The 57,671-nt window shown below is 65.4% G+C and carries 50 protein-coding genes and 2 pseudogenes (1 of these 52 cut by a window edge); 9 read left to right on the top strand and 43 right to left on the bottom strand.

The features are described 5' to 3' along the window. Window positions 1-5: 5 nt before the first annotated feature. The 36 genes and pseudogenes from QCE69_RS17730 to QCE69_RS17555 form a co-directional block, all read right to left on the bottom strand. Entirely contained in the window at window positions 6-1,898 is a 1,893-nt protein-coding gene (locus QCE69_RS17730) for an FAD-binding monooxygenase (protein ID WP_309920950.1), read from the bottom strand. A 161-nt stretch (window positions 1,899-2,059) separates the two neighbouring features. Continuing rightward, window positions 2,060-3,601, bottom strand: coding sequence for an amidase (locus QCE69_RS17725; RefSeq protein WP_309920947.1), 1,542 nt, complete (start codon window positions 3,599-3,601; stop codon window positions 2,060-2,062). Between the two features lie 39 nt (window positions 3,602-3,640). Then, a pseudogene (locus tag QCE69_RS17720) lies at window positions 3,641-4,404 on the bottom strand (SDR family NAD(P)-dependent oxidoreductase). Between the two features lie 45 nt (window positions 4,405-4,449). Then, window positions 4,450-5,100 carry an ANTAR domain-containing protein gene (locus tag QCE69_RS17715; protein WP_309920941.1) on the bottom strand — a complete coding sequence of 217 codons (651 nt, stop codon included), beginning with the start codon at window positions 5,098-5,100 and terminating at the stop codon, window positions 4,450-4,452. A 1-nt stretch (window position 5,101) separates the two neighbouring features. Further along, window positions 5,102-6,256 carry a transporter substrate-binding domain-containing protein gene (locus QCE69_RS17710; RefSeq protein ID WP_309932103.1) on the bottom strand — a complete coding sequence of 385 codons (1,155 nt, stop codon included), beginning with the start codon at window positions 6,254-6,256 and terminating at the stop codon, window positions 5,102-5,104. 84 nt (window positions 6,257-6,340) lie between these two features. After that, window positions 6,341-7,327: an acetamidase/formamidase family protein gene (locus QCE69_RS17705; RefSeq protein WP_309920936.1), complete on the bottom strand. Its 987-nt coding sequence runs from the start codon at window positions 7,325-7,327 to the stop codon at window positions 6,341-6,343. Between the two features lie 13 nt (window positions 7,328-7,340). Next, entirely contained in the window at window positions 7,341-8,048 is a 708-nt protein-coding gene (locus tag QCE69_RS17700; RefSeq protein ID WP_309932102.1) for an ABC transporter ATP-binding protein, read from the bottom strand. After that, a complete protein-coding gene (locus QCE69_RS17695) occupies window positions 8,045-8,755 on the bottom strand; it encodes an ABC transporter ATP-binding protein (protein WP_309932101.1) in 711 nt (236 codons plus the stop codon). The genes QCE69_RS17700 and QCE69_RS17695 overlap by 4 nt, the downstream gene beginning before the upstream one ends. Continuing rightward, window positions 8,752-9,831 carry an ABC transporter permease subunit gene (locus QCE69_RS17690; protein WP_409021209.1) on the bottom strand — a complete coding sequence of 360 codons (1,080 nt, stop codon included), beginning with the start codon at window positions 9,829-9,831 and terminating at the stop codon, window positions 8,752-8,754. Before QCE69_RS17690 ends, QCE69_RS17695 begins: the two co-directional genes overlap by 4 nt. 9 nt (window positions 9,832-9,840) lie before the next feature. After that, window positions 9,841-10,710, bottom strand: coding sequence for an ABC transporter permease subunit (locus tag QCE69_RS17685; protein WP_309920932.1), 870 nt, complete (start codon window positions 10,708-10,710; stop codon window positions 9,841-9,843). 60 nt (window positions 10,711-10,770) lie between these two features. Then, window positions 10,771-12,006, bottom strand: coding sequence for an urea ABC transporter substrate-binding protein (locus tag QCE69_RS17680; protein WP_309834307.1), 1,236 nt, complete (start codon window positions 12,004-12,006; stop codon window positions 10,771-10,773). Between the two features lie 217 nt (window positions 12,007-12,223). Then, window positions 12,224-13,156: an MBL fold metallo-hydrolase gene (locus QCE69_RS17675; protein ID WP_309932100.1), complete on the bottom strand. Its 933-nt coding sequence runs from the start codon at window positions 13,154-13,156 to the stop codon at window positions 12,224-12,226. 411 nt (window positions 13,157-13,567) lie between these two features. Next, window positions 13,568-14,524: an AraC family transcriptional regulator gene (locus QCE69_RS17670; RefSeq protein WP_309920925.1), complete on the bottom strand. Its 957-nt coding sequence runs from the start codon at window positions 14,522-14,524 to the stop codon at window positions 13,568-13,570. A 19-nt stretch (window positions 14,525-14,543) separates the two neighbouring features. After that, on the bottom strand, window positions 14,544-15,617 hold the full coding sequence (locus QCE69_RS17665; RefSeq protein WP_309932099.1) for a porin: 1,074 nt from the start codon (window positions 15,615-15,617) through the stop codon (window positions 14,544-14,546). A gap of 124 nt (window positions 15,618-15,741) precedes the next feature. Beyond that, complete coding sequence (locus QCE69_RS17660; protein ID WP_309922870.1) at window positions 15,742-16,083, bottom strand: c-type cytochrome; 342 nt, start codon at window positions 16,081-16,083, stop codon at window positions 15,742-15,744. A gap of 43 nt (window positions 16,084-16,126) precedes the next feature. Further along, on the bottom strand, window positions 16,127-18,328 hold the full coding sequence (locus QCE69_RS17655) for a molybdopterin cofactor-binding domain-containing protein (RefSeq protein WP_309932098.1): 2,202 nt from the start codon (window positions 18,326-18,328) through the stop codon (window positions 16,127-16,129). After that, window positions 18,309-18,752 (bottom strand): 2Fe-2S iron-sulfur cluster-binding protein, encoded by a 444-nt coding sequence (locus QCE69_RS17650; protein ID WP_309920916.1) that lies wholly within the window; start codon window positions 18,750-18,752, stop codon window positions 18,309-18,311. The genes QCE69_RS17655 and QCE69_RS17650 overlap by 20 nt, the downstream gene beginning before the upstream one ends. A gap of 374 nt (window positions 18,753-19,126) precedes the next feature. Next, complete coding sequence (locus QCE69_RS17645; protein ID WP_309920913.1) at window positions 19,127-20,530, bottom strand: MFS transporter; 1,404 nt, start codon at window positions 20,528-20,530, stop codon at window positions 19,127-19,129. A gap of 108 nt (window positions 20,531-20,638) precedes the next feature. After that, window positions 20,639-21,166 (bottom strand): hypothetical protein, encoded by a 528-nt coding sequence (locus QCE69_RS17640; RefSeq protein ID WP_409017870.1) that lies wholly within the window; start codon window positions 21,164-21,166, stop codon window positions 20,639-20,641. Beyond that, complete coding sequence (locus tag QCE69_RS17635; RefSeq protein WP_309932097.1) at window positions 21,163-22,125, bottom strand: VOC family protein; 963 nt, start codon at window positions 22,123-22,125, stop codon at window positions 21,163-21,165. The genes QCE69_RS17640 and QCE69_RS17635 overlap by 4 nt, the downstream gene beginning before the upstream one ends. Window positions 22,126-22,144: 19 nt before the next feature. Further along, on the bottom strand, window positions 22,145-23,650 hold the full coding sequence (locus QCE69_RS17630) for an aldehyde dehydrogenase (RefSeq protein ID WP_309920908.1): 1,506 nt from the start codon (window positions 23,648-23,650) through the stop codon (window positions 22,145-22,147). A gap of 72 nt (window positions 23,651-23,722) precedes the next feature. Next, complete coding sequence (locus QCE69_RS17625) at window positions 23,723-24,556, bottom strand: aspartate dehydrogenase (protein WP_309932096.1); 834 nt, start codon at window positions 24,554-24,556, stop codon at window positions 23,723-23,725. Beyond that, window positions 24,549-26,216 carry a thiamine pyrophosphate-binding protein gene (locus QCE69_RS17620; protein WP_309920902.1) on the bottom strand — a complete coding sequence of 556 codons (1,668 nt, stop codon included), beginning with the start codon at window positions 26,214-26,216 and terminating at the stop codon, window positions 24,549-24,551. The genes QCE69_RS17625 and QCE69_RS17620 overlap by 8 nt, the downstream gene beginning before the upstream one ends. Continuing rightward, window positions 26,209-27,021 (bottom strand): SDR family oxidoreductase, encoded by an 813-nt coding sequence (locus QCE69_RS17615; RefSeq protein ID WP_309922868.1) that lies wholly within the window; start codon window positions 27,019-27,021, stop codon window positions 26,209-26,211. The genes QCE69_RS17620 and QCE69_RS17615 overlap by 8 nt, the downstream gene beginning before the upstream one ends. A 138-nt stretch (window positions 27,022-27,159) precedes the next feature. Continuing rightward, window positions 27,160-27,219: pseudogene (locus QCE69_RS17610) on the bottom strand (hypothetical protein); the annotation flags it as partial. A gap of 104 nt (window positions 27,220-27,323) precedes the next feature. Further along, window positions 27,324-28,214, bottom strand: a complete 891-nt coding sequence (locus QCE69_RS17605) for an alpha/beta fold hydrolase (protein ID WP_309920899.1) — start codon at window positions 28,212-28,214, stop codon at window positions 27,324-27,326. A gap of 34 nt (window positions 28,215-28,248) precedes the next feature. Next, a complete protein-coding gene (locus tag QCE69_RS17600) occupies window positions 28,249-28,788 on the bottom strand; it encodes a cupin domain-containing protein (protein ID WP_309932095.1) in 540 nt (179 codons plus the stop codon). Between the two features lie 958 nt (window positions 28,789-29,746). Further along, window positions 29,747-30,607, bottom strand: coding sequence for an IclR family transcriptional regulator (locus QCE69_RS17595; RefSeq protein ID WP_404987403.1), 861 nt, complete (start codon window positions 30,605-30,607; stop codon window positions 29,747-29,749). Between the two features lie 563 nt (window positions 30,608-31,170). After that, the gene (locus QCE69_RS17590; RefSeq protein WP_309932093.1) at window positions 31,171-31,953 is read right to left on the bottom strand and encodes an IclR family transcriptional regulator; all 783 of its coding nucleotides are present in this window, start codon (window positions 31,951-31,953) and stop codon (window positions 31,171-31,173) included. 41 nt (window positions 31,954-31,994) lie between these two features. Next, window positions 31,995-33,113: an FAD-dependent monooxygenase gene (locus QCE69_RS17585; protein WP_309932092.1), complete on the bottom strand. Its 1,119-nt coding sequence runs from the start codon at window positions 33,111-33,113 to the stop codon at window positions 31,995-31,997. 611 nt (window positions 33,114-33,724) lie between these two features. Then, on the bottom strand, window positions 33,725-34,639 hold the full coding sequence (locus QCE69_RS17580) for a LysR family transcriptional regulator (RefSeq protein WP_309932091.1): 915 nt from the start codon (window positions 34,637-34,639) through the stop codon (window positions 33,725-33,727). Continuing rightward, on the bottom strand, window positions 34,636-36,108 hold the full coding sequence (locus tag QCE69_RS17575) for an NAD-dependent succinate-semialdehyde dehydrogenase (protein WP_309932090.1): 1,473 nt from the start codon (window positions 36,106-36,108) through the stop codon (window positions 34,636-34,638). The genes QCE69_RS17580 and QCE69_RS17575 overlap by 4 nt, the downstream gene beginning before the upstream one ends. A gap of 34 nt (window positions 36,109-36,142) precedes the next feature. Continuing rightward, the gene (locus QCE69_RS17570) at window positions 36,143-37,348 is read right to left on the bottom strand and encodes a CoA transferase (protein WP_309932089.1); all 1,206 of its coding nucleotides are present in this window, start codon (window positions 37,346-37,348) and stop codon (window positions 36,143-36,145) included. Window positions 37,349-37,378: 30 nt separating this feature from the next. Further along, window positions 37,379-38,680 (bottom strand): MFS transporter, encoded by a 1,302-nt coding sequence (locus QCE69_RS17565; protein WP_309932088.1) that lies wholly within the window; start codon window positions 38,678-38,680, stop codon window positions 37,379-37,381. A 49-nt stretch (window positions 38,681-38,729) separates the two neighbouring features. Then, window positions 38,730-39,668 (bottom strand): amidohydrolase family protein, encoded by a 939-nt coding sequence (locus tag QCE69_RS17560; RefSeq protein ID WP_309932811.1) that lies wholly within the window; start codon window positions 39,666-39,668, stop codon window positions 38,730-38,732. Beyond that, window positions 39,668-40,552: an NAD(P)-dependent oxidoreductase gene (locus QCE69_RS17555; RefSeq protein ID WP_309920877.1), complete on the bottom strand. Its 885-nt coding sequence runs from the start codon at window positions 40,550-40,552 to the stop codon at window positions 39,668-39,670. The genes QCE69_RS17560 and QCE69_RS17555 overlap by 1 nt, the downstream gene beginning before the upstream one ends. Window positions 40,553-40,711: 159 nt before the next feature. Here QCE69_RS17555 and QCE69_RS17550 point away from each other — a divergent pair, with 159 nt between their 5' ends. Then, entirely contained in the window at window positions 40,712-41,503 is a 792-nt protein-coding gene (locus QCE69_RS17550; protein WP_309932087.1) for an FCD domain-containing protein, read from the top strand. Window position 41,504: 1 nt separating this feature from the next. On the opposite strand, the gene QCE69_RS17545 is transcribed toward QCE69_RS17550, so the two are convergent. From QCE69_RS17545 to QCE69_RS17525, 5 genes are all read right to left on the bottom strand, one after another. Next, a complete protein-coding gene (locus tag QCE69_RS17545) occupies window positions 41,505-42,395 on the bottom strand; it encodes an amidohydrolase family protein (RefSeq protein WP_309932086.1) in 891 nt (296 codons plus the stop codon). Beyond that, the gene (locus QCE69_RS17540) at window positions 42,392-44,278 is read right to left on the bottom strand and encodes a TRAP transporter large permease subunit (protein ID WP_309920868.1); all 1,887 of its coding nucleotides are present in this window, start codon (window positions 44,276-44,278) and stop codon (window positions 42,392-42,394) included. The genes QCE69_RS17545 and QCE69_RS17540 overlap by 4 nt, the downstream gene beginning before the upstream one ends. Next, on the bottom strand, window positions 44,278-45,297 hold the full coding sequence (locus QCE69_RS17535; protein ID WP_309932085.1) for a TRAP transporter substrate-binding protein: 1,020 nt from the start codon (window positions 45,295-45,297) through the stop codon (window positions 44,278-44,280). Before QCE69_RS17535 ends, QCE69_RS17540 begins: the two co-directional genes overlap by 1 nt. A 254-nt stretch (window positions 45,298-45,551) precedes the next feature. Beyond that, complete coding sequence (locus tag QCE69_RS17530; protein ID WP_309932084.1) at window positions 45,552-46,346, bottom strand: enoyl-CoA hydratase/isomerase family protein; 795 nt, start codon at window positions 46,344-46,346, stop codon at window positions 45,552-45,554. A gap of 28 nt (window positions 46,347-46,374) precedes the next feature. Further along, window positions 46,375-47,439 carry a tartrate dehydrogenase gene (locus QCE69_RS17525; protein WP_309920859.1) on the bottom strand — a complete coding sequence of 355 codons (1,065 nt, stop codon included), beginning with the start codon at window positions 47,437-47,439 and terminating at the stop codon, window positions 46,375-46,377. 165 nt (window positions 47,440-47,604) lie between these two features. On the opposite strand from QCE69_RS17525, the gene QCE69_RS17520 reads away from it, so the two are divergent. The 3 genes from QCE69_RS17520 (at window position 47,605) to QCE69_RS17510 (ending at window position 51,008) form a co-directional block, all read left to right on the top strand. Beyond that, window positions 47,605-48,534, top strand: coding sequence for a LysR family transcriptional regulator (locus tag QCE69_RS17520; RefSeq protein WP_309920855.1), 930 nt, complete (start codon window positions 47,605-47,607; stop codon window positions 48,532-48,534). A gap of 96 nt (window positions 48,535-48,630) precedes the next feature. Beyond that, the gene (locus QCE69_RS17515; RefSeq protein ID WP_309932083.1) at window positions 48,631-49,611 is read left to right on the top strand and encodes a 4-hydroxythreonine-4-phosphate dehydrogenase PdxA; all 981 of its coding nucleotides are present in this window, start codon (window positions 48,631-48,633) and stop codon (window positions 49,609-49,611) included. Between the two features lie 71 nt (window positions 49,612-49,682). Next, on the top strand, window positions 49,683-51,008 hold the full coding sequence (locus QCE69_RS17510; protein WP_309920847.1) for an MFS transporter: 1,326 nt from the start codon (window positions 49,683-49,685) through the stop codon (window positions 51,006-51,008). 12 nt (window positions 51,009-51,020) lie between these two features. Here QCE69_RS17510 and QCE69_RS17505 read toward each other — a convergent pair whose 3' ends face one another. After that, window positions 51,021-51,929 (bottom strand): LysR substrate-binding domain-containing protein, encoded by a 909-nt coding sequence (locus QCE69_RS17505; RefSeq protein ID WP_309920845.1) that lies wholly within the window; start codon window positions 51,927-51,929, stop codon window positions 51,021-51,023. Between the two features lie 102 nt (window positions 51,930-52,031). On the opposite strand from QCE69_RS17505, the gene QCE69_RS17500 reads away from it, so the two are divergent. The 5 genes from QCE69_RS17500 (at window position 52,032) to QCE69_RS17480 (ending at window position 56,115) form a co-directional block, all read left to right on the top strand. Then, window positions 52,032-53,177: an FAD-dependent oxidoreductase gene (locus QCE69_RS17500; RefSeq protein WP_309932082.1), complete on the top strand. Its 1,146-nt coding sequence runs from the start codon at window positions 52,032-52,034 to the stop codon at window positions 53,175-53,177. 25 nt (window positions 53,178-53,202) lie between these two features. Beyond that, a complete protein-coding gene (locus QCE69_RS17495; protein ID WP_309932810.1) occupies window positions 53,203-53,463 on the top strand; it encodes a (2Fe-2S)-binding protein in 261 nt (86 codons plus the stop codon). Then, window positions 53,460-54,920 (top strand): NAD(P)/FAD-dependent oxidoreductase, encoded by a 1,461-nt coding sequence (locus QCE69_RS17490; protein ID WP_309920839.1) that lies wholly within the window; start codon window positions 53,460-53,462, stop codon window positions 54,918-54,920. The genes QCE69_RS17495 and QCE69_RS17490 overlap by 4 nt, the downstream gene beginning before the upstream one ends. Window positions 54,921-54,969: 49 nt before the next feature. Next, window positions 54,970-55,764, top strand: coding sequence for an ABC transporter substrate-binding protein (locus QCE69_RS17485; RefSeq protein ID WP_309932081.1), 795 nt, complete (start codon window positions 54,970-54,972; stop codon window positions 55,762-55,764). Between the two features lie 186 nt (window positions 55,765-55,950). Beyond that, a complete protein-coding gene (locus tag QCE69_RS17480) occupies window positions 55,951-56,115 on the top strand; it encodes a hypothetical protein (RefSeq protein WP_309932080.1) in 165 nt (54 codons plus the stop codon). A 35-nt stretch (window positions 56,116-56,150) separates the two neighbouring features. On the opposite strand, the gene QCE69_RS17475 is transcribed toward QCE69_RS17480, so the two are convergent. Beyond that, a protein-coding gene (locus QCE69_RS17475) for a hypothetical protein (RefSeq protein WP_309932079.1) crosses the window boundary here: on the bottom strand, window positions 56,151-57,671 show its 3' portion. The gene runs 228 nt beyond the window's last position; the window shows 1,521 of its 1,749 coding nt (coding positions 229-1,749); the start codon falls outside the window, past its right edge; it ends in the stop codon at window positions 56,151-56,153.

The raw sequence follows: 57,671 nt of genomic DNA, 5'->3' as shown, positions 1-57,671 counted from the left end.
CAGGATCAAGCAGTGGAACGGGTTCGGAACAGCGGACGCAGGAATGCGTTCAGTTCATCGAACGCATCGAGCGGCAGCACATGCGCGACGTATTGATCCGGACGGACCACGATGAGCGCACCCCGTTCGCGATCGATGCCGCGCGCGTCGAAGATATCAGCCGACTCGTCGCGCGTAAATACCTTTTCATAATCCACCAGCCCATAGCGGCCCTTGCGCGGCAACAGCAGCGCATGCAAGTCCTGCAGGCGCACGTCGCGATGCGGCGTCTGCAACACCGCGCGCAGATCGATGACGCTGTCGATGTCGGCATCAGGTGGCGTGATGTCGCGCAGCCATGCAGCCAGATGCTCACAGAGCGCATCGAAGGCTCGACCGCTTGCATCCGCGAACGCATACAGACGCCAGCGGCCATCGGCGAGCGCTGCGTGACCGAGGTGCATCGGCCTGGCATCGGCGATGCGGATCACCGGCGCCGAATGAAAGCGCGTGCCGATCGTGAAGCCGCGCGCGAGCGCCTGATGCGTAGTCGCACCCGTCAGCGGACCCGGCCGGTAATGCGTGGCAACGCCCGCCGTATAGCGGCCCGCGCGCACGAAATACGCCTGCAACTCCGCCGGATCCACGCCGCCCGCTTCCGGATGCGCCGGGTCTTTCGGCGGCGCGGCCATCATTGCGGACCATTCCTTGTCGAAGTCGATCAACTCCTGCGCAACCGGTTGGCGTTCATCGGAATAGGTACGCAGCAGGCTGGCATCGCTGCGGCCCTGAAGCACTGCGCCCAGCTTCCAGCCGAGATTGAAACCATCCTGCATCGACACGTTCATGCCCTGCCCCGCCTTCGCGCTATGCGTATGACAGGCATCGCCCGCGATGAACACGCGCGGTTCGCGCGATGAGCCATCGGGCGTCAAGGCGTCGTCGAAACGTTCGGTCAGACGCTGGCCCACTTCATACACCGAGAACCACGCGACTTCCTTCACATCGAGCGTATAAGGATGCAGGATGCGCTGCGCCGTCCCGATGATGCGCTCCACCTTGATCTGTCGAATGCCGTCGCGGTTCTCGGGCGTCACTTCGCCGAGATCGACATAGAAGCGCACGAGATAACCGCCCTCGCGCGGGATGAGCAACAGATTGCCCTTGCTCGCCGACTGGATCGCGGCCTTGAGGCGAATGTCGGGGAAGTCGGTCACCGCCAGCGCATCCATCACGCCCCACGCGTGATTGGCGGCGTCGCCGTTGAGCGTCTGACCGATGGCCGCACGCACGCGGCTGCGGGCGCCGTCGCAACCCACGACATAACGCGCGCGGATCTTCGTCTCTTCACCGGCGCGCTCCCCTTCCGTGCGCTTCAGCGTGACAGTGAGCGGATGATCAGAAGCGTCGTCGCGCGTGACATCGACGACTTCGAGCGCGTAATCCGGTTCGAGGCGCTGCGCGGAACGATGCATCAGATCGAGCAGATAGGCCTGCAAGCGCGCCTGATTCACGATCACGTGCGGAAACTCGGACATGCCGGTTTCGGTATCCTGAACGCGTCCGGTCCGACGAATCGCGCCCCGGTCAGCGGCATCCGGCCGCCAGAACACCGTTTCGTTGACCCAGTACGCTTCGCGCAGCAGCCGTTCGCTGAGACCGAAGGCATGGAACATTTCCACCGTGCGGCACGCGACGCCGTCCGCCTGCCCCATCAGCAACGGTCCCGCACGACGTTCGACGATGCGCGTGGTGATCGACGCAAACTGCGCCAGCTGTGCCGCGAGCACGAGTCCAGCCGGACCGCTGCCGACGATGAGCACATCCACCGCGTCAGGCATGGCAACGTGCGGCGCGCCTTCGGCGGCGGGTTCGATGCCCGGATCGTCCGTGCGAAAACCGTTGAGATGAAATTGCATGATGTCTGCCTCCACAAGGTCTCGATTTCTCTGGATCGAAATATACTCCGTATGCCAACTATATCCAAGAAGTTATCGGAGCCCTGCGGTTTACCCGGAGAAGGCCGATCGGCTGGTTTTTTTTGAGCGGACCGGCGCCCGTGCGCCGGTCCAACGTGAAGTCAGGAAAGCCGCGGCGCCTTCCTGTGCTGCGTGCCGCATTCATACGCGTAGGCATAGCCGAGCAGCGCGCCCTCGTCCCATTGGCGTCCGACGAAGATCAGGCCGAACGGCGAGCCGGATTCGTAGTATCCGGCCGGCACCGCAATGCCCGGCAGACCCGCGATATTGATCTCGCCGACGGTCGTTTCCTGGATGACTTCCTTGCCGTGCAGCGACGGAAGCTCGTTGCGCATCTGCGGGAACACGAGCGCATCGAGACGATGCTGGCTCATCACGCTGTCGAAGATCGTCAGGTAACGCGCCTTCAGTGCGACGAATTCCGGCATCTCGGGCGGCAGCGACGGATCGGCCAACGCGGTGCGAAAGTCCGCAAGGCTATGCAGATAACGCAGCACGCCATTGGGGCCGAATGCATCGTCATCCCGCGTCGCTTCGGCGAACTCCGCGAACGTCTTGAGCGCCGCATCCCTGCCCAGGCGTTGCAGATACTTCTCCAGATCGTACGGAATGGATTCGAGTCCACGCGCATCGAAGTGTTCGAGCGGCGGCGTCGGCTTGCGCAAGTCAGCGAAACCCGAACCGGCGAACGGATCCTCGATCAGCACCGCGCCCAGTTCCACCAGTTCCCGCTGCACGCGTTCATAGAGCGCGGCGGCTTCGTCGGAGAGCGCTTGCGTGCGCCAGCCCGGCCCATACAAGCCGATGCGCTTGCCCTGCAACGCATCCGCCGCAAGCGCCGCTGCATAGCCTCCCGCAGGCTGACGGCCGACGCCGGCCAGCGTCTTCGGGTCTTCGCTGGAATAGCCCGCGAGCGCATCGAGGCACAGCGCCGCGTCGCGCACGGTGCGGGCAATCGGCCCGACGACATCGCGATTGCCCGACAAGGGCACGACGCCCGCATTCGGCACCAGCCCGATGGTCGGCTTGATGCCGACGAGATCCTGCGCCGACGCCGGGTTCTGGATCGACCCGCCGGTTTCCTCGGCGAGCCCGAGCACCGCCATGCCCGATGCCACCGCCGACGCCGTTCCCGCGCTGCTGCCGCCGGGTGCGCGGTCGGGCATCGGCACGTTGAGGGTCGGGCCTGCCCAGCTGTCGTTCGCATGCGTGCCCGTATGACTCAGGATGGGCACGTTGGTCTTGCCGAGCAGGATCGCGCCCGCGCGCCGCATGCGTGCGACGACCGGCGCATCGCGGGCCGGCATCAGGTCGACGCCGCCATGCTTGCCATACAGCTTCTTCCATCCCGCCGTGGTCGGAAAGCCGACCATGTCCATCGGATCCTTGATGACGACCGGCACCCCGGCGAGCGGTCCCAGCACTTCGCCGGCAGCGCGCCGCCGGTCGATCTCGCGTGCGTCGTCGAGTGCGGCGGGGTTCAGGAAGATCAGCGCGTTGTAGCGCCCGTTATCGCGCTCGATCCGCTCGAAGCAGGCCTGCGCCAGGTGTTCCGCCGTGAAGGCGCCGGCCTTGAAACCCGCCTGCACGGCTTCGACCGTGAGCGTATCCAGATCGATCTCCATCGCACTGCCTCGTTCCATTCGGTGCTCCTGTTGAGGTGGTGTTCGAACGCGCGACGCTCAAAGCTGCACGCCCCGCGTGAGCGCGCCATCGACGACGAAGTTCGCCCCGCTCACGAAGCTCGCCGCCGGACTCGCGATGAACGCCACCGCGTTGGCGATTTCCTGCGGCCGGGCCATGCGGCCGGTCGGATTCAAAGCGAGCGCGCGTTCGAACAGCGCGGCATCGTTATGCTCGATCCAGTCCCACACGCCGCCTTCGAAATACACATTGCCCGGCGATACCGTATTCGCGCGAATGCCCTTCGCGGCCAGCTGGTTCGCGAGCCCTTGCATGTAGTGAATCAGCGCGGCCTTGAACACGCCGTAGGGTCCGGCGGCGAAATCGATCTCGCGTCCCGACACGCTCGATATCGCGACGATCGAAGCCGCCTGGCTCGCTTCAGAAACGGCATCGCGGCATCGACGAGATTCACGGTGCCCAGCAGATCCGTCTCGAACTCCTTGCGCCAGGATTCAATGTCGTTGCCAATGGCAAGCGCGCTCACATTGGCCACGACGATATCCATCCCGCCCCAGTCCGCCCCGACGCGCGCGACCCATGCCTTGAGCGCGGCGCCATCGGCCACATCGACGGCCGCGCCCGATGCACGCGCACCGCTCAATTCGGCCAGCGCCTCCGCGGTGGTTTCAACGGCGGCCGCATCGCGCGCGCAGATGGCGACGTCCGCGCCTTCCGCCGCCAGTGTCCGCGCAATCGCCAGCCCGATGCCCTTGGTGCCGCCGGTCACGATCGCCTTCAAGCCCTTCAGTTGCAGGTCCATGTTCGCCGCTCCTGTGCATGTCGGTCAGACGCCGGGACGGCGCGCTCACGCTTTCTCGCGCCCGTCCCCTGAACTCATGCCGCGCGCAATCTGCAGCACTTCGCCCGCCTGGATGACGGAGTGGCAGATGTCGTCGATGGTCACGCGCTTCTCCATTGCCTGCGCGCGCAGCATGTCGTAGGCCTCGCGTTCGCTCACGCGATGCATGATCATCAAGATGTTCTTGGCTTCCTGCAGATGCCGGCTGTCGAGCAGTTTCTGTTCGAGCTTCGCGATGCGCTGCGCATGCTGACGCGCGCGCTTCGAGTGATACAGCGCCATCACCACCGTCGAGAGCAGACCCGAAGCGCGCACCGGCGTCGTGACGATGCCGTCCGCGCCGAGCTTGATGGCCTGGTCGATGAAGGTCGGATTCTCGTAGGAAACCACGCAGATGACGGGCGGCGTTTCCGGGCCGGACCACTCGCCGCAGGGCGCGCGTTCTTCCGGCAGCAACGCGCGGAATACGAGATCGACGCGCTCGGGCAAGGTGTCCAGCGGCGGCCAGCAGCGCTCCACCTGAAAGCCCATGCGCCGCAGGTGATTGGCGAGCGTCTGTCCATCGTTGTCGTCCGGATGGAAGACGAGCACCCGCGCATGGCGCTCGAGGATCGAACTGGTGAGGCTCCGCTGGCCTCGGTCCGGGCGCGCGCTCACGTCAGGAGTCCCGCGTGCTCAGCTTCGTGACCCAGTCCCCGAGCGTCTGACGCGTCATATAGGGATCGGGCCCGACGGCGAACTTCGATTCGCGCAGGATGGTGAACTGGCCGTCCGCCGAAGCGCGGCCAATGCGCGGATAGAGCGCCATGTGATGATTCACCGGATCGATGCGCACACGGCCTTGCGGCGCGTTGAACTCGGAACCGAGCAGCTGCGGCATGATGCTCGCGAGCTTGTCGGAGCCCGCGCGCGCGAACGCTTCCGCGAACATGTGCATCTGATAGTAGGCGGCTTCCCAGTTCATGTCGGTGGGCGTGTGCGCGCCGTAGCGCGACTGATGCAGCGCGACCGCACGATGGTTCTCCACCGTGTCGATGCTCTGGAAATACGGCGCGGCCGTGATGTGGCCGGCGGCGCTGCCGGGCTCCATCGCGCGGATTTCCGTCTCCGAAGTATTGAGGCTGCCGATGGGCATGCGGGCCGGATCGAAGTCGGCATGCGCGTAGGCGTCGTAGAGATACGGCACGGTCTCGCCGATCACCGTGCAGAAGATCCAGTCCGGCGCCTTGCGGCGGATATCGGCGATGACCTGCTCGAACTGCTCGCGCGTGGCGTCGAGCGGCAGATAGCGTTCGCCGAGGATCGCGCCTTCGGGATGCTGGAGCAGCAGCTCCTGCATCGTGCGATTGCATTCGTACGGATAGACATAGCTCGACCCGACGAAATACACCCGCGCGCCGAAGGTCTCGGTCATGAAGTCCGCCAGCTGCACGCCGTTCTGATTCGGCGACGCGCCGCTATAGATGATGTTGTCCGAGTACTCGAAGCCCTCGTACATCTGCGCATAGATCAGCAGACGGTTGTGCTTTTCGACGATCGGCAGCATCGCCTTGCGGCTCGTGGACGTATAGCCGCCGAAGATGGTGTTGACCCCGTCCTTAAGGATCAGCCGCTCCGCCAGTTCGCGGAACGCGGCCGGGTCGGAGCCGGGGTCGTAGTGCAGCGCAACGAGTTCGCGTCCGCCAATACCGCCGCGCGCATTGATCTCGTCGACGGCGAGACAGGCGCCTCGCCATTGGGACTGCTCGAGCAGTGCGGTCGAACCGCTGGTCGAGCACAGCAGGCCCACTCGAATGGGATCGGACAAAGCCATTTCTTGACACGCTCTCTTGTTTGCGCGAAGCCGCGGCCTCGCGCCTGGGTCGTCTGGTGTCGTTTCTTCCGACTGAATGATGCGTTACTTCAGATAGTGCTTCGCGACCATCGCGCCAACCGTGTATTTTGGATCGACAAAATTGCCCAGGCGCACGCGGCCCACCTGACTCAGCATCATGTACGCGTCCCACTTGTCGAAGCCATACTCCGCGGCCATCCACAACACGAGCTCGCGATAGGCAATGCGCGTGGCATCCTCCAGCGGCCGAGCGCTGCCGATGCTCATCAGCGCGTCTTCATTCTCGAGCCTCGGCCAGTCGATCCGCCAGCCCTTGATGAGGTCCACGCGCACGGTGGTCGTGCTCTGATACTCGACGGCGGTGCCGCACACCTCGCCATCGCCCTGGCAGGCATGCGCATCGCCGATGAACAGGCGTCCGCCCGGCGAGCGCACCGGCAGATACGTGATGCTGCCCGGCCCCATGTCCGGCACGTCCATGTTGCCGCCGTGATTATCAGGTGTGAGCGAGTTGATCGAATCGATTTCCGGCGAAAGACTCAGCGTGCCGATATGCGGCTTGTACGGCAAGGTGTTGCGCTTGCTCCAGTACACGTTCTCCTCGTCGATCCTGATCTTGCGCACCACTTCCGGCAAGGGCTCGTTGAGCAACGCGGTGTAGTCGGTGCCGGTCAGCCCGCCGAAGTTCGGGATCATGCAGCAGAAGCCGTGCGGGTCCGGGCCGCGCGGCGCCATCTTCTCGATGTACACCGCGACCACGTCGCCCTTCTCGGCGCCTTCGATCATGATCGGCCCGTTCTGCGGATTGAGGAACGGCACTTGAAGCACCTGCGACGGCTTGTCCGTCTCCTCCTTGATCTTGCCTTCGAAGGCATCGCGCGTTTCCACCACGATGCGGTCGCCCGGCTTCACGTGCAGCACCGGATCCGAGTACGGACCGATGGTGTAGTGATAGGTCTTCTGCATCTGCTCGGTGAGATGATGCTCCACCGGCTCACGGCCCGCGCCCTGGCCGCGCTTCATCATGATCGAGTCCTCAAGCCATTTCATGTTCCGCTCTCCGTCACAGTGCCAGATACTGGCGAATGAGTTGCTCGTCCCCGAGTTGCGCGGGACTCAATGTCTCGACAATGCGGCCCTTGTCCATCACGCAGCAGCGTGTCGCGATACGCTCGACCATGCCCATGTCCTGTTCCACCAGCACCACGCCAATGCCGGTCTCGCGCGCGATCTGCTGCAAGGTCTCGCCGATCAGATCCACGATGGACGGCTGGATGCCCTCGGACGGCTCGTCGAGCAACAGCACCTTCGGCGCGCTGATGAGCGCGCGGGCAATGGCGAGCTGCTGCTGTTCGCCGCCGCTCATCGTGCCCGCCTTCTGCGCGTAACGCTGCTTCAGGATCGGAAAATAGTCGACGACCCGCTCGCGCATCTGCGCGGCCTTCGCCCGGTTCGCCTGCGCGCCGACCTGAAGGTTTTCCGCGACCGTCAGCGCGCCGAAGATCTCGCGGCCCTGCGGCACATAGCCCATGCCCTGCTGCGCTCTCACGTAGGGCTTCTCGTGGCCGATAGCCGTGCCGTCGAGGACGATCTCTCCGGCATCGAGCGGCACCAGCCCGATGAGCGCACGCATCAGCGTCGTCTTGCCGACGCCGTTGCGGCCGATCAGCGCCAGCATCTCGCCCCGTCCGATGCTGAGCGACACGCCGTTGAGCACGCGTCCGCCGCCATACCCTGCTTCCACGCCCGACACTTCGAGCAACGCGCTCATTTCTTTTTCCCCAGATACACTTCGGCGACATCGTCGCGCGCGAGGATCTCGTCGAGCGGGCCGTCGGCCAGCACGCTGCCGCCGTGCAGCACCGTGACGCGCGACGCAATCTGCTTGACGAAGGTCATGTCGTGCTCGACCACCATCATCGTGAGCCCGGCCGCCGACAGCCGCTTGATGAGTTCGCCCGTTGCATGGGTTTCCTCGACCGACATGCCGGCCACGGGTTCGTCGAGGAACAGCAGCTTCGGCCGCAGCGAGACCGCCATGGCGATTTCGAGCCACTGCTTCTTGCCGTGCGACAGATTGCGCGCGAGCACGTGCTCCTCCTGCTCCAGCATGAAGCGCTCGAGCAGGTCGTCGAGGCTTTCGGGCCGGTCGTCGCGCGCGCGATGCAGCGACAGTTGCAGATGCTGGCGCACGCTGAGATCGGGGAACACGCCCGGTATCTGGAACTTGATGCTCATGCCCAGACGGATGCGCTGGTGCGGCAGCACATGGCTCATGTCCTCGCCGAGAAACATCACGCTCCCCTCCGACGGCCGATGCTCCCCCGTGATGAGCTTGAAGAAGGTGCTCTTGCCCGCGCCGTTCGGCCCGATCACGCAGCGAATCTCGCCTGCGTCGATGCTGAAGTCGATGCCGTTGATGACGTGCGCGCCGCCGAAGTGCTTCTTGAGTCCGCGCGTTTCCAGCAGCGTGGTCATGATTTGCCCTCCTCGCGCTTGAGACAGGGGCCGCCGTGGCGCGCGCCGCCACCGGCGCGGCCGGCGAGCCTGCCGAGTTGCCGCGTGACGAACGGCAGCAGGCCTTCGGGCGCGGCCAGCACGACAATCAGCAGGATTGCGCCGAGCAGGATCAGCGCGTACTGGCTGCCGTACACGGCGAGACTCTGCGAGAGCCAGACCAGCAGCGCGGTGCCGAGAATCGTCCCGCCAATGGTCTTGCGCCCCGATGTGGCCACCCAGATGACCGGCAAGGCGGCCGCGGTGAGGCCCATCGTCGATGGAGTGATGTAGGAGCCCCAGATCGTGTAGAGCGCGCCCGACAGACCGCCCAGCGTGCAACCGAGCACGAACACGAGCCACTGATGACGGCGGATGTCGACGCCCAGCATCTCCGCGCGCTGCGGGTTCTCGCGGATGGCGATCAGCGTGAGACCGAACGGTCCGTCGAACAGCTTGCGCATGACGGCGTAGACCACGATCAGCAGGATCAGCACGAGATAGTAGAAGCTGGCGTTCTCCAGCGTCAGCGGGCCGCCTGGCCAGGGAATCGTCAGCGGCGTCATGCCGCCCATGCCGTTGTAGCCGTTGAGCCGCGCTTCCCCGATCGCCCATTGCGGCCCGGCGGTCTGCGCCATGAAGGTTTCGAGCACCAGCGTCACGGACAGCGTGACGATGCCGATGAACACGCCCTTGATGCGGCCATAGAAGATCATGTAGCCGATCAGCGCAGCCGCCAGCACGCTGACCACGAGCCCCGCGCCGAGACCGAGCCACGACTGAAACCAGTAATCGCCATAGTTCAGCGTGAAGATGCCGTAGCTATAGCCCGACAGCCCGAAGAACGCCGTCTGCCCGAACGACAGAATGCCGCCGTAGCCCCACATCGCGGCCAGGCCCATCGCGCTGAAGGCCCACAGCAGGCAGTACGCGAGATTGCCGCTGGTGTTGGCATCGACGACGAGCGGCAGGCACAGCGCAACGAGCCACGGCAGCACGCGCAGGACCCGCGCGCAAGCGCCGGGCGCAGCGCTGGAAGCCATTCCGGTTTGCTTCATGCAGGCCTCCTAGCGCAGGCGGGTAAAGAGATTGCCGAGGCCTTGCGGCATCAGCCGGATCACGACGATCACCGTCAACAGCAGCCCGATCTGCCCGAACAATTGTCCATAGGAAGCCGTGAGCGCCGTCTGGATGATGGCAAGGACGCCAGCCGCCGGCGTCGTTCCGGCAATCACGTTCGCGCCGCCCACGACCACCGAGACGAAGGCCTGCACGATGAAATTGCTGCCCATGGTGGGCACCGCCGTCATGGTCGGGGCGTACAGCGCGCCCGTGAGGCCCGCGAGCCCGGCGCCGAGCGCAAAGGTCAGCGTGTAGAGCCGGTCCGTGCGCAGGCCGAGGCATTGCGCGATGCTCGCGTTCTGGATGGTCGCGCGGGCGCACACGCCGTAGTTGGTCTTGAAGAACAGCAGATAGAGCCCGAAGAGAATCGCGAGGGCAATGAGCGGCAGCACGGCGCGATAGGTCGAGAACGAATATTCGCCGAGCGAGAAGGAACCGAACGGCGTCGCGATGCCCTCCATGGACGGCCCCGCGACGAGCAGCATGGTCTGCTGCACGATGAGGCTGATGGCCCAGGTGGCGACCACCGAATCGAACAGGCGGTCATAGAGATGACGGATCACGAGCCGTTCGACGATCACGCCGGCGCACGCCGCCGCCAGCGCGCCGAGCAGCATCGCGAGCGGCAGCGGCAGGCCGCGCTTCGCGGCGATGATGGTGACATAGGCGCCGCACATGATGAACTCGCCGTGCGCGAGGTTGATCACGCCCATCATGCCGAAGATCACTGCGAGACCGAGCGCGGCGAGCACCAGGTAGGCGAAGTTGTCGCCGAACTGGTAGACGAGCGAGTAAAGCGTGGTGAGAGTGGCCATGCATGCTCCACGTTCAGGAAGACGCGCGCGCGGCGCCTGGCAGCGCGCGCCGGCTTCGGATCAGGACTTCTTGGGCAGGTTCGACGGCGTGTACTGGCGATGATCCGGCTTGTTCGGCAGATCGCAGCCGACCTTGCCGAGCCAGTACGGCTGCACGTCGTCCCATACCTTCGGAATCTCGACGCTATGGTCTTCCTTCACGTGCACCAGATAGATGGTATGGCTCGCGTGATGGCTCTTCGGGTCGATGCAGACCTTGCCCTGCGCGCCTGTCGTGCAGATGTCGCCGCTCTCGAGCGCATGGCGCACCGCATCCTGGTTCGTCGTCTTGGCCTTTTCGACGGCAGCCTTGTAGAGATAGATGGCGTCGTAGGCGTTGGCCGCTTCCTGGTTGATGTACGGCTCGTTCGGGAACTTGGCGTGGAAGCGTTTCTTGAAGTCATTGCTTGCCGGTGAATCGACTTCCTCGACATAGTTCGCCGTCACATACATGTCCTTCAGTGCCGGCGGTTTGAAACGCTTGTGCTCGTAGGCCTGGCCGACATTGACCGAACTGGCCATCGGCAGGTTCAGATGCGCCGATGCCTGCTGCTCGTAATACGACGCCTGGTTCGCGCCGACCAGCAGCGTGACCACGAAGTCCGGCTTGGCCTTCTGGATGTTCTGGATGGTCTGGCCGAACTGCGACACGGACAGCGGGATGAATTCCTCGCCGACCATCGTGCCGCCGTTCTCCTTCACGATGTTGCGCACCCATTCCGCCGAGATCTGCCCGAAGTTGTAGTCGGCGGCGATGGTGTACACCTTCTTGCCGTACTTCTGCATCATCCATGGAATGAGCGTGGAGAACTGCTGCTCGGGCACCGCGCCGGTCACGAAGGTGTTCGTGTCGCACACACCGCCTTCGTACTGGTTGTCGTACCAGTAGAGCTGATGTGCGCGGTCCATGATCGGACGGATGGCCTCGCGCGATGCGCTGGAGAACGCGCCGAAGATCACATCGGGCTTGTCGGTCTGCACGAGACGCCGGGCGAGTTCCTGGAACTTGGTGTTGTCCGACTGCGTGTCGTAGGCGATCAGCGTCACCGGACGTCCGAGTATGCCGCCCTTCGCGTTGATCTCCTCGACCGCAAGTTGGGTAGCGTGGATCTTCGGAATGGTGGCCAACGCGAAGTTTCCTGAAGCGTCCTCCAGCAAGCCGATCTTCACGGGATCGGCGGCGCTCGATGCGAGCGAGGTCAGTGCGAGTCCTGCGGTAAGGGCGAGACGCATCCAGCCCGACGGCTTCAGCAACATGCGGGTTCTCCAGAAGTGGGCGCTAGAACAGCGGAATATTTCGGACAAAAAAAAGCCCCTTGACGAACCAGTGGTTCGTCAAGGGGCTTCTGTGCCGGGTCCTCGGGCGGACATCATTGTCGGGCCGCGAGGGTGACTCAAGTCTAAAACGCTGAATTTTTGCTTGTCAACCTCGATCAAAAATCAGTGATGCACGTGAACGCGCGTGCAGCGTCGCTCAATAATCCCACAGCACCGGCACGAAGCGAAAGCCTTCACCGTTCTTCGCAACGTGTCCGATGGAAGGGAACGCGACATGCGCCGCGGCCAGCAAGGCGCCGGATTCGGCGGCTTCATCGAGCAACGCGATACGCACGTCCGCGGCTTTCTCGGGATCATGCTCGAAGCCGTTTTGCCAGGCGGGATGATCGAAGTTGACTTCGAAGATCGCGTCGCCGACGAAGGTCAGCTTCTCGCCGTTCGACGCGACATCCACCACGCAATGCCCCGGCGTGTGCCCACCCGTCACGCGTGCCGACACACCCGCTGCGACGTCCACGATCCGGTCGAAGAGCACGATGTTTTCGCTGTACAGCTTCACGAAAGTTGCAGCCGCTCGGCGCAGCGCGGGCGGTACCGATTCCGGCATGACCGTCCTGCTGAAGTCAGGATCTTTCCAGAACGCCACTTCCGCCGCCGCCACGTGAATGCGCACGTCAGGACGCAGCTTGGCCTTCACGCCGTCGTTGTTCAGCCCGCCGACATGATCCATGTGCATGTGCGTGATCACGATATCGGTGATCGCCTTCAGGTCGATGCCCGCCGATTCGAGACGCATCACCGACTGACCCGCGCGCGAAAAGTATTCGAAGCCGTCGCCCACGCCCGAATCGATCAGGATCAGATGCTCGCCGCTGCGCACGAGCGCGATGTTCAACGCCCAGTCGAACCTGTCGCGCTGCAGGAAGCGGCTATCGAACCATGCGTTGCGGTCCGCCTCGCTCACGTTGGTGGACATCGTCGAGGTCGGCAGCGGCAGCACGCCATCGCTGATCAGCACGACATCGACGTCACCGATACGCACCGCATAGCGGGACGGCACGAGTTCGCCTGCATTCTTCCTGCCGAGGCTCGCGGTAACGGGCTGCACGTTGCGGGTAATCTGGCTCATGTTCGAGACTCCTTTCATCACGGGGATATGCCGCACGAGGCGACGAATGTCACGGGCCTGATCCGGCTCGCGTTTCGATCAACTGTGCGACAGAGTGTAGTGAGGAGAAGCGCGCGCCAGTAGCGTCGCGAAGGCCTACAGGATGTTGTCCTGGCGGCAATAATCGATGGTGCGGGAACGCTGCGCCGGCAGCGCGTATAACTATCAGGCAGCGGCGCTTATACAGGAATTTTGGGGCGTCATTCAAACGCCTCGCGACTTGTTTTCAAGTGGGTGCGTACCGGGTGCGCAACTGGACACGGCGTTCGCACCGAGCCTTGCGACGTCGCGTCGCAGCCCTTGCCCCCAGACGTTTGCTCCCGCCACGAGGCGTGGAGTTCGAGCGTCAGTCCGGCTTGCGGCGCCGCCTAACTACGGTCCATGTCGCAGTGATCGCGCCTCGCTGCGCGCATATTGTTTCGGCGCCATGCCGGACCAGCGCCGGAACGCACGGATAAAGGCCTTTTCCGAGGCATAGCCCACTCTCTCCGCGATCTCGATCAGCCTCTGCCGGGTGTGCCTGAGCGCATCACTCGCGAGATACATGCGATACGACGTGAGATGACCGATCGGCGTTTCGCCGGCGAGTTCGACGAAACGCGCGCTGAAGCGCGAGCGCGACATGCCCGCCGCAGCCGCCAGCGACTCGACAGTCCAGTCACGCTCCGGATTCCGGTGCAGCAACGCGATGGCTTTGCCAATCTGCGGGTCCATGATGCCGCGCAACCAGCCGGTATGGCTGACCGCCGAACCCAAATGCGCGCGCAGCAATTGCACGAACAGCACGTCGGCGAGCCGCGCCGCCGCCACCGCCCAACCCGGCTGGCAGGACATCGATTCGCGGATGAAGGAAGAAAGTGTGCTCGCGAGCCAAGGGACCATGGCAGGATCGTTCGCGCGCACGTGAATGAGCGGCGGCAACACCGAGAAAAGCGGACAGCGCATGGCCTCGCGATATACCACAATACCCGTATATAGTTCGCTCACCGAGCCGCCGCCGCCCGCGCTGAAGCGCAGCGGCGTGTCGAAGCTGGGGCGTATGCCCTGGCTCGCCATCAGGTCGTCGAATGGCACGGGCCTGACCTCGGGCGACGACGCGAGCACGTGCTCGTGCCCATGCGGCAGCAGCAGGAAGTCACCAGGTTCGACGAGCACGGGCTCCATCCCTGCGACGATGACGTAGAACGGGCTGCCGAAGGCCGTTCTGAACATGGCGCCGTCGACAGCCGGCTTGCTGAGCGCAAACGGCGCGGTGAGCGAGAAGTACCCTGTGACCACGGCGTCGGCGCACAGGTCCGCGAGAATATCGCTCAGCAAGTCGGTTGCCATCGCCTTCTCCGATCCGGGGCTAGAAGCGCCGCTCGATGCCTACCATCGCGCCGAACTGGTTCGCGCCCGTCTGTACCGCGCCCCCAGCCGCGATCGCGTTCGCCGCAAGCGGGCTGTTGAACATATAACTCACCGACGAATAAGCGGTGGTGCGCTTCGAGAGGGCGTAATTCACGCGCCCGACCAGCATCGTCGAATTCGAATCGTCGCGCAAGATGTAGCGCAGCGCCTGGCCGTCGCACCAGAGCGCGGGCGTGAAGAACCAGGTCGTCCCGAGGAAGAAGATATCGGATTGTGCATGCCTCTCTGCCGAGGTATTGCGCCGGATCCACCCGCCGCCCGCCTTGCCGCGGCTGTACTTCACATATGCGTCGACGATGACTCGCGTGTCTTTGTAGTCCGGGCTCACGAGCGGTGCCGCAGCGCCCGGGCCGCCGTTCATCACGTCGTACGACGCAGCCACCCCGCCCCACGTGCCATCGTAGGCGAGCATCGCCGTGTACTGGCGGCAGGCCACCGCGTCGCCCGGAATCTGGCCCGCGCAGTTCGTCGCGGAAGGCCCGGCAGGTCCTGCCGCGTCGCGGCCGAAGCTATAAGTGCCGCCTGCCGTCACGCCATGAAACTCCCCGAGATAGCCGATAGCGCTGTCGCTGCGCGCGTTTGGCAGATAGCCATCGAAGCTCGCCATCGAATGAATCGAGGGACCGATAACATCTGCGTTGAGCAGCGCGTACATCGACATGTTCATCTGGCGGCCGAGTGTGAACGAGCCGTAGTCGCCGCTCAGGCCCACATTGGCTTGGCGCCCGAAGAGCCGGCCGCCGTAGTTCAGCGCACCGCTGTCCGTTGCGAAGCCGTTTTCCAGGACGAAAAACGTCTTGAAGCCACCGCCTAGATCCTCGACGCCGCGCAGCCCGAAGCGCGACGGCATCTCGCCGGTAAGCGACGGCATGCCGACGAACGAGCCGCCTTTTGGCACGTTGTCGTAGTACTCGATGCCGGTATCGACGATACCGTAAAGTGTCACACTACTTTGGCCGCAGGCCAGACTCGCCGTACCGGTCAGTGCGGCTACCGCCCATAGCTTCTTCAATACCCACTCCAACTAAGTCGTGACAATTATCGATGCAATGTCCCACCTGCTTCGACCAAGTAGAGGCATCCGCTGCCGGCGATCCGCGCCCCACAGGTCGGGTCGCCCCCCGGCCCGCCTTCGATCAATTCGTCCTGCTGCCTGCAAGAATCCACTGCACGACGGTTTGAGCGTCTGCGGTGCTGATCGGGTTCGGCGGCATGGGCACGGCGCCCCAACTGCCCGAGCTGCCGTTCTGCACGTGAGTCACGAGTGTCGCGAGTGCGCCGGCATTGCCCTTGTAGCGGGCGGCCACGTCGCGGTATGCGGGACCAACGAGTTTCCTGTCGACGGCGTGACAACCGAAGCAGGCATGCTGGGTTGCGATCTGCTGGGCGCGCGCAACGTCGATCGCGGCTTCGGCGCGCGCGCCGGTTGCGCTCAGCACCGCTACCAACGGCACGATCAAGCTACGGATACGGATCATGTAAAACACCTCGTCAAAGGTTGAACGGAAGGGTTCCCTTGCGTCAGCCAAGTGGCTGTTCGAGCGGCATTGTGCGCAGGTGCTTGCCTGTCGCCTGAAACAGCGCGTCGGCAACGGCCGGCGCGACCGGCGGCAAGGCTACTTCACCGCAGCCTTGCGGCGGCCGGTCGCTTGCCACGATCACCACCTCGATCGTCGGCATCTCAGCGAGATACAGGAGCGGGTAGTTGGAAAAGTTGTCCTGCTCCACAGCGCCGCCCTTGAACGTGATCTCGCTCTTGAACGTGTTCGTCAGCGCGAAGCCAATGCCGCCCTCGACCGTCTCGCGAATCAGCATGGGATTGACGGCGCGCCCGCAGTCGATGCCGCACACCACCCGCTCGAGTTTCGCGCGGCCCTCCACCATGCGCAGTTCCACGATCGTGGCGACATAGGTCGTGAACGCGCCGCCGCGCCCGGTGTAAAGGCAATAGGCAACGCCACGATGCACCCCCGCCGCCGGCTTGCCAGACCAGCCGGCCTTCGCGGCGGTCTGGTCGAGCACGCGCACGGCAAGCGGGTCGTGTTGCAGCATCGTCCGCCGGTACACGAGCGGGTCGATCCGCGCCGCGTGCGCGAGTTCGTTGACGAAGCTTTCGAGGAAGAACACGCTCGACGTACTGCCCACGCTGCGCATGAAGCTCACGGGAATCGGCTGGGTAACGTTGACCGAATCAACGAGCAGGTTCGGCACCGCGTAGCCGAGGTCGTACAGGCCATCGAGCATGGTTTCGTCCCAACCGCCCATCTTTTCGAAGTAGTCGCGCTTGATCGACCAATAGAGCGACTGCCCCACCACGCGCACGCGCATGGCTTGCGGATAACCGTCGGGACCAAGCGCCGCGCGCATACGCGCCGAGACGCCTGGGCGATAAAAGCCGTGGCGAATGTCGTCTTCGCGCGAGCGGATAACCTTAACGGGTTTGCCCACGGCCTTCGACGCCACGGCCGCGTGAATCACGAAGTCCGGCAGGTACTTGCGCCCGAAGCTGCCCCCAAGGAAAGTCGTGTTCACGATCACCTTTTCCGCACGCACGCTGAAGATGGCGGCGAGCGTCCAGCGCACCTTGTCCTGCCCCTGAATCGGCCCCCATACCTCGATGTCGTGCTCGCGCACGTGCACGGTGGCATTCACGGGCTCCAGCGTCGCGTGCACGACATAGGGCGTGTGATAGTCCGCTTCGACCACGCGCGCCTGCGGCGCATCGAGATACGCCGCCGCGTCGCCGATTCGCGTGGCGACCGGCGCCCCGGTGGCGTTTAGCGCGGCCTTGCGCTGCGCGAGTATCGTCGCACTGTCGAAGGGTGCCGTGCCGCCGTCGTCCCATTGCACGTCGACCGCGTCGCAGCCCTTCTTCGCCTGCCAGTACGACTGCGCGACCACGATCACGGCATCCTTCGCCTGCACCACCTCGACCACGCCCGGCATCGCGCGCACCGTATCGCGATTGCGCACGGCAACAGGCCTGCCGTTGAGCGTCGGCGCCATTTTCACGGCCCCGTTGAGCATGCCTGGGACGACCACGTCGACACCGAACCCTGCACGCCCGCTCACTTTCGCGGGCACGTCGAGTTTGTGCAGCGACGCGCCGATGAGCGTGTGCATCGATTCCGGCTTCAAACGCGGCTCCGCATCGAGCGGCAGCTTCGCTACGTCATCGAGCAATTCGCCGTAGGCGACCGCGCGGCCCGTTTGCAGCTGGATTACTCGGCCGCTCTTCGTCGTGCACTGCGTGGGCCGCACGCCGAGCCGATGCGCGCCGGCCTTCAGGAACGCCTCACGCACCTGCGCGCCGGCCACACGCAAGCGCGTGTAGAACATCGTCATCGACATCGAGGCGCCGACGAACTGCTGCGGCATTTCATTCGCTGCCGAAATACGGTAAGCGTCGCGCCCCGTCACGAACGCCACGCTCACCTGGCTCCAGTCGGCATCCATCTCGTCGACGAGCACTTGCGGCAGTCCCGTGTAGACGCCTTGCCCGACTTCCGCCTGGGACAGACCGATTATCGTTCGGCCATCGGCGTCGATACGCACCCAGTCGTTGATCTCGTGAAAGCGCGAGGTTTCGCCGGCAGCTTCGGCGTGGGTGCTCCATGCGAGCGGCAGCACGAGACTGCCTGCCACGGCAAAGCCTACCCTCAGGAAAGCGCGTCGGCCTTCGCTGCACGCGCCCTGATCGCACTCACGAATTCGCTGCGACATGAATGGCCTCGCGAATACGGTGATAGGTCGCACAGCGGCACAGGTTCGTCACGCCCTGGTCGATCTGCGCGTCGGTGGGGTGCGGATACTGGGTGAGCAGCGACGCAACGGCCATCACCATGCCCGACTGGCAATAGCCGCATTGCGGCACGTCCTGCTTGATCCATGCGGCCTGCACGGGATGCGTCACGCCGGGCGAAAGCCCTTCTATGGTGGTGATGCGGCGCCCCGCGACCACTGATACCGGGAGCACGCACGAGCGCGTCGCCTCGCCTTCCAGATGCACCGTGCACGCCCCGCACGCGCCGATGCCGCAACCGTACTTGGTGCCGGTCAGGCCGGCGGCCTCACGAATCACCCAGAGCAGCGGCGTTTCTGGATCGCCGTCAAACTCGAAGGGGCGTCCGTTCAGTGTGAATTGCATGTCATCTCTCCCGGAAACATTGTCGGCCGAAGGCTCACTGCCGCCGAACGCGATGAGTGAAATTCTTGGGCCGGACCAAATGTTCGGCAATGGCATGCACACCCGATTAGGTTGCCGATCGTCTCGCAATGCGTCTTGCAGCGAGTAACCAGCAGAAGGGATTTGCTTTCCCTGAAACACTGTCATGCATGGTTTCACTGAATGCGACAGTCATATGGCCGCCGCATCATCCATACATGGCATTTTCTCGCTTGACGAAACATTGGAGAGACTCATGCACCTGTGGAGATTTCGGTTTCCCAATGAAAAACCTCACCCCGAACGGGCGCTCGTCGCGACGAGCGCCATCGGCATGGCCGAGAGCATCGGGTTCATCACGCTTCCAACTGCTCCAGCACCTTCCCCTTGGTCTCGATGCCGAGACAATGCACCGCGATAGCCGCAAGGAACGGCACGGCCGCGAGAACATAAAATGCAACATCGAGATTGCCGCCAACCATGGTTTTCGAAACGATGGCCGGCGCGAAGATCGCCGCCACCTTCAGCCACGCACCGCCCACACCACAGCCGAGCGCGCGAATACTCGTGGGATACAGCTCCGGCGTATAGACGTACGCGGTGATGAACCCGCACGCCAGCAAACCCAGCGCCAGCGCACAGAACGCCGCGACCACGAACACCGACATGGCGTGGCACACGCCCGCCATCACCAGTGATAGCGCGCACAAGACGAACGAAACGTTGATGATCGGCTTGCGTCCCACCTTGTCGACGAGCAGCGCACAGATCAGCGACCCCAGCACGCCGAGTATCGACGCTGCCACCGCGAGATTGAGCGCAAGCTGCAACGGCGCGTGATAGACCGTGCGATAGATCGTGGGCAGCCAGGTCGAAAGTCCGTACTGGATGAAACCGCAGGTCATCCACAGCATCGCAACGGCGAGCGTGCGCCTGCGGTACGCCGGGCCAAACAGGTCCTTCACGCGACGCCTGGGGTGACGGCTGACGAGTGCTTCGAACGCCTCGGCCTGCGCAGGAGCCGCAAGTGCGCCCTTGACGGTGCGCTCGAAAGCGGTCACGGCCATGTCTGCATCATTCAGGCGACGTCGCTCGGCCAGCCAACGCGGCGACTCGGGCACGAGACGGCGCAGTACGAAGAACAGCACGAGCGGCAGTCCGCCGATGAAGTACATCGCCTGCCAGCCGAAGCGCGGCACGATCCACGCACCCAGCGCATTTGACGCGAGCAGCCCGATCGGGAACACAATTTCGAAAAGTAAAACGAACCGTCCACGGCCATGAGCACGACTGATCTCATTGATATACGTTGCCGCCACGGGCAACTCGCCGCCGAGCCCGAAGCCCTGGATCACGCGCAGCGCTGCAAATGCGGCAAACGTAGGCGCAAAGCCGCAGGCAATGCTCGTCACGCCGATGATGCCGGAACTCCACGCGATCGCACGCACGCGGCCATGCCGCTCGGCCACCCATGGAAACAGGAATGCGCCGAACAATTGCCCGACCGATCCCGAGGCGATCAAACACGCGATTTCCCATGGGCTCAGGTGCCACTTCTGGATGAGAATCGGCAGCGTCGCGGCAATCGCGATCACGTCGAAGCCATCAAAAAACGTTGCAAGGCCGACGAGGAGGCGCGCACGCACCTGCATTGCGTTGGCCGGCAAGCGTTCCAGCCGGGCAATGATCGAGCCGCGCGTATGCGGTTCGTCCACGGCGAGTCGGTTGCTCTGTCCCACAAATTCATCGATGCTTCCCATGCGTCTCATCCTTCCACATGTGTGTGCGCCATGCGAGCGCCTTGCTGGTGTAGGTCGAGATCGAGAGATCGACCGGGCGGCCTCGACTCATCCACTTGCGCCCAAGCTTCAGGTCGCGCGGCGCATCGATGGCGATATCGCCGGGCAGGGTGCCGTGCCTGACGAAGCAGAGCGCAGCGCGCTTCCAGCGAGGTTGACGCGTATGGCAAGCTGCGCGTCCGCCGGGAGGTCACCGGGAATCAGCGCGTTCACGTCGTACTGGCCGGAGCAGAACCACGGAATCCCGGCATGTGCCACCTCCGCGCCCCGCACGGCCTCTGGCACGCCGCCGCACGCGAACACGCGCGGGTTGACCGTCGCGATGACGAGCCGGTCGTCCTCCACCTCGCGCCCAGAACGGGGCTCTACTCCACGCGCCGTGCGGTCGATCGAGGTCGCGCAATCGGGCTGCCACGTCTGGATGTCGAGCGTATCGACATCGCCCGCCAGCACCGCTCTCGGAAGCGGCGGCCGCTCGTCGGGCAAATCCGCTGCGCCGGCGACCATCACGAGGCGCCCTGCAAAGCCCTCCTTGCGCAGCGTCTCGACGACTGTACGCGACGCTTCGAAGGCGCCCTCGTCGAGTGAGCCGCTCATTGCTTACGCTGCGTCATGAACGCTCCGTGCGGTGAATCGGCGCTCTTCTGGCGGCGCGTATTGCCGTCGAGACCACCGTCCACGGCCCATTCCGCGAACACAGTGGGGCCCGGCTCGAAATCGCGCGGCTGCCACGCGGGTGTGAGCACGTCTTCGTCGGCGTAATACTCGATGAGGCCGCCCGCCGGGTTCATGAAGTACCAGAAGTACGCCGACGACACCGGATGCCGGCCCGGGCCGAGCTGCGTGGTCCAACCGCAACGGCTGAGGTGCAGGCCGCCGCCGAACACTTCGTGAATGTCGCGCACGGTAAAGGCCACGTGGTTCAGCCCCTTCTTGCCGTCGGGCAGCGCGAGCAGGAACAGGTCATGATGGCCGCCGTGCGGCGCGCAGCGCATGAACGCGCCACGCTTCGGATAGCGGTCGGAGGTCTCGAAACCAAGCAGTTCGTGATAGAACGCTTCCTGTTCGGCGAGGCAGTTCGTGAAGAACACGACGTGGCCCACTTCGACGGGCTCCGCACGCTCGTACACGGGCGAAGGCGTATCGACGCGCAGCGCCTGCCCCCACACGTTCGACGGCGAACCTTCGACGTCGAGTTCACGGCGACGCGTGACTTCGACGCGAACCGCCATGCCCGCCGGGTCGAAGCAGCCCACCGCGTCATCGGTTGTGTAAAAGCCGGGCTGGCAGGCGAGGAGCTCGCGCAGCGCCGCGAGCTCCTCGCGCCGCGCCACGCCCCACGTGACCTCGCGCAGCGTCGGACCGGCTTCGAACGCCTTCGGCAGCGACGGGTCGTTCGCGTCGACGGCGAGCACCGTGCAGCCGTTCAGCGTTTCGAAACGCGCACGTGTTTCGTCATGCGCAACGTCCTTCAAGCCCCAATCGACGAAAAAGCGCCGGCAGGTTTCGAGGTCCGTCACGCCGTAAGTAATCTGTTCGATGCCGAGGATCGTCATGTTCGTGGCTCCTGTCGGTTCAGGCATTTGCCCAGGGCAGCGGTGCGTCGTTCAAGCCCCAGTAAAGGCTCTTTTGCTGCATGTATTCGCGAATGCCGAGTCGGCCCTTCTCGCGGCCCATGCCGCTCTCCTTCCGGCCCGAGAACGGTGTGGCGATCGAAAACAGCTTGTAGGTGTTGATCCACACGGTGCCCGCTTCGAGCGCACGCGCGGTGCGCCAGGCGCGCTTGTAGTCGCGCGTCCAGATGCCGGCGGCGAGACCGAACACGCTGTCGTTGGCCTGCTCGACGAGCGAGGCTTCGTCGTCGAACGCCAGCGCCACGAGCACCGGTCCGAAAATTTCTTCCTGGCAGATGCGCGCGCTGTTTTCGAGTCCTTCGATGATCGTCGGCTGGAAGAAGAAGCCCCTCTCGCGTCCGTCACCAACCGGGCGTTCGCCACCGCACAGCAAGCGGCCGCCCTCTTCGAGGCCGAGCGCCACGTAGCGCTCCACCGACTCACGGTGCTGCGCCGTGATGAGCGGCCCCATCTGCGTCTCGGGCCGCGAGGGGTCGCCTACGCGCAGCTTGCGCGCGCCCTCTGCGAGTCGCTTCATGAACGTGGCGTAGATGGGCCGCTGCACGAACAGGCGCGAGCCCGCAATGCACGCTTCGCCCGACGAACTGAAGATGCCGTATAGCACGCCGTTCACGGCGTGATCGAGATCCGCGTCTTCGAACACGATGGTCGGCGACTTGCCGCCCAGTTCGAGCGAGACCGGGATGAGTTTCTCCGCCGCAATGCGCGCAATGCCACGGCCAACTTCCGTGCCGCCCGTGAACGACACTTTCTTCACCAGCGGGTGGCGCACGAGTACGTCGCCGATCACCGAGCCCTTGCCCGGTAGCACGCTCAGCACGCCCTTGGGCACGCCGGCTTCCTCGCAGATGCGTGCGAGGGCGAGCGAAGCGAGCGGCGTCGGCTCGGCGGGCTTGAGCACCACCGAGTTGCCGCCCGCGAGCGCGGGGGCGAGCTTCTGCGCGTCGGAGGCAATGGGCGAATTCCAGGGCGTGATGGCCGCGATCACGCCGATCGGCTCGTACACGCTCATCGTCAGATAGTCGCCGCGCGAGGGCGTCAGTTCTTCGTCGAGCGTTTCGAGGCAGCCCGCGTAATAGCGGAACGTGCTCGCCGCGCTCGCCACCAGCGCGCGAGTCTCGCCAATCGGCTTGCCGTTGTCGCGCCGCTGCAGGTTCGCAAGCGCTTCGTGGCGCCGCGTAATGAGATCGGCAATGCGGTAGAGCACGAGCGCACGCTGATGCGGCTTGAGCCCGGCCCAGTCGGCGCGGCGCCAGGCGGCGTCGGCCGTGACCACGGCTTCGGCTGCGTCTTCGGCGCTCGCTGTCGACACCTCCAGGTTGAGCGACTGGTCGGCCGGATAGAGGCTCACATAAGGCGCGGCGCGCCCGCGCCGCCACTCGCCGCCGATCAGGATGTCGCCGTTGGGCACCAGGTCGTGCACGTGGCTCGTATCGAATGAAGTCATTTCACAGGTCCCGGAATCTGTCTTTTCGCACGTGCCATTGCAGCGGCACGGCCCCGCATTACTGCGCCTCGTTCAGATCACGCAGCGTACCGCGCGGTTGCGCAGTGCGCGAATCGCGCTGTACGCGGTCAACGCCGAGGTTTTCGGGTTGTCGGGCAGCGGACGGCCGCACATTTCGAGCGACATCTCGCCAAACGCGCCGCGCGCGACGATGCGATGCACGTTGCGCTGCACCGCCGGATCGGCGATAAGGCGCACACGCGTTTCGTCCAGGCCGAGGCCCGCGAGCGCGATCGTCGCCGCCACGTTGGCATTCTTCGGAAAGAGGCGCGCCGCCTCACGCGCACTGCCTTCGAAAACAATGTGTTCGCTCGTGAGCGTGCGCAGGTCGCATACGGCTTCGGCCGGTGTGTCGAGCCAGCCGAGCGGCGGCTTGCGGCTCGTGTACAGCACCTCGTCGAGCCCGCCCAACCGCGCCGCCGAAAGCGCGTCGATTCCGCCAATCGCGCCCGGCAGCAGCGTGAGCGTGGCGCGGCCTTCGTCGGCGGCAAGCGAGAGCCGCTCCAGCAGGTCAACGTCGGAGAGCGCGCCGATCGACGCCATCGCACAGTCGGTGCCCGACTTCAGTAGCGGTACCACGTGATCCTCGAGCGCGCCGTGACCCGCGCATTCGAGCGCGAACTGCGGTTTCGCAGAAAGCACATGCACGGACGACACGACTTCCACCGACGCATCGACAATGCCGCGAACCGCGGCCGCATACTGCGCAGGCACGATCACGTGCGAGACATGCACGAGCGGATCGGAGGCCACGGCCCGATAGACTGTCTGCCCGATCGCGCCAAAGCCGATCATCGCGACGTGGACAGGCGCGTGCCGCGATGCTTCCCAGCGGGCGTCATGCATGTTGCGACTCCTCCGCATCTTCCTTGCGCACCGGCGGGCCGGCGAATGCGGTCTCGAAGCTGCCCACGGTTTTCATGTCCACTTCGAGCAGCACCGGACCTTCGCATTCGAAGCCTTCGCGAATCAGGGCCTCGGCGTCATCGAGCGTAGAGACGCGCAAGTGCTTGAGCCCGAGGCTCGCGCAGAACTGCGCGAACTCCGGCTGATGCAGATCGACATACATGCGGCGGCCGCCGTACTGCGCGTCCTGAATGTTGCGGATCACGCCATAGCATTGGTCATTCATCAAAACGATCATGACGTTCGCTTTTTCCTGCACGGCCGTTGCCAGTTCGCCCACGTTGACCATCAGGCCGCCGTCGCCGACAAGGCACACCGTCTTCGGTGCCGAACCCGCCAGCGCCGCGCCAATCGCCATCTGCATGCCTTGGCCAATGCCGCCGCCAAGCGCATGCACGCCCGCGCGCGGCGTGAAGATCTTCAGCATGCGGTTGCCCCACGTGCTGTTCGAGATCGTCACGTCGCGAACCCAGTTGTAATCGCGGCCCACGACACGCTGCAGTGCGTCGACGAGACGGCGGTAAGGCCCGAGCCCCTTCGCCGTTTCGGCCACGGCCGTTTCGTGCGTGGCGGCGAGGTCGACGGCGAACTGCGGATCGACTTTCATGCGGCCTTCGAGCTTCGTTGCGAGCGCATCGAGTACCGCGACGGCGTCGCCGTGAACGAACAGCGCGTTGCAGTAGCCGCGGTTGTCGGCCAGCGCGTCGGCATCCACGCGATAAAGCGGTTGGGGCAAGGCGAGCATGTACTTGAGCGTTTCGTTGCCGCGCAGGCGCGAGCCCACCACGAGCATTGCGTCGCAAGTCCTGTAGAAGCGCTCGACCGGCTCGCTGACATTGAACGCACCGAGCGTGGCCGAATGATCTTCGGGCAGCACGCCACGGCCCTGCACGCTCGTCACCACGCCGAAGCCCAGCGCCACGAGACGCTCGACTGCCGCGCGCGCGTGACGCGCGCCGCCGCCGAGCCACAACAGCGGACGCCTCGCCTTGGCGAGCGCGTTCGCGAGTTCCTGCACGCGCGCGTCGTCGTGCGTGAGCGTAGTGAGGTGCGGCGCGGCGAGGTCGGCGGGCCACTCGACCCGTGCGGCCTGAATGTCGATGGGAATCTCTACGCTCACTGGGCCGCTTGGCGCGGTGCGCGCAACGCGCACGGCTTCGCGGATGGTCGGCAGCGCCGTGTCGACCGAACGCACGCGAAATGCGGCCTTCGAGATCGACTTGAGCATCGTGAGCTGGTCCGGAGCCTCGTGGATATAGGCGAGGTCCTGATCGAGATAATCGCTTTCGATCTGGCCGGTGATATGCAACAGCGCCGTGCCCGCGGTCAACGCTTCGACCATCGCGCCGGCCGCATTGCCCGCTGCCGTGCCGGTGCTCGTGAAGGCCATGCCGAGGGCGCCGGAAACGCGCGCGAGCCCGTCCGCCATGTTGACGGCGCCCGCTTCGCCGCGTGCGCCGACGTAGCGGATCTTGCCGCGCCGGCCGATCGCATCGAGGATCGGCATGTTATGGATCGAGATCACGCCGAACGCGGTCTTGACGCCACATTGTTCGAGAAAGGCGGCAATCAGCTCGCCGACGGTAGTGGTTTCAGACATGTCGCGCAACGCCTCCAGATACATCGATATGACTGCCCGTCGTGTAGGACGACAGCGCCGTCGCCAGATAAAAGAGCGCCTGGGCCGCTTCTTCGGGGCGACCGAAGCGGCCAAGCGGAATGTTCTTCTTGCGTGCGAGCTCGCGCGCCCAGTCGTCCCAGCTCTGGCCGGCGGCCTGCGCCTGTTCGTCCGCTTCATGGCGGCGGCGCCACTGGCCCGACTCGACGATGCCGATCAGGATCGAGTTCACACGAATCCGCTCCGGCGCGAGTTCGCTCGCGAGCGACTTGATGAGGCTCAGCACGCCGGCGCGCGCCGACGACGTCGCAATCATGTGCAACTCCGGCTGCAGCGCGAGCAGCGAATTCACGCAGACGATCGATGCGTTGCCGCTCGCCGCCGCGCGCAACATCGGCAGGAATGCGCGCGTGGGCCGGATGATGCTGAAGTACTTCAGTTCCAGTTCGTCGCGCCAGGCTTCGTCGCTGGTGTCGGCGAACGTCGAGATGCGGCCCTGGCCCGCGTTGTTCACAAGCATGTCGGTGCGGCCGAAGCGCGCCTGCACCGCGCTCGCGAAGGCGCTCACGTCGATCGCGTCGAGCACGTCGCAGCGCGCGACCAGCAATTGCGCCGCGGGAAAGCCATCGCGCAGGCCCCGCTCAGCGCGTTCGAGACGCGCGGCGTCGCGGCCGCAGATCGCGACCGAGGCGCCCGCCTGCAGAAAGAGTTCCGCCGTCGCGAGCCCGATGCCGGACGAACCGCCCGTCACCACCGCGACCTGACCGGTCAGGTCGAATCGAATCATCGGATCCCCAGGGCCTTCATGTATGGGTTGTGCTTCTGCACGGCCGAGCCGTGGCAATTGAACCGCTTCGCGAGGTCGCCAGCGGCATGACGCACCTTGTCGACAAGGAAAGCCGAGCAATTCCAGCGTCTGCAGCAGGCGAAACACAGTCGTGCGCGGAATGCCCACGCGGCGCGACCATCTGGGCACGTCGAGCATTCAGTGAGAATGCGCCGTCCCCGTGCCAGACCCGGCACGCGATAGTGCGCGTCGCTGCGGTCCTCGTCGGCGTCGGGTGCCGCGCTGGCGAAGTCGAGCGTCATTCAGTGACTCCGATTTGCGTCGCAGGCGCGGGCGAACGCGGCAATCAACGCGTTGTAGGCCCGCGGGGCTTCGATATAACCGGCGTGGCCGGCGTGCGGCACGATCTGCAACGGCGTGCGCGCAGCCTTCGCAATGCGTTCGCAGGCCGCGGGTGAAGTGATCGTGTCCTCGGCGCCCACCGCGACGCTCACTACGCCGCGGTAATGCGCGAGATCGGCCGCGAGATCGGCATGGGCGAGCAGATGGGTAGCCTGGGCGTAGCCGTGCGGAATCACACACGACATGTTCCAGCGCACCCATGCGCGCGCGGCCTCGTCGGCGGAGGCGGAAAGCATGTTTGGGCTGCGCCGTTGCGCGAGGCCCGCCGGGCCCAGCTCGGCGAGCATGGCAAGACGCGCGTCGCGCTTCTCATCGCGCAGCGCTTGCGTGGCCGCGCCGTATCCGCCTGCCGGCGAAACGAGCAGCAAGCCGCCGAGCCTTGCCGGATGCGCTACGGCGAACGCGCCCGCGACGATTGCACCAAGCGAGTGCCCGACCAGCACACAGCGCGACACGCCGAGCGCATCGAGCCACCCCGCGAGCACGCGCGCATAGTCTTCGGGGCGCGGCGAGGCCGGCGCCACCGGCGTGGAAACGCCGTAGCCTGGCGCGTCCCACGCGAGCACGCGGCGCGTGCCGCCCAGCGCTTCGAGTTGCTGGACCCAGGAGCCCGCCCCCGAACCGAGGCCATGCAGCAGCACGAGCGGCAACGCGTGTGTCGCGTGTGCCGCTGTCGCCTCGCGATACGCGACGATGACTCCGCCCGCGTCGGCAATGCGCGCCGGGAAGCGCGCGCTGCGTGCTTCGAGAGGCGCGGCGGCGCTATAGGCGGGTTGGTGGATATCGTTCATGGATTCGTTTGCGGCAGCAGGCAATCTGTCATCCTTACTTTTTCAAGTCACGCTTGATCTTCGCGAGCGGCGAGTCCGGCGGGTATGTCGGCGTAATGGGCTTCGGCGAGCCGAGCATCACGCACATCAGCGCGTCTTCCTCGCCAACGTTGATTTCCGTGCGATAAACGCCCGGCGGCACCGAGATCAGATCGCGCTCGCCGAGCACGGCTTCCCAGGTCTCGCCATCTTTTTCGCAAACTACCTTCAACTTGCCGCGCAGCACGAAGAAAATTTCTTCGACGTCGGTATGGATGTGGCTCGGGCCGATGTTGCCGGCCGGAATCACCATCGTCGAAAACGTGAAGCCGCCTGCGGGCACGGTGTTCGAATCGTTCGCCACGCCCGTGCCGCCCGTGCCTACATAGCGCATTTGCGCGCGGCGATACGTCGGGTCGTAGTCGGCCTGAAACTTCAGCGCGTCCCAGTCGTAGCGGCGCGTTTCGAGACGCGCCACGCGGCCGTTCATCCACCGGTCAAAACTGGCGTCTTCGGGACGCTCCCACGACTTGCGTTCGATATCAGCATCCACCATCGCTTTCTCCTTTCGCTCCGACCAGGTCAATTCATCACAAAGCCGCCGTTCACCCGCAGCAACTACACGCTTACGACGCGCGCGGCATCCGGAGGCAGGAACAGCACCGGGGCTCCCTCTGCCCCTATCGGACGCGATAGCGACGATCGCCCCGCAACCCGACTCGCACAGCAGCGCTTCAGCGGGTCCATGCCAACGCGGCGCCGTTGAACACGAACTCCGGCGATGTGTCGCCGGACAGGTCGCCGGCATGTCCGGCACGTGCGCCGTACTCCAACCAGCTGCCGCTATCGGCCTTGCATCTTGTTCCTTATGTGGAACATTGATTTACATATGGTCATTATATGAGTCGGATTCTCAGGGAAAAACAAAAATCCTTTTGTTCCAGGGAAAACACTTAGGTAGCTTCGAAAAAATCACCGTACCAATTCCCCGAAACGCTCGACGAGGTTGCCGAAACGCTTGATATTCAATACCTTGCGATCATGAGACTGCACTCATCCCGCCTTCCTGAAAGTGTCTCGATGACTTGCAAGTTTTCGAATACGTTCCACCCAAGTTATTCTTAACCACCTATGGAACATATGGGTCGGCCTTCTCGGTCCCAGGCGGGAGCGACCGAAATCAAAGTGAGGTCTACGCAGGGCTGGCGCAGTCAGTTCATGGTTGCCAACAGCGTGGTGGGCGGCGCAGCGGCTTCTACGCTCTCCGGCCACCGCCGGACACACCACATGACCGGCCACGTGCACGCGCTTTCGAAGTCCACGCCGATGTACGTGAACGCGCTCTACGAGCACGCCACTTCGAGGCGCAGGCAGCGCTCTTCACGGCGGCGGGCATACATCCGGATCAGGCGATCGTGCTGACCGGCATGCGCCGCTCGTTCTGGTTGCGCGCGAAGCATGCACGGCGAGGCACGTGAAGCGCGGGCCTCGCCTGCTGTGGCAGCCGGCGTGTTTCAGGCCGCCGGGACCGCCCGGCGGTGCGACGCGAGCAACGCCGTAGGATCGTTCGGCCCGGGCCGGTAATTCAGGCGCGTGGACAGATCGAGCGCCGCGCCGCACACGGCGCTGACCAATGGCGCACGTTCGGCCTCTCCGCCGATGTTCGAGCGCGGCACCGTCACGGTAATCGCCGCGACGATGCGCCCCGACTGGTCGCGCACGGGCGCGCTCACTACCGATATGCCCGTTTCGAAGGAAGCCTCGCTGAGCGCAAAACCGTGCTCGGCGCTTTCGCGCACGCGCGCGTAGAGATCGGCAAGGGTGGCCGGCGTGCGGTCGGTATAACGTTCGAACTGCTTCTCCGGATAGAGCGCGCGCAGTTCGGCAAGCGTGAGGTCGCCCATCAGCACCTGGCCGTGCACAGTGGCATGCCCGGGCAAACGCGTGCCGACATTGACCTTCACGGAACTGAACATGGGCTCGCGTGTTTGCGCCTTCGCGACGAACACGACGTCGCGCCCATCGCGTATCAGCAGGTGAGCGCTCAGGCCCGTCGTGTCACGCAGGCGCTCCAGCACGGGCGTGCCGAGATCGGTAAGTTCGAGCGAACTCAGATACTCGAAGCCGAGGCGCAGCACTGCGACACCCAGTTGAAACTGGCGGTCGCCGTTGACGCGCTCGAGAAACCCGAGCGTTTCGAGCGTCTGAAGCAGGCGGAACGTCGTGGTGCGCGGAATGCCGATACGGCGGGACAGTTCCGGTGCTCCGAGCACCGGTTCGCGCGCGGAAAATTCGGTCAGGATGCGCAGGCCGCGTTCGAGTCCTGGCACGAGATACGCGGACGCACCTGCCTCCTCCTCGCCCCGCTCCTCCATAGGTTCGTCCGATCCTGCACGATCGGACGCGACGATCTCATCCGCGGTGGCCCGCACTTCGCCTTCGCGCTGCCGCGCACCGCGGCGTGCGGCATCAGTGGTATTTCGTTTGGCCATTGTCGGCTGGTCTGTCTGACGGGTCGTTTGTTCTTTGAAAAAAATAGCACGTGGCACTCGCGATCCCATGCTCACGCCGCATTCGTCTGCAATGGGAGCAAAGCCACGCCCGGCTTTTCGCCGCGCGCCTGGGCGACGCCGGAAGTGTCCGGTTCACACTGAGCGAGCATATCAGGTGGCCCCGGTGCGCCCCGTTTGCGCATGCTCACTCATTCGCCACCTCAGTGACGCCCGATGCCGTCGGATACATCACGCAGCGCCCGCTGCAATAGCGCTGCATGCAAGCCGTAACGGAGCGAAACGGCTGGGCAGTTCCTTGCGTCGCATAAACCGCCGTCCAAAATCTTAGGGCTCGAAAAAGTAGCCTGCCGTCTCTTCTCAAACGATGCCCTCTCCCCGAACGGGACATTTCAGCGCCGAACGGAGAGACGGACGAAGCGACCCCGTTAAAGGCTGGAACGGGACAGTGCACTGGCGGCGGCCTTGACGCTCGCTTCGACCGTTGCGCGCAGGGAAACATCATTCAAAAATGCGATGTCCGGACCGGCTACGCTCAGCGCGGCGAGCACGCCGCCGCGGCGATCCGCGACGGCCGCCGCGCACGAATCGATTCCCGCTTCGAGGCCCGAAAAACTCCAGGCGCATCCTGTTTCGCGCACTTTGCCGAGCGCGGCATTGAGCGCTTCCCAGTCTGGCTGGTCGGCGACGCTTGCATCTGGACTGTGCGCGTATAGGTCGGCGAGCGCTGACCCGTCGAGCGTTGCCAGCATGGCAAGTCCCGGCGTTGCGCGATGCGCCGGAATACGGCTGCCGACACGAATGCGGCTGACGAGCGGCGTATCGGGCGTCTCGCACAACAGATAGATCAGTTCGGTGCCTTCGAGTACAGCCAGATACGCCGACAAGCCTGTTTTCGCGACCAGTTCGGGCAGGATCTGGCGCGCGCGCGAGGTGAGATCCGCCGAGCCGAGCGCGCTCGCTGCCAGCGTCAGGAACGGCATGCCGAGCCGGTGGCCGCCGCCGGACGGAACGGGTTCGATCAACCCGGCCGACGTCAGCGATTCGAGCAGCCGCATCACCGTGACGCGGTTCACGTTGATCTGCCGCGCGACCTCGCTCAGATTGGTGGTCGAGCCGCCGTCGGCGATATGGCGCAATAGGCTGAACGCGCGTTCGACGGGCGTTGCCGACGCGCCGGAAGCGCTCGCAGTGTCCGATGGCTTGGTCATCTTCAGATAGTTCCGGTCAGTTCAAGTCGTGCGCAGGAGGCTCATGGCAGCGCCACGGACCACGCGTCGTATCCGTAAACCCAGTCGGCATTGCCGCCCGTCTTCAGCCAGTTGTTGCCACGCGAGCCGATCTGGATCCTGGCGGTGCGCTCCTGACGCGCGCGTTCATAGCGCGAGAGCGCCGCGCCGAGCCCGCTGGCTTCGACGCCCTCGAGCGCACGAGACAGCACAACAGCGTCCTCGATCGCCATGCCCGCGCCTTGCGCCATGAACGGCATCATCGGATGGCATGCGTCGCCGAGCAGCGCCATGCGCGCACCCGTCCAACTGGCCAACGGATCGCGAATATACAGGGCCGACGCGAGCACGGTGTCACAAGCGTCCAGCAGTACACGTGCTTGCGGATGGAAGTTTGCATAGGCGCGCCGCAACGCGTCAGCATCGCCGGGCGTGGTCCACGATTCGTGCGTCCAGTCGGCTTGCGACGTCGTCGCGAATATGAACACATTGCGGCCGCGATCGAGCGGGAACGTGACGATCTGCAGATCGTCGGTGGGCCCCCACCATTTGACGAACGCGCCAGGATTGCTGCCGCTCAGGCGTTCGGCGGGCACCACCGCGCGATATGACACGATGCCGGTGAACTGAGGGTGTTCTTCGCCAAACAGGAACTTGCGCACGCTGGAATGGATGCCGTCGGCGCCGACCAGCAGGTCGAAAGCCTGCGTCGAGCCGTCCGCGAACGTCACGCCTGCCTGGCCGTCTGCATCGGCGAATGAGACGCTTCTTTTGGCGAGGTGCAGTGCGCCGGGCGCCATGGCCTGCTCGAGCGCGGCCATGACGTCCGCGCGGTGCATCGTCAGTTGGGGCGCACCGTACTTGCGTTCCGCTTCATCCGACATCGCGAGCCGAGAGGTTTCTTCGCCCGTGTCCCACATCCGGCTGATACGCGCGTTTGGACGCGCCGCCGTTTCCCGCAACTGTACGCCGACACCCAGACCGTCGAGCGCGCGTACCGCATTCGGTGTCAGGTTGATATCCGCGCCGACCCTTCCAAAGCGCTCGGCCTGCTCGAACACGCTTACCTGATGTCCCGCTTGTTTCAGCGCGATTGCCGCCGCCAACCCGCCGATTCCGCCGCCAATGATCCCGATATTCATGCTCTTCCTCGCCTGGACTCGCCATTGAATCGTTCATTTATGAACATTACGAACGAAAATGAACAATCATTCTGTGACAGTTTGGCTTCGATCGCAAGGGAAAGCTCATCATGAAAGGCCAAGCTACACGTGCCCGGAAATGCCGTTCGCTCGAGACGAACGACAGCCTTTTGCGATGTTGGAGAGATCGTAGACAGGCAAGCGCGCCTGCGTCGAAGACGCGCGTCACTGCTTGCGAAGTACGCGCAAGGGCGCGCATGGGGTGAGCGTACGTGGGTCCGTCGCCCGCGCCGGAATTGCCAGGGCGTCGGTCGCTCTTGTCAACACGCCCCCTGCCTTCACTCGCGGAGTCGCATCACCTTGCGTTCGCGTGGTTTCGCACACCGGAACGCGCAACCTGTTGATTGCTGCGCGAGTGTGTTCGGGAACGGGTCGGTGCGGACCTGCCAGAAAACATCCGGCGCAGCAGCGCCGGACTACGCTTTTGTGAGTCTGGGAAGCCTGTCGGATTCAGTGCGAGGTGCATTGAGTTGTATTGGCTGTGTTCGCGGTGTTGGCCAGGACTTGATCTGACAGCAACGCTGCCAGAGCCCCGGAACCACCTCGGCACGTCACCCGCCCGGCGACCAGCCCCCGCCCCCGAACGCCCCTTCCAGAAACTCGACACAAGCCTTCACCCGCGCCGAGGTCGCGAGCCGCGACGGATAGACCGCGAATACATCGGCGGGCTGCGTGACTTCCGGCAGAATCTGGATCAGCCGGCCATCGTCGAGATAGGTCCGCACGTTCCAGATCGAGCGCAGCATCACGCCGCGCCCGGCCAGCGCCCACTGCACCGCGGCCTCGCCATCGTTCGAAGCCAGCGCGCCGCTCACTCTCACCCGCATGTCCTCGCCGTTCACGACGAAACGCCAGACGCCGAACGGATGATCCCGCTCCTTGATGCACAGACATTCATGTGCCTGCAACTCGCCGATACTCCGTGGCGTGCCGCGCGCCCTGAGATACTCCGGCGCAGCGCATAGAATCCGGTGATTGGTCGCAAGACGCCGCGCGATCAGATGCGGCGCGATGTCATTGCCGACGCGGATATCGAGGTCATAACCTTCAGCGGCCACATCGACGATACGGTCGAACAAATCGAGCCGCACGTTCAGTTGCGGATGAGTCTCGATGAAGCGCGCGAGCACCGGCGCGACCACCCGCCGCCCGAAGCCGAAGCTGCTGGAAATTCGCAGCATGCCGCGCGGCGCGTGCTTGACGCCGGACACATCGTCGAGCAGTTGATCCGCATCGTCGAGCAGCTTCTGCGCGCGCCGGTACAGCCGCTCGCCGGCTTCGGTGAGCGCAACGCGCCGCGTCGAACGAAACAGCAGCGGCGCATCCAGCGCGCTTTCCAGCAACTGGATGCGCTTGCTCACATAAGCGGGAGACACCGACAGAAAATCAGCGGCCGCCGCAAAGCTGGACTTCTGCGCGACCACATGAAACACGCGCAGATCGTTCAGATCGACATGCCGGTTCAATCGAGCCCGCCTTCGCACACATACTTGACGCACAGGTAGTCGTCGAGCCCGTAGCGCGATCCTTCGCGGCCATAACCCGATTCCTTCACGCCGCCGAACGGCGCCGCCTCGCTCGACACCGCGCCTTCGTTCGCACCGATCACGCCCGCCTCCAGTTGCGCCGACACGCGATGAATGCGCCGCGCATCGCGCGTATAGAAGTAGGCGGCAAGTCCGTAAGGCGTGTCGTTCGCGGCGCGGATCACGTCTTGCTCCTGCTCGAAACGGAACAGCGGCACGACCGGTCCGAAGGTCTCCTCGCAGCACACGGCCATGCCGTCTTGCGCGTCGAGCAGCACGGTCGGCGCATAGTAGTTCGGACCGATCGCATCGAGCCTGCGGCCGCCGGTCAGCACGCGTGCGCCGAGCGACAGCGCATTGTCGACGTGACGCGCGATCTTCTCGACCGCACGCGCGTTGATCATCGGGCCGATCTGCGCGGTCTCGTCGGTGGCAGGCCCGACCTTCAGCGCCGCCACGCGCTCACCGAGCTTGCGCGCGAAGGCATCGTAGACGCCCGCCTGCACGTACACCCGATTCGGGCACACACACGTCTGCCCGCCGTTGCGGAACTTCGACGCCATGAGCCCTTCGATCGCCGCATCGAGATCGGCGTCGTCGAACACGATGAAAGGCGCATTGCCGCCCAGTTCCAGCGACAGCTTCTTCAACGTACCCGCCGATTCACGCGCAAGATGTTTGCCGACCGCCGTCGAGCCGGTGAAGGTGATCTTGCGCACACGTGCATCGGCGAGCCAGTCGGCGACCGCCGCCACGCCCCGTTCGCGCGACGCCGAGATCATGTTGAGCACGCCTGCGGGCAAGCCGGCTTCCAGCGCGAGTTGCGCAAGCGCCAGCGCGGTGAGCGGCGTGTCCTCGGCGGGTTTCGCGACCACCGTGCAGCCGACCGCGAGCGCGGGCGCGATCTTGCGGGCGATCATCGCGAGCGGGAAGTTCCACGGCGTGATCGCCGCGACGATACCGATGGGCTCCTTCACCGCGCTCATGCGCTTGCCGCGCTGCTGCTGAGGAATGAGGTCGCCATACACGCGCGGCCCTTCCTCCGCGAACCACTCGACATACGACGCACCGTAGCGCACTTCGCCACGCGCCTCGGCAAGCGGCTTGCCCTGCTCGGTCGACATGATGCGCGCGAGATCTTCCAGGTTCTCCAGGATCAGCCCATGCCAGCGGCGCAGGATGGCCGCGCGCTCGCGCGGCAGCGTCGCGCGCCAGGCGGGCCATGCGCGCGCGGCGGCATCGGTCGCGGCGCGCGCATCGGCGGGCGTGCTGTCGGGGACCTCGGCGAAGCGCTCGCCGCTGGCCGGATTGATGACCGGATAGCGCCCGTCTTCGGCCGCCCCGCTCCATTTACCATCGATCAGATTGCCCGTGCGTACGAGCTCCGGTCGCGTCAGTTCGAGAAACATGCGAATTCCTTGTGATGAGTCCGGCGATCCCGCTTCAGGCGCCGCGCGCGAACACCGTGCCGGCTTCGTGCATCGCGTCGATCTGTTGATCGGCATAGCCGATCTCGCGCAGCACCTCGCGCGTGTGCTGTCCGAGCAAGGGCGCGGCGAGTCCCGATTGCGACGCATTGCCGCCCGAGAAACGGATCGGCAGGCCGATGCCCCTCACGTCGCCCGCGAGCGGATGATGCGACTCCACCACCATGCCGCGCGCCTGCGCCTGCGGATGCTCCAGCGCCTGCGCGACATCGAGCACGGGACCGGCGGGCAGGCCCACTTCGTCGAATGCGCGAATCCATTCGTCGGTCGTGCGGGTCATCAGGCGCTCGGTCAGCAGGCGCACGAGTTCGTCGCGATTGGCCATGCGTCCGGCGTTGTCGGCGAAGCGCGGGTCGGCGGCGAGTTGCGGCATGTCGAGCACCGCCAGCAGGCGTTCGTAGTTGCTCTGGTTCGCCGCGCCGATGTTGATCCAGCCGTCCTTCGACGCGAACACCTGATACGGCGCGCTCGTCGTGTTGGCCGAGCCCATCTTCTTCGGCAGGGTCCCTTGCGCGAACCAGCTCGCGGCGGGCCAGTACATCTGCTGCAGCGCGGCCTCGAACAGCGACGTATCGACGACCTGCCCTTCTCCCGTTTTCAGCTTGTGCGTGTAGGCCGCCGAGATGCCGAGCGCGGCCAGGATACCGGCGTTGATGTCCGCCACCGGCGAGCCGGCCTTGACAGGTGGCCGCCCTTCCTCGCCGGTCAGGCTCATCATGCCGCTCATGCCTTGCGCGATCAGGTCGAAGCCGCCCTTGCCCGCCCACGGACCGGTCCGTCCGAAGCCCGAGATGCAGCAATAGATGAGACCCGGATTGAGTTCCTTCAGCGTGTCGTAGCCGAGACCGAACTTCTCCATCGTGCCTTCGCGATAGTTCTCCGTGACGACATCCGCGCTCGCGAGCAGCTTGCGCAGCACTTCGCGCGCGCCTTCCGTCTTGAGATTGAGGCCGATGCCGCGCTTGTTGCGGTTGACGATCATGAACGAAGCCGATTCGCCGTTATCGAGCATCGGCGAGAAGCGCCGCGAATCGTCGCCAAGCGGAATCTTTTCCACCTTGATGACTTCGGCGCCCATGTCGGCAAGCATCATTCCGCACACGGGTCCCGACATGATGTGCGCCAGTTCGATCACGCGCATGCCGCTCAAAGGTCCTGCCATGTCTGTCTCCTTTCAGTTCGATTCGATGATTCAGGCCGCGCGCCGGTCGACGCCACCCGCGGCCAGTCTGCTTTCGCGGGTGACGAGCAGCACCAGCGCCGCGCCGAGCGCAAGGCACGCGCCGACGACGATCAGCGCCACGTCCGTGCGCCCCGTCACGGTATTCAGATAACCGATCAGATAGGGCGCGATAAAGCCCGCCAGATTGGCGATCGCGTTGATCAGCGCGATGCCGGCGGCCGCCGTGACGCCGGTCAGCAGCGCCGTGGGCAAGCCCCAGAAGAGCGCCGGAATAGAGTACACGCCCATGTTCGCCAGGCACAGCGCGATGATCCCGAGCACCGGCTGATGTTGCCAGACGACGCACAGCGCGAAGCCCAATGCGCCGGTGACATAGGCGATCGTCAGATGCCAGCGCAGATCGTTGCGGCGGCTCGAACTCAGGCCCATCAGCACCATCGCGGCGATTGCGCAGGCGCTGGGGATCGCCGTCAGCAGCCCGATGCTCAGCGCATCCTTCACGCCCATGCGTTGCACGAGTGTCGGCATCCAGAAGCTGATTGCGTAGAGGCCCATCGTGAAGCCGAAATAGATGGCGATCAGCGCCCAGATGCGGCCGCTCGCGAGCAGCGCGCCGAAGCCCGTTTCGAGCTTGTGGCGGTTCTCGCTGGCGAGCACGGTTTGCAGATGGCGCTTTTCGTCGTCCGAGAGCCAGGACGCGTTGGCGATGCTGTCGTTCATGCGGAACCAGATGTACACGCCGAGGAGCAAGGTTGGAATACCCTCGCAGAGGATCAGCCATTGCCAGCCCCGCAATCCGCCGAGATCGCTCATGTAGTGCAGGATCGCGCCCGATACCAGACTGCCGAACAGACCCGACGACGCCAGCGCCACATAGAACACGCCCCATGCCCGGCTGCGCCGCGCGCCCGGATACCACTGGCTCATGTAATAGATTGCGCCCGGAATGAAGCCCGCTTCGGCGAGGCCGAGCAGGAAGCGCATCCCGTAGAACTGCATCGGCGTCTTGACGAAGATCGTCGCGCACGAGAGCAGCCCCCATGTCAGCATGATGCGCGAGATCCAGCGCCGCGCGCCCACCTTGTGCAGGATGATATTGCTGGGCACTTCCAGCAGGAAGTAGCCTACGAAGAAAATGCCCGCGCCGAAGCCGTACACCGCGTCGCTGAAATGCAGGTCGCTCGCCATCTGCAGCTTGGCGAAACCCACGTTCACGCGGTTCACATAGGAAAAGAAAAACGCCAGCATGAGGACCGGAAGAATTCGCGTGGATATCTTCCGGAAGAGCCGGTTCTCGTCGATTGCCTGCATGTTCGTCTCCTGGGTTTTCTTTATGATCATGCGTTGGGAAAGGCTTGTTTCACGGCGCGTCTACGCGATACACACGCCGGCAGGTTTCCGCGAACAGCGCGCGCAACTGTGTTTCAGTGGCGTCGGGCAGCGCGCCGGTCACATCGGCGATCATTTGCGGGAAGCTCGCGGAGAGACCGCCTACCGGCAGGTTGCTCGCGAACATCGCGCGCTCATAGCCGAACATGTCCACGGCTTCGCGCACCACGCGCCGGTTGCTAGCGCTGTCCCACACGCCGCCCTTCAGACCGAGTTCGGAAACCTTGAGGTGCACGTTCGGGCAATCGGCAAGCGCCCGCATGCCGCGCCGCCACACGGCAAGCCCCTGCTCCGAGCGGTCCAGCGGCAGGCCGAGATGATTCAGCACTACCGTCGTATCCGGAATGCCGCGCACCACTTCGGCCGCTTCCTCGAGATGCCAGAACGGCACGCGCAAATCCCACGAAAGACCGAAGCGCGCGAGCAAGGCGAGGCCGCGCAGCCATGCGGGGTCCTGCATCGTGCCGGGCTGGCCACGCACGCTCGAGGCCGCATCCGGCGCCGTCACCGGCTTCGACCGCACGCCGCGCACGAGCGGATGGGCCGCATGCGCGGTGAGCACCGTTTCGCCATCGTCCTGGGTAAAGTACACATGCGCGACCGCCGCGCACGGCAAGCCTTCATGCGCCTTCAGTCGCGCAAGGAAATCGTTCTCGCGGGTCTGCTCGCTGCGGGCGCGCTCGGCTTCCATGTGCACCGTGCCGATCACGTCGAAGCCCGCCGTCGCGGCGCGATAGTCCGCAGGCAGGAAGTCGCGGCAGATCGCGCGGTAATCGCCCAGGAAGAAGTCCGGGTTATACGCGTCGGTGAGCCACGGATAGTGGCCGTCGGACAGATCGAAGAAATGATGGTGCGCATCGAGGATCGGCAAGTCGAAGCCCAATGCGTTACGCGGCGCGCCCGCCTGCATCACGCGGCCTGCTCGACGTTGCCCGTAAGCAGCGCGATCAGTTCCGGCACCGGCGTGTGTTCGCCGCCTTCGGTCACGGCCTGTTGATACACCTCGCGCACTGCGCTGGCCGCCGTATGCGCGGCGCCGACTTCACCCGTCATCGCCACGTAATAGCTCATGTCCTTGAGCGCATTCGACATCGAGAAGCGGAAGCCGGAACTGTCCGCCGACTCGATGAACGGCTTCAATCGCTTGAACACGACGCCGTCGCCGCCGCCCGCCGCCAGCACGCTGATGAGCACGTCGGGGGACACGCCTGCGCGGTTCGCACACGCGGCGGCTTCGGCCAGCACGGCAGAGAAGCCGAGCGAGACGAAGTTGTGCAGCAGCTTGAGCCGATGCCCCGAGGACGCCTCGCCCGCGTACACGATGTTCTCCGCAAACGTCTGCAAGAGAGGCAGGCACTCGTCGAACACCGCGCGCTCGCCGCCGACGATCAGATTGATGCGGCCTTCGGCGGCTTCCTTCGGGGTGCGCGTCATGGGCGCATCGAGGAAGCGCGCGCCGGCGTCCTGCACCGCCGCCGCAATGCGCATGGTCGATTCGGGAATGGCCGTCGAGCAGTCGATGACCACCGTCCCCGGACGCAAGGCCTCCAGCACGCCGCGATTGAACAGCACGTCCTCCACTTGCGGCGTGCCGGTGACGCACAGGATCAGCACATCCACCGAAGCCGCGAGCGCCTTCGGATCAGCCGTGGTGCGCGCACCCGCCGCGCGCAGCGCATCGAGCGGCTGGTTGCCGGGATGTTCCAGCACGTTCAGTGCATAGCCGTGCTTCTGGATGTTGCTCGCGATACCATGCCCCATCATCCCTACCCCGATCACGCCAATCTGCTTCATGCCATCTCCTGGTGTATGTTGTCGGTGCATGCGAGACGACTGACTCGCATCGCAAAGTCATAGTACAAATTTATACGACACATTTGTCAAGCGAATTTCTCGACGATGTTATGATCCAGTGACCCGAACTCATCGCTTCCGATCATGCAAGACGCCAGGATGAACAACGACGAATCCACCCTCGCCGACCGCGTGACGCGGCTGCTGGTGGATCAGATCCGCAGCGGCTACTACCCGGTGAATGCGCGCCTGCCCACCGAGAAGTTCATGACCGAGCAGTACGGCGTGAGCCGCACGGTGGTCCGCGAGGCCATCTCGCGCCTCAAGTCCGAGGGGCTCGTGGACACGCGCCAGGGCAGCGGCACCATCGTGCTCGATCCGAAGGCCGCGCAGGTGTTCCGCCTCGCGCGCGACGAGCTCAATCCGGCGGCGGGCGTGGTGCGCATCATCGAGTTGCGGCGCGGCATCGAGGCCGAGATGGCGGCGCTGGCCGCCGAGCGGCGCACGGTGGCGCAAATGAGCGTGATCCGGCGTGCGCTCAAGGCCATCGACCGCGCGGTGGCCGAAGGCGGCGACGGCGTCGAGGCGGACCTCGAATTCCATCTGGCCATTTCACGCGCGGCGGGTAATCCCTACTTCACCGAACTCCTGTCGATGCTGACGCACGCGCTCCAGGACGCCATCCGCATCACGCGGACCAACGAGGCGCGCCGCGCCGATCTCGCCGACGACGTCCGCGCGGAACACGAAGCCATCGCGGCCGCGATCGAGGCGCGCGACCCCGACGCCGCGCGTCAGGCGGCGCACGCGCACATGCAGCGCACGGCCATGCGCATCCAGCAGGTGGATCGCAGTTTCTGGAGCGGCGACCGCGGCGCGGCCGCGCAACGGCTGTCGCGCGCGCGGCTCGATACGGTGATCGAAAAGCCGGCGCGTGGTGCAAAGGGGTGAATCAGGCTGGCGCGTAAAACGCCACTGCGTTGTCATGGAAGAGGCGCCGTTGATCGGCCTCGCTCATGTCCTGCACGATCGCGAAGAAGCCGTCATAAATTTCGTCGAACGTCGCGCACAGGCTGTCCACCGGGAAATTGCTCGCGAACATGCAGCGGCCGGCGCCGAACAGTTCGATGGTCGTGCGCACGATCCAGTCGTTCGCTTCCGCCGTCCACGGCATGCCGGGCTGACCCAGACCCGAGATCTTGACCCACGCGTTATCGCATTGCGCGAGCTCGGCCATGGCATCGCGCCACGCCGCGAGCATGGCGGCGCTGCGATTGGCGGGCAGACCGGTGTGATTCAGCACAAGGCGCGTATCCGGATGATCGCGCGCCAATTCAGCCGCTTCGTGCAGATGCCACCACGGCGTCTGCAATTCGAAATGCAGGCCGTGTTGCGCAAGCCGCGCATAACCCGCGCGCCACGCCGCGTCGCTCATGCCGCCGGCCGCGCTCATGCCCGGCGCGGCATTGGCGCGGGGCTTGTGACGGATGCCGCGCACGAATGCATGGCGCGTCAGTCCCGCAAGCGTCGCGTCGAGATCCGGGCGATCCAGCCACGCCTGTCCCACGGCGACGCTCGGCAAGCCTTCCCGCCGCCGGAGTTCCGCGATGTACTCCATTTCGCCGAGCGGATCGCGCGGCTCCCATTCCGCCTCGATATACACGCTCCCCGCAAGCCGGAAACGCTGTGTGTCGCGCCGGTAATCTTCCGGCAGGTACGGCGCCCGGATCGTGCGATAGTCGCCATAGCGGAAGTTCGCGATGGTCTCGCCGCACAGCCACGGATAGGTGTTAAGGCGCGTGTCCCAGAAGTGCTGGTGGGCGTCGAAGATGGGCAGGGTCATGTCGGCAGGAATCCGGTCGAAATCCACGGCACGAACGCGACCACCACGATCACCAGCAGCAGCGCGAGCAGATACGGAACGACGCCGCGCATTACGCCGTCGGGTGAGGTCTTGCCGATCATGCACGCCGCATAGAAGCCCACGCCGAAGGGCGGCGCAAACAGGCCGACGCCCATGCACAGCACGACCACGATGGCATAGTGCACGTCGCCGATGCCGAGCGCGCGCGCCACCGGAAACAGCAGCGGACCGAACAGCACGACGGCCGGAATGCCTTCGAGCACGCTGCCGAGCACAAGAAACACGACGATCGAAATGGCCAGGAAGCCGATGCGCCCGCCCGCCACGCTCTCCATCAACGCGGCCAGCGACGCCGAGAAACCCGACTGCGTCAGCGCCCAGGACATGGCCGTCGCCATGCCGATCGTGAACAGAATGGCTCCCGACAGACTGGCGGTTTCGATCAGGATCGGATACAGCCGCCGGAACTCGATATGCCGGCGAAACGCATGCAGCGCGAGCCCCGCGACAATCGTATAGGCCACGCCGACGGTCGCCACTTCGGTCGCGGTCGCGACGCCTTCGACCACGGCCGAGCGGATCAGCACCGGCAGGGCGAGCGCGGGCAACGCGGCCAGGAAGGCGCGCAAGATCTCGCGCGGCGGCGCACGGCGGAACAGGCTTTTCGGTTCGGAACGGGTCTTGAACCAGACCACGGCCGCAATCGCCAGGCTCGCGACGCACGCGGGCAGCAGGCCGCCGGTGAACAGCGCGGTGATGGAGATGCCGCATACGGCGCCGATGGTGATGAGCACGATGCTCGGCGGAATGGTCTCGGTCATCGCCGCCGATCCGACCAGCAGCGCAACGAGTCCGCGCGGATCGCAGCCGCGCTCTTTCATTTCGGGAAACAGCGCGGGCGCGACGGCGGCCATGTCGGCTACCTTCGAGCCCGATACGCCCGAAACGAGGAACATCACGACCAGGAGGACGAATTGCAGGCCGCCGCGCAGATGGCCGATCAACGCCGCCATGAATTCGATCAGCGCGCGCGCCAGTCCGGACAGATCGAGCAGCGCGCCGAGCAGCACGAACAGCGGCACGGCGAGCAGGATCATCTGCGACATGCCCTCGTCCATGCGATTCACGACGATGCTCACGTCGATGCCTGCCGCCAGGTTCAGGTACGTGACCGTGGCCACACCGAACGCGAAGGCAATGGGAATGCCGGCCGCGATCGCCATGCCGAGCAGCAGCACGAAGAACACCAGCAGGTTGTAATTGCCCATCGCGGCCAGCGGTTCACGTGCGAACCACAACGCCGCGCCGATCGCGCCCAGCACGGCGAAGGCCAGCGCCAGCTGACGCGGCGAGCTTTCACGCACCAGCACCGCGAGCGAGGCGATCAGCATCAGGATCGCGCCAACCGGCAGCGCCGCCGTGCGCAGGCCCACGGGAATTTCCAGCGCGGACGTGGTGATCGCCATGTCGGCCTGCGCGTGACCGATGGCCGGCACGATGATCAGCGCGACGAACACGCACACCAGCATCGCAGCGACCGTGCGGCACCAGGTCTGCCAGCGCGCGGGCAGCCGGCTGACGAGCGCGGTCATCGCCATGTGCTCGCCGCGATCGAGTGCGAGCGCCGCACCGAACATCGCGAGCCAGACGAACAGGATGGACGCGAGTTCGTCCGACCAGACGAGCGGCGCATCGAACGCATAGCGCGCCACCACGCCCGCGAACAGGATCACCGTTTCGGCCACCACGAGCAACGCCGCCAGCGCGCCGGCCAGCCGCATCGCCGCGCGGCTCGCGCAGACGAGCATGCGCTGCAGCGGATGACGCGCCGCCTCGCCTTTCTTGTAGACGGCGCTCTGCATCAGCCGATCCTGCCGGTGTATTGTTCGAGCTTCGCCCACAGCGTGTCGCCGAAGCGCTTCTTCCAGTCGGCATAGAAGCCCGCGCTCTTCAGGCGATCGCGGAACGCCGCGTGATCGACTTCGTTGAACTGCAAGCCGTGCCCCTTCAGTTGTGTGATCAGCGAATCATTGAGCGCCTTCACGTCGGCGCGCTCCTTGAGCGCGGCGGCGTTCACATTGCGGCGCACGATCTCCTGCATGTCCGGCGGCAGCTTCTTGAAATTCGCCGTGTTGCCGAGGAACCAGAAGCCGTCCCACATGTGATTGGTCAGCGCGCAGTATTTCTGGACTTCATAGAAGCGCGTGGTGTCGATCAGCACGAGCGGATTCTCCTGCCCGTCCACCACGTGCGTCTGCAACGCCGAGTACACCTCTTCGAGGCTCAGCGTCGTCGGCGACGCGCCGAATGCGCGAAACACCGAGGTCCACAAGGGGCTCGACGGCACCCGGATCTTCAGGTCCTTCAACTGGTCGGGCTGCGTGATCTGGCGCGTGCTGGTGGTGATCTGGCGATAACCGCCGTCGAAGATCTTCTCGAAGGCGAACAGCGGCGTAGCGTCGATCTTCTGGCGGACGTAGGCGCCAAGGTCGCCGTCCATCGCTTTCCACACTGCGTCATAGTCCGGAAACGCGAAGCCGACGCCGCTGATCTGCGCGTCCGGCACCATCACGCCGAGCGAGAGCGGCGAGTACGTCAGGAAGTCGATGGAGCCCGCCCGCAGCTGCGAAAACATGCTGACATCCGAGCCCAGCTGCGCGTTGGGAAAGACCTGCAACTCGATGCGCCCGTTCGATTCCTCGCGAATCTTCTGCGCCATCTCCTTGACGCGCACGGTCATCGGATGCGTGACAGGCTGGAAGTTTGCGTACTTGAGCCGGAACTCCGCCGCGCTGGCCCTGCCCGACCAGCCCGTCATGGCGCCGGCGGCGGTCGCCGCGGAAACGGTCTTGAGGAAACTGCGCCGCGTCACTGATTGCATGTCGTCTCCATTTATTCTGTGGCGATGCAGCCTGCAAAACCGCAGCCCGTCATCGCCTTCCGATGGCAACCGCTTTGTTGTATGACGAATTTATCATATAAGTTGGTACGGCAAATCTACGGTATTTCCCGTAGTTGCGATGCGGGAACGTGCGGATGACGGACGTGCGAAAGCGACGCGCTGACCTTGCGGCCCGCGCGTCGCGTGTTTGAGCGTGAAAGTGAGAGAGTGAGCGAGGAGCGCGCCGCCCGGCGTCACTCGCCCGTCCAGACCGGCGGCCGCTTCTCCGTGAACGCCGCGACGCCCTCATGAAAATCGCGGCTGCCGTAGCACTCGCGCACGAGATCGTCGCCTTGCAGCGGCAGAGCGGCGAGCATGCGCGAGATGGATTGCTTGGTCACGCGCATCGTGACCGGCGCGTTGCGCGCGAGCCGATCCACATGCGCGGCGGCACGCGTATCGAGCTGATCCGGCTCGCAGCTTTCGAACACAAAGCCCGCGGACAGTGCGTCATCCACGTTCAGCATGTCGCCCAGCACGAGCATGCGCTTGGCGCGCCCGATGCCGAACTCGGCGACGAGCCGCGCCGTATTGCCGATCGCGAGGCAGTTGCCCAAGGTACGCGCGATGGGCACGCCGAACTTCGCGTTGGGCGTTGCGATGCGCAGGTCGCAACAGGCGGCAATCGCGAGCCCGCCGCCCACACACCAGCCATCGACGATGGCAAGCGTCGGCATCGGTAATGCATCGATGCCGCCGAGAATGCGCTCGATGCGATGCTCGTAGTTCACGCCGTCCTCGCCGCTTTCGAACGCGCCGAACTGCCGGATGTCGGTGCCCGCGACGAAGGCCTTGCCGCCCGCGCCGCGAAACGTCACCACGCGCACGTCACGTGACGCGGCGAGGCGTTCGCAGATCGCTTCGAGTTGCTCGTACATGTGCCAGGTCATCGCGTTGTGCGCGGCCACGCGGTCGAACACCACGTGCGCCGCCGCGCCCTCGATGACGAGACGGACGTCGCCGTCGCTGCTTGCATCGGTCTGAGTCATGCCGTGTCCCCGTTGTCGATGATCCGCTTCAGCCGAGGCGCGCCACCACCGCGCCGCCCACTTCGCTCGTGCTGGCCTTGCCGCCGAGATCGCCGGTATGCGGGCCGTCCTTCAGTACGTCGGTGATGGCGGCGAGGATCGCGTCGTGCGCCTGCTGCTCGCCGAGAAACTCGAGCATCATCGCGGCGGACCAGATCATGGCAATCGGATTGGCGATGCCCTTGCCCGCGATATCCGGCGCCGAGCCATGGACCGGTTCGAACAGCGACGGGAAGTCGCGTTCCGGATTCATGTTCGCCGACGGCGCGATGCCGATCGTGCCCGTGCAGGCCGGACCCAGGTCCGAAAGAATGTCGCCGAACAAGTTGGTGGCGACGACCACGTCGAAGCGGTCCGGGCTGAGCACGAAGCGCGCGCACAGGATGTCGATGTGCTGCTTGTCCCACGTCACGTCCGGATACTGCGCGGCCACTTCGGCGGCACGCGCGTCCCACCACGGCATGCTGATCGAGATGCCGTTGCTCTTGGTGGCCACGGTGATTTTCTTCGCGCGGCTCTGCGCCAGGTCGAAGGCGAACTTGAGCACGCGTTCCGAGCCCTTGCGCGTGAAGATGGACGTCTGCGACACGAACTCGCGCTCCGTGCCTTCATACATCACGCCACCCACCGACGAATACTCGCCCTCGGTGTTTTCCCGCACGATCATGAAGTCGATGTCGCCGGCCTTGCGCTTCGCCAGCGGCGAAGGCACGCCTTCGAACAGGCGCGCGGGCCGCAGGTTGATGTACTGGTCGAACTCGCGGCGGAACTTGAGCAGCGAACCCCACAGCGAAATGTGATCCGGCACCTTCGCGGGCCAGCCCACCGCGCCGAACAGGATGGCGTCGCAGGCTTGCAGTTGCGTCTTCCAGTCGTCGGGCATCATCTGGCCGTGGGCTTCGTAGTAATCGCAACTGGCCCATTCGATATGCTCGTATTCCAGCGCAATGCCGAAACGCTTGCTCACGGCATCCAGCGCGCGCAGCGCTTCGGGCATCACTTCCACGCCGATGCCGTCTCCCGGAATCACGGCGATGCGATAGGACTTGCTCATGCTGCTCGTCTCCTTGATGGTTCGATGGTGGCCATTCTAGTCGCCGCGCGTCCGCGCTTCGACCGCATAACGGTGAAGTGATTCTGCACGAAGTGTGAATAATCGGCTGACGGTGCCGGGGCGCGCCCGCGCTAGAATCGGCACGTTCCTTTCATCAGGCAAGCCATGACGCGCCGCTCCGACCGCATCCAGTTCGACCTGAAGACGCTGCGCCTGTTCGAGGCCACCGCGGAACTGGGCGCGATCACCAAGGCCGCCGAGCGCCTCGCGCTGGCGCCCGCTGCCGCTTCACGGCGCATCAGCGAAATGGAGACGCAACTCGGCGTCGCGCTGTTCGAGCGCCGTCCGCACGGCATGACCCTCACCGACGCAGGCCGCGCGTTGCTGGCTCACGCGCGCAGCATGATCCACACCGCCGAGCGCATGCATGAAGATGCCGCCGCGTTCCGGCAAGGCGCGCGCGGCGTCGTGAAGATCGCGGCGTGCACGTCGGCGGTCTTGCAGTTCCTCGCCGAGGACGTGCAGCGCTGCCATGCGGCGCATCCGGGTATCGACATCGACTTGCAGGAAGCCAACAGTCACGGCGTGATGCAGGCGCTGACGCGCGGCACGGTCGATATCGGCATCTATGAAGCCTCGCTCGGGCGGCTCGATCTGCCGACGCGCCCGTATCGCGAAGACCGGCTGGTCGTGCTGACCACCGCCGATCATCCGCTCGCCGCGCACACCGAAGTGCGCGCCGCCGACCTGCTCGACTGCGACGTGATCGGCCTTACCGTAGGCTCGGCCATCTCGATCGCGCTCAGCCGTCTCGCCAGCCAGATGGACCGGACCTTGCACATGCGCATTCGCGTCGGCAGCTTCGACAGCATGACGGCGATGGTCGCGGCGGGCGTCGGCATCGGCGTGATGCCGCTGGGCGTGGCGCGCGTGCTGGCCGACGGGAAGCGCTTCCGCATCCTGCCGATCGAAGGCACGTGGCCGGTGCGCCAGATGCTGCTGTGCCATCTTCCCGCCGATGAACTGTCGTCCTCGACGCTCGCCGTGCTGGACCTGCTGGCGCAGCCGGTTTCGCAAAAGGCGAAACCTGCATAAGCCAATGAGTGATGGCGTGAGCGCGTGTTTGTCCTTAACGTAAGGACTTTCCGCTCGCAAGAAGCGGAGCGTTCCCACTGTCATCGCCGGAGCTTCATGAATTCAACTCCCGTACGCATTGCGCTCAGCATCGGCGACCCCGCCGGTATCGGCGCGGAGATCATCGCGCGTCTGCTGGCGGATCCCGCCACGCGCCAGCGCGCCCACGTCACGCTGATCGGCAACCGCGACGCCCTCGCCCGTGGCGCCGCCGCCGCGAACGTGCCGGTTCCGCAGGCCAGCGACTGGCTCACAATCTTGCCGTGGGCCGGCAGCGACACCGTGTTCGAGCCGGGCGTCATCAGCGAGGCGAGCGGCCGCTTCATGCTCGATTCATTGCGGCTTGCCGTGCAGCAGGTCACCGAAGGCCATGCCGATGCCGTGTGCTTCGGCCCGCTCAACAAGAGCGCGCTGCGCGCCGGCGGCATGCAGGAAGAAGACGAGATGCGCTGGTTCGCGAAGCTGCTGGACCATCGCGGCGTGTGCGGCGAACTCAACGTGCTGGACCCGCTGTGGACCGCGCGCGTGACCTCGCACATTCCATTGCGCGAAGTGTCCGAGCGGCTTTCGCCGGAAGCGGTGGCGGACGCCATCGGCATGCTGACGGCGGCGCTGCGTGCGGCGGGCGTTGCGCAACCGCGCATCGGCGTGTGCGGCCTCAATCCGCATAACGGCGATCACGGCAACTACGGCAGCGAGGAGACCGACATCATCGAGCCGGGCATGCGCCTCGCCGCTGAACGCGGCTGTGCCTCCACCGGCCCCTATCCCGCCGACACCATTTTCCTGCGCGCCCGCGCCGGCGAACTCGACGGCATCGTCACGATGTATCACGACCAAGGGCAGATCGCGACCAAGCTGCTCGGCTTCGAAGTGGGCGTGACCGTGGAAGGCGGCCTGCCGATCCCGGTGACGACGCCCGCGCACGGCACCGCATACGACATCGTCGGACAGGGACGCGCGAGCGGCACCGCCATGGCGCGCGCGTTCGATCTCGCCTGCCGCATGGCGCACTCGACGCAAGCCGCCACCGCCTGAGCAAGGCAATGTGAATAGAAGGGCCGGCGGCGCACGCACGCGCCGACACGGCCATCGCATCTGGAGGAGACATGGTTTCGCAATCGCTGCGCGCCCCGCGCACGCAGGTTCAGAAAGTGGTGCTCGCGCTGCTCTGCGCGATGTCGTTCATTCTTTATCTCGACCGCGTGAATCTCGCCGCGGCCGCCGGGCCGATCAAGGCCGAGCTGGGCTTGTCAAACACCACGCTCGGCGTCGCGTTCTCGGCGTTCGGCTATACGTATGCGATCTTTCAGATCGTCGGCGGCTGGCTCGCCGACCGCATGGGCGCGCGCCGCACGCTGTTCGTCTGCGGCGCGATCTGGGTGGTCGCGACCATCGCCACCGGCATGGTCGGCGGACTGGCCTCGCTGTGCGCGGCGCGTCTGTTGCTCGGCATCGGCGAAGGCGCCGCGTTGCCCGCGCAAGCGCGCGCCATCGCCAACTGGTTCCAGATGAAGGACCGCGGCTTCGTGCAGGGCATCACGCACTCGTCGTCGCGGCTCGGCAATGCCGTCGCGCCGACGCTTATCGCGCTGCTCGCCACGCTCTATTCATGGCGCCTGTCGTTCGTCATCGTCGGCGTGCTGACGGCGATCTGGATCGTCGTGTGGGTCTGGTACTACCGCGACGACCCGCGCGCGCACCGGCGCATCAACGAAGCCGAACTGGCGCTGCTGCCGCCCGCCGCCGATCCTTCGCAGGCGCGCGCCGCGACGCCCTGGCGGCGCATCTTCGGCCGCATGTCGCCGACCATCTTCGTGTACTTCTGCCAGGTATGGAGCAACACGCTGTTCTTCAGCTGGGTGCCGCTGTTCTTCCTGCATGGCTATGGACTCAACCTGAAGGAGTCGGCCATCTTCGCGTCGGGCGTGTTTCTCGCGGGCGTGGTCGGCGACGTGACCGGCGGCTTCCTCAGCGACCGCGTGCTCAAGCGCACCGGCAGCCTCAGGAAGGCGCGTCAGGGCGTGATCGCGTTCAGCCTGCTGGGTGCGCTCGGCTTCATGATCCCGGTGATGCTGAGCCGCGACCTGACGGTGGCCACCACGTGTTTGTCCGGCGCGTTCTTCATGCTCGAACTGACGGTGGGCCCGATCTGGGCCGTGCCGATGGACATCGCCCCGCTCCACGCCGGCACCGCGAGCGGCATGCTGAACACGGGCGCCGCGCTCGCGACGATCATCTCGCCGGTCGTGTTCGGCGTGGTGATCGACGCCACCGGCAACTGGAGCCTGCCGTTCGTGGGCTCGCTGCTGTTCCTGCTGCTGGGCGCGTTGATGACGCTCATGATTCACCCGGACCGCACGATCGACGATGCCTCCGAGCGGCACGGGCTGGACGGCGGAGATGCGGCTACGGTCGTGGGGCGGTCGGGTTGAAAGCTGAAGGCTTCAGCCGTCGGCGATGAGCCGCCCGAACGCCTCCCTGACAGCGTCGCAGAAGGTATGCGCGACGGCCGGAATCGGTTGCGAGGCGTTGGTCACGATGTAGAAATGGTCCGGCACGGCAGGCGTGAAGGGCTTCACCGCCACGCGCGGCCGGGCATAGGCGGCAGTCACCGGATCGATCAGCGCCACGCCCGCGCCGTTCGCCACCAGCGCGACGATCGCTTGCGACAGTTGCGCCTCGATCACGAGGTCGCGGCTCACGCCTGCCTCCACGAACACGCGGTCGATGGCGCTGCGTGCGTCGAAGCTCTGCGGGAATGACACGAAACGTTCGCCGCGCAAGTCGTCCGGCTTAAGCGACGCGCGCCGCGCCAGCCGATGTCCGCGCGGCACGATGCAGCGCATGACGGCGTTGCCGAGCCGCTCGCTTTTCACGGCGGGATGCGGAATGGGCTCGGCGATCAAGCCGACATCGCATTGTCCCGACGCGATCTTCTCCACCACCGTCGTGGCGCTATGTGCGAGCAGGATCACGTCGATGCCCGGATAACGCTCGACGAAGCGCGCGATCACGGCCGGCAACAAGTCCAGCGCCACCGCGGGCGATCCCGCCACGCGCAAGGAGCCGCGCCGCATGGCGCGAATCTGCTGCGCGGCCTGCGCGATCCGGTCCATGCCGACGAACGCCCGCTCCACTTCCTCGAACAGCACGCGCGCTTCGGCCGTTGGCGCGAGCCGGCCCTGCTGACGCTCGAACAGCACGAAGCCCACGCGTTCTTCGAGATCGGCGATGAGACGGCTCACGGCGGGTTGCGAGATATGCAGCGATTCGGCGGCGCGCGTCACGGTATGCCTCAGCATCACGGCGCGGAACGCTTCGATCTGGCGGATCTTGAGGTCGGAGGAGGTCATAACACTGGATTATAGGTGACGGACAAATCGACATTTGACGGCGTATTTTGCCGCCGTCAGAGTTCGTCCTCGATCTGTAAAAGCAGGCAGGAAACCTCATTCATGCAGGACAAACCGGTCCATAACACGGCGCGCCGCTTCGATCACCTCGTGGCGGGCGGCGGTCTCGTGGGCATGGCGATCGCCTACGGACTCGCCCGCGCGGGCAAGCGCGTGGCCGTCTGCGACGGCGCGGACTCCGCTCATCGCGCGGCGCGCGGCAACTTCGGGCTCGTCTGGGTGCAGGGCAAGGGCGGTCGCTGTCTGCCCTATGCGCAGTGGTCGCGCCAGTCGTCGGAACGCTGGGGTGCATTCGCGGCGCAACTGCGGCGCGAGACCGGCGTCGATACCGGCTTCGAGCGGCCTGGCGGCATCGAGCTTTGTGAAACCGCCGAGCAACTCGAAGCAGGTGCAAACCTGCTCGAATCGATCCGCGCGCAGGACCCGTTACTCACTTACGAGGTGCTCGACCCTGCCGCGTTGAAGGCGCGTGTGCCGGCGGCGTCGGACCGGCTCGCGGGCGCGCTCTACTCTCCCCACGATGGCCACGCCAGCCCGCTCTACACGTTGCGCGCCCTGCAGCAGGGCTTTGCGCTGCTCGGCGGCACTTACCTGCCGCGCAACGAAGTGCGCGAGATCCGCCCGCGCGCGGACCGCTTCGAGATCGATACATCCGGCGGCACGCTGGAAGCAGAACGCGTCGTGCTCGCTGCCGGGCTCGACAACCGCCGCCTCGCGCCGATGGTCGGCATGCACGCGCCCATCACGCCCTTGCGCGGACAGATCATGGTGACCGAGCGGCTTGCGCCGTTTCTCGACTATCCGACGCTGGTCGTGCGGCAGACGCCCGAAGGCTCGGTCCTGCTGGGCGATTCCGCCGAACCGGTCGGGTTCGACGACGGCCAGACCCGCGCCGTCATGGCCGACATCGCGCGGCGCGCGCGCACGGCGTTTCCGTTGCTTGCGCACGCGCGCATCGTGCGGGCGTGGGGCGCGCTGCGCATCATGACGCCCGACGGCCTGCCGGTCTACGAGGAATCGCGCGCGCATCCGGGCGCGTTCCTCGCCATCTGTCACAGCGGGGTGACGCTGGCTGCCGCGCACGCGGACGTCATCGCGCCATGGATCGCGGGCGGTGCGCCGCCCGCGCTGATTCACCCTTTTGTCGCCACGCGCTTTTCGAGTTCCGCCGATGTCCACGCTCTTTGAATCCCTCGCCACCGGGCCGACGCCGATGGTGTCCGTCGACCTCGAAGGCACGCTCCGGCGCGTGCCGCCGCATTACACGGTGGCGGCGGCGCTGCTCGAAAGCGGTCTCGCCGCGTGCCGTACCACGCCGGTCAGCGGCGCGCCACGCGGCCCGTTCTGCATGATGGGCGTGTGCTTCGACTGTCTCGTCGAAATCGACGGGGTGCCGAACGTGCAGGCCTGCATGACGCGCGTGCGTGACGGCATGCGGGTGCGCGCAATGGACGGCCGGGCGAGGCTCGCATGACGCAACTGTCGACGCAGCCGCTCTGCGACCTGTTGATCGTCGGCGCGGGACCGGCGGGCATGGCGGCGGCCATCGAGGCGCGCCGGGCGGGTCTCCAGGTGATCGTCGCCGACGAGGGCGAAGCCCTGGGCGGGCAGATCTACCGCAACCTCGGGCACTCGCCGCTCGCCGACGCCCACGTGCTCGGCGACGATTATCTGGCGGGGCGCGATCTGATCGAACGTTTCGACGCCAGTGGCGCGAGGCTGCTGTCGCGTGCGTCCGTATGGCAGATTGCCTTCGAGGACGGCCGCGCGGTCGCCATGCTGACGCGCCGGCCGCACGGCGCCGACGCCGGCGGCACGCTGGACATCGCGGCGCGCGCCGTGCTGGTCGCGACCGGCGCGCAGGAGCGTCCGTGGCCGGTGCGCGGCTGGACCCTGCCCGGCGTGATGGGCGTCGGCGCGGCGCAGACGCTGCTCAAGTCGTCGGGGCTCGCGCCGTCGCGGGATGCGGTGCTGGCCGGATGCGGACCGTTGCTGTGGCTTTTCGCGTCGCAGTTGCTGAACGCGGGACGCCAGGTGCGCGCCATCATCGACACCACGCCGCGCGATGCCTGGCGCGCCGCCTTTCCGCACGCCCTGCCCGCGCTCGCGGGCGCCGACTATCTGCTCAAGGGCGTTCGCATGATGCGCGCGGTAAAGCGCGCGGGCATTCCGGTGCATCGCGGCGCGCGCGTGGTGTCCATCGAAGGCGAGGCTCATGCGGAGCGCGTGCGTTTCGTCGACGAACATGGCGTGCCGCGTGCCATCGACACATCGCTCGTGCTGCTGCATCAGGGCGTGATCCCTTCCACACAACTGGCGCGCTCGCTCGGCTGCGAGCATCGATGGGATACGGCCTCGGCCTGCTGGCGGCCGCGCACCGATGCACGCGGGCGCAGCAGCGTCGAGCGTGTCTGGATTGCCGGCGATGGCGCGGGCATCGGCGGCGCGAAGGCGGCGGCGCTCGCGGGCACGCTGGCGGCGCTGGAGATCGCGCGGGAACTGGGCGTGCTGGACGCGCCGACGCGCGATGCGCGCAGCCGCCCCGCCTTGCGTGCGCTGAAGCGGCACCTTGCCGTGCGGCCGTTGCTCGATGCGCTCTACACGCCACGCGCCGCGCTGCGCCGTCCCGCCGACGACGTGATCGTGTGCCGCTGCGAGGAAATCACGGCGGGCGAAGTGCGCGGCATCGCGGCGCTCGGCTGCCAGGGCCCGAACCAGATGAAGGCATTCTCGCGCTGCGGCATGGGACCGTGCCAGGGCCGCTGGTGCGGCACGACGGTCGGCGAACTGATCGCGCAAGTGCAGGAGCGTCCGGTTGCCGAGGTCGGCTACTACCGCATCCGCGCGCCGATCAAGCCGGTCACGGTGGACGAGATTGCCGACTCCATCGCCCTCGACGAAGACTTCACGCGCGGCGAATTCCCAAGTTGAGCGCACGGCCTGAACATTCAATCAACGACACCACCCACACGGAGCCCACATGAAAATTACCCGCGCCCGGACCTTGCTGAACGCTGCCGCGTTTGCCCTGATGGCCACGGCCACGCTGGCCCAGGCCAAGGAATGGAAGACGATCCGCGTCGGCGTCGATCCGACCTATCCGCCGTTCGAATCCGTCGCCAAGGACGGCAAGGTGCACGGCTTCGACATCGACCTCGGCAATGCACTGTGCGCGCAGCTGAAGGCGCAGTGCGTGTGGGTGCAAAGCAGCTTCGACGGCCTGATCCCCGGTCTGCAGGCGCGCAAGTTCGACGTGATCCTCTCCTCGATGGCGGCGAACGAAAAGCGCCGCCAGCAAATCGATTTCACGGACCGGCTGTATCGCAACCAGACACGCCTGATCGCGAAGGCAAGCGACCATCTGCTGCCCGAGGCGGCCAAGCTGTCCGGCAAGCGCATCGCGGTCGAGCAAGGCACGGTGCAGGAGACCTACGCGCGTGAAAAGTGGGCGGCGGCGGGCGTCGAAGTGGTTGCGTACCCCAGCTATGACCAGGCCTATGCGGACCTGACGGCCGGACGCGTGGATGCGGTGCTGATGGACGCCGTGCAGGGCCAGCTCGGCTTCCTTTCGACGCCGGCGGGCAAGGGCTACGCGTTCGCGGGCAACGTGGTGTATGACGCGAAGATCATGGGCGACGGCGACGCCGCCGGCGTGCGCAAGTCGGACCCGGACTTGCGGGACGCGCTGAACGGCGCGATCGCGCAGATCCTGAAGGATGGAACGTATCGCAAGATCGAGGCGAAGTACTTCGATTTCGACATGTACGGGAAATGAGGCACGCCCGCAGGTTTGCCGATTTTCGATAACGCCCGACGCACTGCCCTGCTTGACATGGACTGATCGCGATCAGTCCAGGAGCAGTCGTGTTTCCGTCCGCGCGTCATCGGTGCGATCCGCAAGGCTTCGTGCAGGCGCTGGCGCGGCCGTTGATCGAAGCAAGACGTTGCGCCCGCATGGAGATTGCCACTCAACGCAAGCGTGCGCGGCATCGAGATCGGTACGGCGGATGGGCGCGGCATCCCCGCGGACCGCGTGGTGCTCGCGGGCGGGCCGTGGTCGGCGCAACTGATCGCAGGGGAACGCCCCGCGCTGCTGGAACGGTTCTCGGCGAGGCGCTTCGCGTAGCGCGAACGCCCCTGCCGCGCGGGCTCGTTCAACGCTCAGGCCAGCACCGCCGCCCCCACCTTCGTCTTCCAGTCCGACATGACCTGGTGCGAATTGAGCGCGTGATTCAACAGTCCCTGCACGCTCTTGATGGCCGCCTTCTGCTTCGTGGTTTCATCGCTCGTGTGCAGGATCACTTCCTTGCGCTCGCGCGCCTTGAACGAGAAGCCGGAATCGCGCATGTACTTCGCCGCGTAGTGCTTCAACGCGGAAAAGTAGTCCGTACCCGCGTCATAGCTGCGCTGCGAGGTATCGCCGAGATCGTTCACCATGCGGATCATCGTCATCAGGCTGCCGCAGATGCCGGTGTTCAGCGTGAGCATCGGGATGATCGCGCTGGCCTTGCAGCCCTCCTTGAAGAACTCGGTGAAGCGCGCCGTGTCATGCACGAGGCCGCCACGGTCCTTGGCCGCCGGCGCGAAGTTGCCCGTCTGATAGTTCTGACGCGGCTCGCGGTCGTACATCTGCCGCGCGAGCTTCAGGAAATCGCCGATACGATGCGCTTCCGCCAGACGCATGATGGTCTTGACCAGCCATTCGATCGCCGTCATCACCGCGCTGACGAGCGCGCCCGCGCCCGGCAGGAAGATCTGCGCCGACAGGCCGCCCACGCCCTTCAGCACGTCCTTGACGCCCGCGCCGATATCCATCTCCATCTCTTCTTCGATGGCGCGTGCGAGTTCGGCCGGATGTCCTTCGCGCAATTCGAACTTCTTGCGCAAGGACACCATGGAGAACTTCTGGGCCACGGCCGCGAAGGTCTTGGCGAGCCCGGTGAAGATCTCGATGCCCGAGCCGACATACGGCGCGGACGCCTGGCAGATCGCCACGACCGCCTTCTCGATCAGCGCCTTGATCGCGCTGCCGGCCAGCGACGCGGGCCAGTCGCCGTCCGCCAGCATCTTGGTGCGCAGGGTCTCGATGACGCCGACGATCTTGTTGTACACCCATTGCTTGAACTTCTGCCACTGCTCGGCAAGCTTGAACGGCGTGTCGGGTCTGAACGCTGCGCCGAGCACCCTGTCGTCCTTCTGGTTGGTGCCGTCCGTCGATGCAATCGTCTTGCCGAGACCGAGCGCCCCGCCGCCTGCGCTGATGAACGTCGATGCATTCTGGCTCGGCAGCTTGCCCATCCCGACCGACTTCGAGGTCATCTTGTTGCCGGTCGCGCTGAAAATGGCGTTGCCGCTGTCGCCAGACAGCTTGGTCGGATCGTTCTTTGAGATGTCGAAGGTCGTGCCGAGCGAAACCGCCGTGCCCGCCACGCTCAGGCCTTCGAACGCCATGCTCGCGTAGTTCGCCGCGCTCAGTTCGACCGAGATGTTGGAGAGCAGGTACAGCACGCCGAAGCGCGCATGCGGAATCTCTTCGCTATCGATCTTGGCCAGCGCCGCCGCATGTCCGACCGACGGCGCCACCGCCACGCTCTTCTCCAATGCCTTGAAGAGGTCCGCCATGAAGCCCTTGCTGGCCTTGTTGCGCTCGCACTTGCTCCACATTCCATGCTTCTCGCGCAG

The organism is Caballeronia sp. LZ032, from assembly GCF_031451315.1.
In the GTDB taxonomy this organism is placed as follows: domain Bacteria; phylum Pseudomonadota; class Gammaproteobacteria; order Burkholderiales; family Burkholderiaceae; genus Caballeronia.
The sequence above is the reverse complement of the archived record's forward strand: the minus strand, read 5'-3'. Positions and strand labels throughout refer to the sequence as shown.

Excerpts from the sequence above, each read along its gene's own strand:
- QCE69_RS17730 (WP_309920950.1), bottom strand. The coding sequence starts at position 1,898 with ATGCAATTTCATCTCAACGGTTTTCGCACGGACGATCCGGGCATCGAA.
- QCE69_RS17725 (WP_309920947.1), bottom strand. The coding sequence starts at position 3,601 with ATGGAACGAGGCAGTGCGATGGAGATCGATCTGGATACGCTCACGGTC.
- QCE69_RS17710 (WP_309932103.1), bottom strand. The coding sequence starts at position 6,256 with ATGGCTTTGTCCGATCCCATTCGAGTGGGCCTGCTGTGCTCGACCAGC.
- QCE69_RS17705 (WP_309920936.1), bottom strand. The coding sequence starts at position 7,327 with ATGAAATGGCTTGAGGACTCGATCATGATGAAGCGCGGCCAGGGCGCG.
- QCE69_RS17700 (WP_309932102.1), bottom strand. The coding sequence starts at position 8,048 with ATGAGCGCGTTGCTCGAAGTGTCGGGCGTGGAAGCAGGGTATGGCGGC.
- QCE69_RS17695 (WP_309932101.1), bottom strand. The coding sequence starts at position 8,755 with ATGACCACGCTGCTGGAAACGCGCGGACTCAAGAAGCACTTCGGCGGC.
- QCE69_RS17690 (WP_409021209.1), bottom strand. The coding sequence starts at position 9,831 with ATGAAGCAAACCGGAATGGCTTCCAGCGCTGCGCCCGGCGCTTGCGCG.
- QCE69_RS17685 (WP_309920932.1), bottom strand. The coding sequence starts at position 10,710 with ATGGCCACTCTCACCACGCTTTACTCGCTCGTCTACCAGTTCGGCGAC.
- QCE69_RS17680 (WP_309834307.1), bottom strand. The coding sequence starts at position 12,006 with ATGTTGCTGAAGCCGTCGGGCTGGATGCGTCTCGCCCTTACCGCAGGA.
- QCE69_RS17675 (WP_309932100.1), bottom strand. The coding sequence starts at position 13,156 with ATGAGCCAGATTACCCGCAACGTGCAGCCCGTTACCGCGAGCCTCGGC.
- QCE69_RS17670 (WP_309920925.1), bottom strand. The coding sequence starts at position 14,524 with ATGGCAACCGACTTGCTGAGCGATATTCTCGCGGACCTGTGCGCCGAC.
- QCE69_RS17660 (WP_309922870.1), bottom strand. The coding sequence starts at position 16,083 with ATGATCCGTATCCGTAGCTTGATCGTGCCGTTGGTAGCGGTGCTGAGC.
- QCE69_RS17655 (WP_309932098.1), bottom strand. The coding sequence starts at position 18,328 with ATGTCGCAGCGAATTCGTGAGTGCGATCAGGGCGCGTGCAGCGAAGGC.
- QCE69_RS17650 (WP_309920916.1), bottom strand. The coding sequence starts at position 18,752 with ATGCAATTCACACTGAACGGACGCCCCTTCGAGTTTGACGGCGATCCA.
- QCE69_RS17645 (WP_309920913.1), bottom strand. The coding sequence starts at position 20,530 with ATGGGAAGCATCGATGAATTTGTGGGACAGAGCAACCGACTCGCCGTG.
- QCE69_RS17640 (WP_409017870.1), bottom strand. The coding sequence starts at position 21,166 with ATGAGCGGCTCACTCGACGAGGGCGCCTTCGAAGCGTCGCGTACAGTC.
- QCE69_RS17635 (WP_309932097.1), bottom strand. The coding sequence starts at position 22,125 with ATGACGATCCTCGGCATCGAACAGATTACTTACGGCGTGACGGACCTC.
- QCE69_RS17630 (WP_309920908.1), bottom strand. The coding sequence starts at position 23,650 with ATGACTTCATTCGATACGAGCCACGTGCACGACCTGGTGCCCAACGGC.
- QCE69_RS17625 (WP_309932096.1), bottom strand. The coding sequence starts at position 24,556 with ATGCATGACGCCCGCTGGGAAGCATCGCGGCACGCGCCTGTCCACGTC.
- QCE69_RS17620 (WP_309920902.1), bottom strand. The coding sequence starts at position 26,216 with ATGTCTGAAACCACTACCGTCGGCGAGCTGATTGCCGCCTTTCTCGAA.
- QCE69_RS17615 (WP_309922868.1), bottom strand. The coding sequence starts at position 27,021 with ATGATTCGATTCGACCTGACCGGTCAGGTCGCGGTGGTGACGGGCGGT.
- QCE69_RS17605 (WP_309920899.1), bottom strand. The coding sequence starts at position 28,214 with ATGAACGATATCCACCAACCCGCCTATAGCGCCGCCGCGCCTCTCGAA.
- QCE69_RS17600 (WP_309932095.1), bottom strand. The coding sequence starts at position 28,788 with ATGGTGGATGCTGATATCGAACGCAAGTCGTGGGAGCGTCCCGAAGAC.
- QCE69_RS17595 (WP_404987403.1), bottom strand. The coding sequence starts at position 30,607 with ATGGAGGAGCGGGGCGAGGAGGAGGCAGGTGCGTCCGCGTATCTCGTG.
- QCE69_RS17590 (WP_309932093.1), bottom strand. The coding sequence starts at position 31,953 with ATGACCAAGCCATCGGACACTGCGAGCGCTTCCGGCGCGTCGGCAACG.
- QCE69_RS17585 (WP_309932092.1), bottom strand. The coding sequence starts at position 33,113 with ATGAATATCGGGATCATTGGCGGCGGAATCGGCGGGTTGGCGGCGGCA.
- QCE69_RS17575 (WP_309932090.1), bottom strand. The coding sequence starts at position 36,108 with ATGTTTCTCGAACTGACGCGACCGGAGCTCGTACGCACGGGCAATCTG.
- QCE69_RS17570 (WP_309932089.1), bottom strand. The coding sequence starts at position 37,348 with ATGGCAGGACCTTTGAGCGGCATGCGCGTGATCGAACTGGCGCACATC.
- QCE69_RS17565 (WP_309932088.1), bottom strand. The coding sequence starts at position 38,680 with ATGCAGGCAATCGACGAGAACCGGCTCTTCCGGAAGATATCCACGCGA.
- QCE69_RS17560 (WP_309932811.1), bottom strand. The coding sequence starts at position 39,668 with ATGCAGGCGGGCGCGCCGCGTAACGCATTGGGCTTCGACTTGCCGATC.
- QCE69_RS17555 (WP_309920877.1), bottom strand. The coding sequence starts at position 40,552 with ATGAAGCAGATTGGCGTGATCGGGGTAGGGATGATGGGGCATGGTATC.
- QCE69_RS17550 (WP_309932087.1), top strand. The coding sequence starts at position 40,712 with ATGAACAACGACGAATCCACCCTCGCCGACCGCGTGACGCGGCTGCTG.
- QCE69_RS17545 (WP_309932086.1), bottom strand. The coding sequence starts at position 42,395 with ATGACCCTGCCCATCTTCGACGCCCACCAGCACTTCTGGGACACGCGC.
- QCE69_RS17540 (WP_309920868.1), bottom strand. The coding sequence starts at position 44,278 with ATGCAGAGCGCCGTCTACAAGAAAGGCGAGGCGGCGCGTCATCCGCTG.
- QCE69_RS17535 (WP_309932085.1), bottom strand. The coding sequence starts at position 45,297 with ATGCAATCAGTGACGCGGCGCAGTTTCCTCAAGACCGTTTCCGCGGCG.
- QCE69_RS17530 (WP_309932084.1), bottom strand. The coding sequence starts at position 46,346 with ATGACTCAGACCGATGCAAGCAGCGACGGCGACGTCCGTCTCGTCATC.
- QCE69_RS17525 (WP_309920859.1), bottom strand. The coding sequence starts at position 47,439 with ATGAGCAAGTCCTATCGCATCGCCGTGATTCCGGGAGACGGCATCGGC.
- QCE69_RS17520 (WP_309920855.1), top strand. The coding sequence starts at position 47,605 with ATGACGCGCCGCTCCGACCGCATCCAGTTCGACCTGAAGACGCTGCGC.
- QCE69_RS17515 (WP_309932083.1), top strand. The coding sequence starts at position 48,631 with ATGAATTCAACTCCCGTACGCATTGCGCTCAGCATCGGCGACCCCGCC.
- QCE69_RS17510 (WP_309920847.1), top strand. The coding sequence starts at position 49,683 with ATGGTTTCGCAATCGCTGCGCGCCCCGCGCACGCAGGTTCAGAAAGTG.
- QCE69_RS17505 (WP_309920845.1), bottom strand. The coding sequence starts at position 51,929 with ATGACCTCCTCCGACCTCAAGATCCGCCAGATCGAAGCGTTCCGCGCC.
- QCE69_RS17500 (WP_309932082.1), top strand. The coding sequence starts at position 52,032 with ATGCAGGACAAACCGGTCCATAACACGGCGCGCCGCTTCGATCACCTC.
- QCE69_RS17495 (WP_309932810.1), top strand. The coding sequence starts at position 53,203 with ATGGTGTCCGTCGACCTCGAAGGCACGCTCCGGCGCGTGCCGCCGCAT.
- QCE69_RS17490 (WP_309920839.1), top strand. The coding sequence starts at position 53,460 with ATGACGCAACTGTCGACGCAGCCGCTCTGCGACCTGTTGATCGTCGGC.
- QCE69_RS17485 (WP_309932081.1), top strand. The coding sequence starts at position 54,970 with ATGAAAATTACCCGCGCCCGGACCTTGCTGAACGCTGCCGCGTTTGCC.